Genomic DNA, 56,457 nt, shown 5'->3' with positions numbered 1-56,457 from the left:
ATTGCCCTTCTTCACCGCCGGCGCGATGGGGTCTTCCGAGCCCAGCTTCTCGGGCAGAACCCGATAGCCCGGGTTCTCCTTGGCCCAGCTGAAGAGCACCAGGTTGTCCTGGGCATAGGCGTCGCCACGGCCCTGGGCCAGCGCCTGCAGGGATTCGGTGTTCTTCTCGAACTTGAGCACCTTCCACTCCGGGTGGTTGCGGGTGAGCCAGATGTCGGCCGTGGTGCCGGTGGTGACGATCAGGGTCTTGTCCGCGAGATCGTCCAGCCCCTTGGCGGCGCTCTTCTCCGGTACCAGCACCTGCACCGCGACCTTGAGGTTCGGGTTGGTGAAGTCCACCACCTGCCGCCGCTCCGGGGTGACCGTCATGTTGGCGAGGATGAGATCCACCTTGTCGCTCTGCAGGAAGGGGATGCGGCTGGCGGGCTCCACCGCGACGAACTCGACCTTGTTCTCGTCTCCCAGCAGATCCTTGGCGAAACGGCGGCCGAGGTCGGTGTCAAAGCCGACGTAGTTGCCCTTCTCGTCCACGTAGCCAAACGGGGGCTTGTCGGTGAAGACGCCGACGATGAGTTTGTCACGGGCCTTGATCTTGGCGAGGGAACCGTCCGCCGCATGGGCGACGCCGCTGGCGAGACCCAGTCCCAACAAGGCACTGAACAGAACCGAGGTGATTTTTTTCATGCTGACTCCTTTCGTTTGATGACAGTTGTATAAGAAAACTTGGCGAGGAACTGGCGGGCACGCTGGCTGCGCGGGTGCTCGAAAAATTGATGGGGGGCGGCCTGCTCCAGGATGTGGCCGCCGTCCATGAAGACGATGCGATCCGCCACCGCCTGGGCGAACGCCAGCTCGTGGGTGACGATGAGCAGGGTCATGCCGCTACCGGCGAGATCGCGGATCACCTCCAGCACCTCCTGCACCATCTCGGGATCCAGCGCAGCGGTCACCTCGTCAAACAGCATCACCTGCGGGTTCATGCAGAGCGCCCTTACGATGGCGATGCGCTGCTGCTGGCCGCCGGAGAGCTGGCGCGGATAGTCATGGCGCCGCTCCCACAGACCGATGCGGGTCAGCAGTTGTTCCGCCTGCAGCAGTGCCTCGGCCCGCTCTCGTTTTTGCACCTGCAGAGGGCCGAGAAGCACGTTCTCCAGTACCGTCAGGTTGGGGAAGAGGTGATAGCTCTGGAACACCATGCCGATGCGCTGGCGCAGCCGCTGCCAGTCGGTGTTGACATCCAGCCGCTCTCCATCGAAGCGAATGTCGCCCCCCTGAATGGGTTCGAGCCCGTTGAGGGTGCGCAGCAAGGTGCTCTTGCCGCAGCCGCTCGGCCCCAGGATGACGATCACTTCCCCGGCGTGCACCGTGAGGCTGACCTCATCCAGTACCCGGTGTTGGCCGAATTGTTTGATGACAGCATTGAGCTCAAGCAGAGGTGTCATACCGCATTACCCCATTGTTGCTCCAGCCGGCGCGAGGCAAGCGAGAGCGGATAGCAGACCAGAAAAAAGAACAGGAACAGCAGACCGTAGATAAGCAGCGAGCCATAGGTGCGCTCGATGATCTGCTGGCCCACCTTGATCACCTCCACCACCCCGATCAGCACCGCCAGCGAGCTGGTCTTGATGATGCGGGTGTAGATGTTGATGGTCGGCGGCGTCAGCCGTTGCAGCGCCTGAGGCAGCAGCACGTGGCGATAGAGCTGCCAGCGGGAGAGCCCGAGCGCCAGGCCGGCCTCCTGCTGGCCGCGGGCGAGGGACTTGAGACCACCGCGCACCACCTCCCCCACCTCGCTGGCGCCCCACAGGGCCAGCACCAGCACGGCGCACCAGAAGGCCGGGATATCCAGGCCAAAGAAGATCGGCAGCCCGAAGAAGAAGAGGTAGAGCCAGACCAGCACGGGTACCACCCGAAACAGCTCCAGATAGACCCGCAGTGCTCCCCGGGTCAGCCTTCCCCCCTGCTGGGCCAGCACGCCGTAACCGACCCCGCCCAGGGTGGCGAACAGGATGGCGAGCAGCGAGATGGCGAGGGTCTGGCCCGCGCCCACCGCCAGCAGCGGCAGCGCCTGCGTCAGCTGCTCAGTGACCGGACTGGCCATAGTGATCCCTCCTTTCCTGCGCCTTGGTGACGAGTGATAGCGGTAGCAGGACGATCGATGCCTGCATCAGCGATTCAATGACCGAACTGACCATGTTGCAGCCTCCTTTCAACGACGCGCAGGGCGAGCGACAGCGGCAGAAAGATCAGCACGCACATCAAGGTCAGCACCGCCAGCATCTCGTAGGTCTTGTAGTAGAGGGCGATGTAGTTCTTGGTGGTGTAGAGCAGCTCCGGCACCGCCACCGCCGAGGCCACCGTGGTCTCTTTGAGCAGGAAGATGAAGTTGGCAAACAGCGCCGGCAGGCTGGCGAGCCAGGCCTGGGGCAGTTGCACGTGGCGCAGCAGCTGCCAGCGGGAGAGGCCGATGGCTCGCCCGGCCTCCAGCTGGCTGGGGGGGACAGCCTGCACCCCTGCCCGCAGCGCCTCGGTCAGGTAGCCACCGCCGAGGAAGGTCATGGCGATCACCGCCGTGGCAAAGCCCGACAGCGACAGGCCGAGCGCCGGCAGCCCGAAGTAGAGAAAGAACAGCTGGATCAAGAGCGGCGTATTGCGGGCCAGCTCCACATAGGCGCGGATCACCCCGTTCAGCCAGGGTTTGTGCAGGCTTTGCAGCGTCACATTGAGCAGCGCCACGGCGAGCGAGGTGAGGATCACGATAGCGCCGAGCTGCAGGGTGACCCAGACCGATTGGCCGAACGCCGGCAGGGTGCTGAGAACAAAAGACCAGTCGAAGCTCATGCCGGGATCCTCCCGTCGCGGCGCAGCCGCTGGGGCACGACTGTGATGGCGTCCGGGTACTTGATGCCGGCGCCGGTGTTGAGTACCACCACCCGCTCGCCCCCCTGGATCCAGCCCGCTTCCCGCAGCTGGCGGGCGGCGGCGAAGGCGGCCGCCCCTTCCGGGCAGACGAAGCAGCCCTCCTGGGAGGCGAGCTGACGCAGCTCGCGCTGGATGGCGCCATCTTCCACCGCGACGGCGCAGCCCTCGGTGCGATAGAGGGCGTCCAGCACCAGAAAATCCCCCAGCGCCTTGGGTACGTTGATGCCGAACGCCAGGGTCTGGGAGTCGGGCCAGAAGCGCGATTCGCGCTCCCCCTGCTGCCAGGCCTGGACGATGGGGGCGCAGCCGCTCGCCTGCACCGCCACCAGGCGCGGCAGCGGTCCCTGCACCCAGCCCAGCTCCTGCAACTCCCGCAGCGCCTTGTAGATGCCGATGAGGCCGACTCCGCCACCGGTGGGGTAGAGGATCACGTCCGGCAGGGTCCAGCCGAGCTGCTCGGCGATTTCAAACCCCATGGTCTTCTTGCCCTCGATGCGATAGGGCTCCTTGAGGGTGGAGGCATCAAGCAGCCCCTGCTCGGCCACCGCTTCGGCCACTTGGCGACCGGCGTCGCTGATGAGGCCGTCCACCAGATAGAGGCGGGCACCGGCCAGGGCGCTCTCCAGCCTTGTGATGGCGGGGGCCGCCTGCGGCTGGACTATGGTGCTGCGCAAGCCGGCGCGGGCGCCGTAGAGTGCCCAGGCCGCACCGGCGTTGCCGTTGGTGGGCATGGCGAAGTGGCTGACGCCGAGTTCGCGGGCGCGGGAGACGCCGACCGCGGCGCCGCGGGCCTTGAAGGAGCCGGAGGGGGTGAGGCTCTCATCCTTCATCCAGAGATCCGGAATGCCGACCTGCTTGCCGAGGCGCGGCAGCGGCAACAGCGGGGTGAAGCCTTCCCCCAGGGTGACCACCTTGGCGGGGTCGCGTACCGGCAGCAGCTCGTGGTAGCGCCACAGGCTGGCGGGGCGGCCCAGCAGGGCGGCCGGATGCCAGGCCTGCTTCAGGGCCTCGAGGTCGTAGCTGGCCAGCAAGGGGGCGCCGACCGGGCTCAGCTGCTGGGGCTGATCGGCATCCACAATCTCGCCGGTCTTGCTGCAACGCAGATGTGATAGGTAGCTGTACGGCATGCTTTATCCTGAATGAGTCGAGATGGTCAGTCGCTTATTCCATCCTGTGACCCAAGTGCCGGATAACAAACAAAATAAACTGGCAAACCTAAGCGAAAAAATTCATATGACTCCGATTGGTCGGGGTTGTGGCGGTTTCCCGTTCATGTCGCCTGCTCACCCGCTGGGGGGTTGGGCCGTCCGGCACTCTTTGCTAACCTGCCCGCTTCACCGAAATTGCAGGGAGCCGCATCGATGCGAGCGATTGTCAGCCTGCTGGCCCTGTCACTGCTCTGTGCATGCAGCGGCCAGCCAACCCAAGAGGATGCCATGTCAGGGAAAGCGCGCCTTCACTACCCCGTCACCCGCCAGGGTGAGCAGGTGGATCACTACTTCGGTCAGGCCGTGGCCGACCCCTATCGCTGGCTGGAGGATGACCGCAGCCCCGAGACCGAAGCCTGGGTCAAGGCCCAGAACGCCGTGACCCGGGACTACCTGGCACAGATCCCGTATCGCACCGCCATCAAGGAGAAGCTGGCCTCTTCCTGGAACTACGCCAAGGAGGGGGCGCCGTTTCGCGAGGGGCGCTACCACTACTTCTTCAAGAACGACGGCCTGCAGAACCAGAACGTGCTGTGGCGCCAGCAGGAGGGCAAGCCGGCCGAGGTGTTCCTCGATCCCAATACCCTCAGCCCCGACGGCACCACGGCGCTGGATCAGCTGAGCTTCTCCCGCGATGGCCGCATCCTGGCCTACTCCTTGTCGCTGGCGGGCAGCGACTGGCGCGAGATCCACCTGATGGACGTGGAGAGCAAGCAGCCGCTGGAGGCGCCCCTCAAGGACGTGAAGTTCAGCGGCATCAGCTGGCTCGGCAACGAGGGCTTCTTCTACTCGAGCTACGACAAGCCCGACGGCAGCGAGCTGTCGGCGAAGACCGATCAGCACAAGGTCTATTTCCACCGGCTCGGCACGGCGCAGGAGGATGACCGGCTGGTGTTCGGCGCCATCCCGGCTCAGCACCACCGCTACGTGGGGGCGACCGTCACTGAGGATGACCGCTTCCTGCTCATCTCGGCGGCGAACTCCACCTCCGGCAACCGCCTCTATGTGAAGGATCTGAGCCAGGAGAACGCGCCGCTGTTGACGGTGCAGGGGGATCTGGACGCGGATGTGAGCCTGGTGGACAACAAGGGCGGCACCCTTTACCTGCTGACCAACCGGGACGCCCCCAACCGTCGGCTGGTGACGGTGGATGCCGCCAACCCGGGGCCGGCCCACTGGCGCGACCTTATCCCCGAGCGTCAGCAGGTGCTGACGGTGCACAGCGGCAGCGGCTATCTGTTCGCCGAATACATGGTGGATGCCACCGCCCGGGTCGAGCAGTTCGACTACGAGGGCAAACGGGTGCGCGAGGTGGCGCTGCCCGGCCTTGGCAGCGTCAGCGGCTTCAACGGTAAGCACGATGATCCCGCCCTCTACTTCGGCTTCGAAAACTATTCCCTGCCGCCCACTCTCTATCGGTTCGAGCCAAAGAGCGGCGCCATCAGCCTCTATCGCGCCTCGGCGGCGCCGTTCAAGCCGGAGGATTACGTCTCCGAGCAGCGCTTCTACCAGAGCAAGGACGGCACCCGGGTGCCGCTCATCATCAGCTACCGCAAGGGGCTGAAATTCGATGGCAGCAACCCGACCATCCTTTACGGCTATGGCGGCTTCGACGTGAGCCTGACCCCGAGCTTCAGCGTGTCGGTGGCCAACTGGCTGGATCTGGGGGGCGTCTATGCGGTGGCCAACCTGCGTGGGGGCGGTGAGTACGGCCAGGCCTGGCACCTGGCGGGCACCCGGCAGAACAAGCAGAACGTGTTCGACGACTTCATCGCGGCGGCCGAGTACCTCAAGGCCGAGGGCTACACCCGCACCGATCGGCTGGCGATCCGCGGTGGCTCCAACGGCGGTCTGCTGGTGGGGGCGGTAATGACCCAGCGGCCGGATCTGATGCGGGTTGCCCTGCCGGCGGTGGGGGTGCTCGACATGCTGCGCTACCACACCTTCACCGCCGGGGCGGGCTGGGCCTATGACTACGGCACCAGTGCCGACAGCGAGGCGATGTTCGACTACCTGAAGGGCTACTCGCCGCTGCACAACGTCCGACCCGGGGTCAGCTACCCCTCGACCCTGGTGACCACGGCGGATCACGACGATCGGGTGGTGCCGGCCCACTCCTTCAAGTTTGCCGCCACCCTGCAGGCCGACAATGCCGGCCCCCATCCCCAGCTCATCCGCATCGAGACCAATGCCGGGCACGGGGCGGGTACGCCGGTGGCGAAACTGATCGAGCAGAGTGCGGACATCTATGCCTTCACCCTGTACGAGATGGGCTACCGGGAACTGCCGCGTCAACCTTGATCCGGGCGAGACGGGCGTCAGCCATCCACCATCCACTATCATCAGGGCCCTGCGGGGCCCTTTTCATTGCCGCGCGTTTGAACACCGACCTGCGACCATCCCTGTCTCGCCGCTGGCTTGTTTTGGCAGACGGGCCCCATCTGTTATCCCCCCGGTGGTATAGTCAGTCACAAGATCCGCATTCAAGGAGTCCATCGTGAAGAAGATCATCTACATCCTGCTGGGGTTGGCGCTGGCGGCCGTGGTGGCCATCACCGCCCTGGTGTCCCTCATCGACCCCAATCAGTTCAAGCCTCAGCTGGTGGATCAGGTGCGCAAGAGCACCGGCCGCGAGCTGGTGATGGAGGGGGCGATCGGCTGGCGCTTCTGGCCAAGCCTCGGCCTCTCTCTCGAGCAGGTGGCGCTGCGCAACCCCGCCGGTTTCGCCGAGCCCGACCTGGTGCGCTTCGAGCGCGGGGAGGCCTCGGTGGGCCTGCTGCCGCTGCTCTCCCACCGGCTTGAGATAGGCAAGGTAACCCTGAGTGGTGCCCACCTGTTTATCCAGACCAAGGCTGACGGCAGCTCCAACCTGAGCGATCTCATCAAGACGGCCAAACAGGGGGCGGATGCCTCGCCGACGGGCGAGAGTCAGCCGGCTGCCCCGGCCGCCAGTGACAAGCAGCCCTGGCAGATCAGCCTGCAAGGGGTGGAGCTGCAACAGGCCAGCGCCCTGCTGCAGGACGATCGCAACGGCACCGTCTCCCGCCTCGAACAGCTGGACCTGAACCTGGGTCAGCTGGTGGTGGATCAGTGGGTGCCGGTGACCCTGGTCGCCAAGGGGGCCCAGGGGGAGCTGGCATTTGATCTCAAGGGGCAGGCCCAGCTCAAGCTGGCCCAGGATGAGAGCCGCAGCGAGCTCAAGGATCTCAGCCTGGAGGGGAGCCTGAAGGATCCGGTGCAGCGGCTCGACGCCTTCTCCCTCAAGGCCGACCGGCTGGCGCTGGGGGAGTGGAGCAGCCTCACGCTCAACTTGCAGGGCGCCCAGGGAGCGGCGGACAAGCCGACCCTGGCCGGTACCCTGGAGGGGACTCTCAAGGCACGGCTCGATGAGCACCGGCAACTGCTGGAGGTGTCGGATGCCGTGCTGGCCGCCAAGCTCAGTGGTGACGCCCTGCCGCGCCCGCAGATGCAGGTGAAGCTCGCGGGCTTTGCCCGTGCCGAGCTGGGCAAACAGAGCGTGACCCTGACCAACCTGGTGATGGGGGTGGATGACGCCCTGCTGAGCGGCAACGGCAGCGTGCAGCTGGGCGCCGTGCCCAGGGTGGAATTCGACCTCAAGGGGGAGAAGCTCGACCTTGACGGCTGGCTCGGTCAGCCGGCCAAGGCCGCGCCCGCCGCGGCCAGTTCGGGCGCTGCAGCCCCGGCCGGGACGACGGCGCAGGCCGCCGCCCCCGCCGCCAAGGCGCTCTCCACGGCCGAACCGGACCTGACCGCCCTCAAGTCGGTGGATCTGGCCGGCCGGTTGCAGCTGGGCAGTGTGCGGTTGAAGGGACTGGATCTGAGCGCCGTCGACCTGCAACTGGCCCTGGCCGGTGGGCAGCTCACCCTCAAGCAGTTCAGCGCCGGCGTGGCCGGTGGCAAGGTGACCGCCAGCGGCGTGCTTGATGCGCGGCAAAAGCCGGCTCGCTATCAGGCCCACAAGCGGGTACAGGGGGTCGATGTGCGGCCGCTGCTGCAGACCCTGGCCCAGACCGATCTGCTGGAGGGCAAGGGGGATCTCGAGGTCGAGGTGCAGGGGGCCGGCCTCTCCGAACTGGCGCTGCGCAGCCGGATGCAGGGCAAGGTGAACCTCAAGTTGAGCGATGGCGCCCTGCACGGCATCAACCTGGCGGAGATGATCCGTGAGGCACGGGCCACCCTGACCGGCAAGGGGGCGGATCAGGTGAAGGAGGCGCGCAAGACCGACTTCAGCGCCCTCACCGCCAGCTTCCGGATTGCCGACGGGGTCGCCCAGAGCGACGACATCCAGCTGTTCGCCCCCGCCCTGCGGGTGAAGGGGCAGGGCCAGACCGCCCTGGTGCCGGAGACCCTCGACTTCCTGTTCCTCACCTCAGTGGTGGAGAGCAGCAAGGGACAGGGGGGCAAGGATGTGGACGAGCTCAAGGACATCACCATACCGGTGCGTATCGGTGGCCACTGGCAGGCGCCGAGCTACCGGCTCGATGTGAAGGCACTGCTCAGCAACAACAAGCTGCTGGAGGAGAAGGCCCGCAAGGAGGCAGAACGCGGTCTCAAGAAGCTGCTGGGTGACAAGGCCGACAACGAAGGGGTGAAGGGGGTGGCCGACCAGCTGCTCAAGGGCTTGTTCAAATAGCCTAGCCCTGTTGTTTTATCGCCATGCAGAGCCCGCCCCGTGCGGGCTCTGTGCGTTTTGGCCGGGAGGCGGGGACGCGCCGGTAGTGAAAGAGAGGGGTGTTTGGGCCGGACAAAGATGGTATCACTGTGGTTTTACCAAGGAGCAGATGAATGAGTCGAAGTGAAATCGCAAGAGAGATATCCCATCCGGACTGGCCACTGGTCTGGCAGATCTACGGCAGCAGCTTTCCCCGCTACGAACAGCGCCAGCCGCAGCATCAGCAACGCAAGATGGGAGACTCCCGCTTTCACTGTCAGCTCTTTTATCAGGGCGAGCAGCTGCTCGGTTTCATCTTCTGGTGGGACTGCGGTGAGCAGATCTACATCGAGCATCTGGCCATCAACCCGGCCCTGCGCGGCCAGAACCACGGCTCACGCCTGCTTGCCGCCTTCTGCGAGACGGCGGGGCGCCCCGTCATCCTGGAGATAGATCCGCCAGAGGACGAGATTTCCCTTCGCCGGCTGCGCTTCTATCAGTCGCTGGGTTTCTGCCTGAACGAGCATGACCATGTGCACCCGCCCTATCAGCCAGATTGCGAGGGACATGCGCTGCGGGTGCTGAGCTATCCGGCACCGCTCGACAAGGAGGATTATCTGCGTTTCAACAAGGTGCTGGTGGAGACAGTGATGGATCACGGCCCGGCCTGACACGGCTGCCATCCATCTCGCAGTGCCACCGTGCGCGACATGACCAGGAGGGGCCATGAACAAACGAGTGCTGATCACCGGCGGCGGCAGAGGCATTGGCGCCGCCACCGCCCGCCATCTGGCGGGGCAGGGTTATCACCTGTGCCTCAACTATCGTCATGACAAGGCCAGTGCCGAGGCGCTGGTGGCCGAGATCCTGGCCCACCATCCGGTCAGCTGCATCGCGGTGCAGGCGGATGTCGGGGTGGAGGCCGAGGTGGTGCGTCTGTTCGAGGAGATGGACGCGCGGCTTGGTCCCGTCACCCATCTGGTCAACAACGCCGGCAGGTTGCAGCCGCAGATGCGGGTGCTGGAGATGAGCGCCGAGCGCATCAATCAGACCCTGACCACCAATGTCACCAGCTGCTTTCTCTGCTGCCGCGAGGCGGTGCGCCGGATGACGGCGGGGGGCGCCATCGTCAATGTCTCCTCGGCCGCCGCCCGGCTGGGTTCGGCGGGGGAGTACGTGGACTATGCCGCCGCCAAGGGGGCCGTCGACGTGCTGACCAGGGGGCTGTCGCTGGAGGTGGCGGCCCAAGGGATCCGGGTCAACGGGGTGCGTCCTGGTTTCATCTACACCGAGATGCACGCCGACGGCGGCGAACCCGGTCGGGTCGACCGGGTGAAGGGGCAGATCCCGCTGCAACGGGGCGGTCAGCCAATCGAAGTGGCTGCCGCCATCGCCTGGCTGTTATCGGACGAAGCCTCCTACGTCACCGGCACCTTCATCGACGTGGCCGGCGGGCGTTGACCCTGACCCGAGAGTGAATACAACAAGGGGCGCCTCGGCGCCCCTTTTGTTTACTCCCCCAGCAGCTGTTGCCAGACCGCCAGCACATGGCCTCGTTCGGTCAGCAACTGGTCGTCCCCCACCTTGCGGGAGACTTCCGAGAGGTTGAGGCGATGGCCGAGGTTGCGGATCTCCAGATAGGCGTGCTTGAGCCCCTCCGCCTGCTCCAGGGTGAGCACCCCCGCCAGCACGCACTCGTCGAAGATGCGCACGTTATCGGACCAGCGGGTGAGCGCCTCTGGTTCACCGCAGGCATGGGCCAGCACCAGGTACTGGGCGATAAACTCGATGTCCACCATGCCGCCGGGGGACTGCTTGAGGTCGAACTCGCCGGCACCGGCCTTGAGCAGGTGATCCCGCATCTTGTGGCGCATCTCGCGCACCTCGCGGGCCAGGGTCGGCAGCTCCCGCTCCTTGGCCAGCACGGCGCGGCGAATGCGGGCAAACTCGGCGATCACCGCCTCATCGCCATAGATGGGACGGGCCCGCACCAGCGCCTGATGCTCCCAGGTCCAGGCCTCGTTTTGTTGATACAGCTCGTAGGCTGACAGCGACGAGACCAGCAGGCCGGAATCGCCGGAGGGGCGCAGCCGCATGTCGATCTCGTAGAGGATGCCGGACGGGGTGCGGGTGCTGAACAGGTGCAGGATCCGCTGGGCCAGACGCAGGTAGAACTGGCGGCTGTCGATGGGCTTGCGGCCGTCGGTGTAGCTGTTGGGGTCGCCGCCGTGCAGGAACACTAGGTCGAGATCCGAGCCGTAGCCCAGCTCGATGCCGCCCAGCTTGCCATAAGCCACCACCGCAAAGCCGCGCTGGCCGCTCACCGCCACCTCGGGCGGCACCCCGTAGCGCTCGCTCATCTGGGCCCAGGCCTGATTGACCACCTCCTCGATGATCGCCTCCGCCAGCCAGGTGAGGTGGTCGCTCACCTTCATCAGCGGCAGGGCGCCGGCGATGTCGGCTGCCACGATGCGCAGCAGCTGTACCTGCTTGAACTGGCGCAGCGCCTCCATCTGCTGCTCCACGTCCTCTTCGGGGATGCGCAGCAGGAACTGGCGCAGCTGGGGCTTGTACTGATCGAGCGGAGTGGGGTGATAGAGGTGCTGGGGATCGAGCAGCTCGTCCAGCAAAATCGGGTAGCGGGCCAGCTGCTCGCTCACCAGGTGGCTGGCGTCACACAGTCGCACCAGCTGGCGCAGGGCACCCGGGTTCTCCGCCAGCAGTTGCAGATAGGCGCTGCGGGTGAAGATGCGGGTCAGCAGTTCGCACACCCGCTCGAACAGGCGGGCGGGTTGCTCGCTGGCCACCACCAGCCGCAGCAGCTCCGGCATCAGCCAGTCCAGCGCGATGCGCCCCTGCGGGCCGACCTGCCGGCGCTTGTACTCCTCCTTGAAGCGCAGCAGCGCGGCGCAGAGCGGGGCGGGCTCGGCCCCCCCCTGCGCGGTCAGCAGTTGCTCCAGCTCGGCGGCGTCGAGCTCGGTGCGCCACAGATCGAGCCAGAGCTGCTCCAGATGGGCGGGTGCCTCTTTTTCTTCCCCCACCACGGCGGCGAACTCCTGATGGACGGCCGCCATCTCCTCATCCAGATGAGCCATGAAGGCAGCCCAGTCGGCAAAACCCAGAGCTGCGATCAGGCGCTGGCGATCCCGCTCCTCGGTGGGCAGGGTCTGGGTCTGCTGATCGCCGATCTCCTGCAAGATGTTCTCGACCCGGCGAAGGAAGCGATAGGCCGTCAGCAGGCGGTCGCAGTGGTCGGCTTCGAGGGCGCCGCACCGGGCGATGGCGGCCAGCGCCTCCGGCAGGTGACGTACCCGCAGGGCAGGTTCACGACCGCCACGAATAAGCTGCAGCGCCTGGGCGATGAACTCCACCTCGCGAATGCCGCCGGCCCCCAGCTTGATGTTGCCCTCCAGCCCCTTGCGGCGCACCTCGGCGGCGATCATCGCCTTCATCTGGCGCAGGCCGTCGATGACGCCGAAGTCGATATAGCGGCGAAACACGAAGGGGCGCAGCATCTCGGCCAACTCTACTGCGTGTTCGCTCTGGGGTCCCAGCACCCGCGCCTTGACCATGGCGTAGCGCTCCCAGTTGCGACCGTGGTGTTGGTAGTAATCCTCCATGGCGGCAAACGAGATGGCGAGCGGACCCGCGTCGCCAAAGGGGCGCAGCCGCATATCGACCCGGAACACCTGGCCGTCGACCGTGCTCTGGTGCAGGGCGTTGATGATGCGCTGGCCCAGCTTGATGAAGAATTGCTGGTTGGCGAGCTCGCGCCGCCCGCCCACCGTGTAGCCGTTTTCGGGGAAGGTGAAGATAAGGTCGATGTCCGAGGAGAAGTTGAGCTCGCCACCGCCGAGCTTGCCCATGCCGAGAATGAGCAGCGGCTGCGGGTTGCCGTTGCCGTCCATCGGGGTGCCCAACTCGTTGCACTGTTTGGCGTAGAGCCAGTCGCGGGCAGAGCAGATGAGGGCATCCGCCAGTTTGGTGAGGTGGATAAAGCTCTCTTCCACTTCGGCGTGACCCAGCAGTTCGCGCCAGGCGATCACCAGCATGCGGCTGCGGCGGAACTGGCGCAGGATGCGCTTGAGCGCCTCCTCGTCGTCCACCTCGGCCAGCAGAGCGGCCAGATCGCGTTGGTAGGCGGGCCAGCGCTCGGCCAGCTCCAGATCTCCGGAGGCCAGCAGCTCGGTCAGCAACTCCGGCTGTTTGAAGAGGGAGTCGGCGACAAAATCGGAGAGACCGAGCAGGGTCAGCAGGGTCTGGCGTACCGGCTCGGGCAGCGTGCCGTAGTCGGGGGCCAGTTCAGTCAGCCGTTGCCAGTGGCGCTGGGCCAGCTCCTGCAGCAGGGGGGAGAAGGCGGAGAAAGAGGGAGAGTGCTGGGCCACGGTTGCCGTCCTTGTGATTAACGAAACTGCCGGATAAAAAGCTGGCTGCCAATCTAGCACTGTCGGGCCCCCGCGTCACAGCGCAGGGGCGAGAAGCATGATCCGGCGGGAATTATCGGTAGCCGACCATTCAGGTGCGCTGGTAGATATCGGGGTGGTAGATCTCCATCAGGCTGCCGGGGCTGGCGGGCGGTGCGAAGCCGAAACCGGCGTAGAGGCTGTGGGCATCGGAGGTGGCGAGGGAGAGGCGACGCAATCCCTGCAGCTCGGGATGGTCGAGTATGGCTGCCACCAGTGCCTTGCTGTAGCCGCGGCCGCGATACTCGGGCTGCACGAACACGTCGGCCAGATAGCCGAAGGTGGCGCGGTCTGTGATGACCCGGGCGAAGGCGACCTGCTGGCCGCCGAGGTAGCCGCCAAAGCAGAGCGAATGGTTGATGGCCCGCTGCAGGGTGGCAAGGGGAATGCCGCGGCACCAGTAGGCCTCTTCAGACAAGAAGCGGTGGATCAGCGGCAGGTCGAGCCGCCCCTGGTCGGCGCTGATTTCAAGCGCAAGTTCTGTGGTCTGCATCCTGGCTCCTTGCCGCGATGAAAAAAGAAAGGCCCCTCGTGGGGGCCTTCCAGTCTAACCAGATTGTTGCGTGAAAGTCAGGCCAGTTTGAGGGGCTGGATAATGAGTGCTGTCCAGGGGCTGGCTGTGCTGAGCCATCCCTTCCTGTCTGTGCGATGACGCCCGTCAGGCCAGCTTGAAGGCCTGAATATGGGTATCCAGGGTCTGGCTGTGGCGCTCCACCAGTTCGGAGGCCTCCTGCAGCTCGCGTAGTACCACGACGGAGCCCTCCACCACCTGCTTGACCTGCTCCAGGTTGCCGCTCATCTCCTCGGCCACCGAGCTCTGCTGCTCGGAGGCGGCGGCGATCTGGCGGTTCATGTCGGCCACCCCCTGTACCCGCTGCACTATGGTGGCTAGCTGGTCGCCGGCCAGGGTCACCTGCTCCACCCCCTTGTCGGCCTGCTGCACGCTCTGGGCCATCAGCTCGGCCGCCTGGCGGGCGTTGCCCTGCAGCTGCTCGATCATCTTCTGGATCTCGACGGTGGCGGCCTGGGCCCGGTTGGCCAGCTCCCGTACCTCGGAGGCGACCACCGCGAAGCCACGGCCGGCCTCGCCGGCACGGGCGGCTTCGATGGCGGCGTTCAGCGCCAGCAGGTTGGTCTGCTCCGAGATGCCGCGAATGGTGTCGACCACTGAGCCTATCTGATCGACCCCCTGTTCCACCTGGTTGACCACGGTGGAGGAGCGTTGAATGTTGCCGGAGAGGGTGTCGATGGTGTTGACGGTGGCAGCCACGCAGCGGCTCCCCTCTTCCGCCAGCTGGCTGGTTTCGGCGGTGGCGTGGGAGGCCTGCTCTGCATGGGCGGCCACCTCGCGGATGGCACCCACCATCTGGCTCATGGCGCTGGCCAGCTGCTCAATCTGGGTGAACTCCTCGCTGATGGCCTCGTTGGCCTCCTCCATGCAGAGGGTCACCTGGGAGGCGATGTCGTTGAGCTCCTTGCAGGCGACGCGCTGGGTGCCGAACACCTCCTTGAGGTTCTCCTGGGAGTGGGCCACCGCCTTGGCGATGTCGCCGAATTCGTCACGGGACTTGAGCAGCACCCGGTGGCTCAGATCCTTGCGGGCAAAGCGTTCCAGCAGGCCCACCAGATAGTGCACCTGCTTGACCATCAGGCGCGAGCCGGTCAGCAGCAGTACCACGAAGACCAGCCCCATGATGGCGGTCTCCATCAGCCCGGTCCAGAGCAGGCTGTTGGCGATGGTGTCTGCCTTGTCGGGGGCGATCCCTTCGCTGAGCAGGGTGGTTTCCAGATTGCTGGCGTCGAACCAGAGCTTGATCAGCAGCAGCACAGTACTGAACACCATGAGCAGTACCACTTTGGGTACCAGCCGGATATTGCTCATTCGCTTCTCCAGCGGGTTTAACTGCATAATATTTCTCCTTTTAATGACCGGTTTTCCTTTGTCCTCAGGGCTATCGGCATTATCTTCCTTTTTATTAATTCGCACCGTGCCTAAAGTGGGAAAATGTATGCGCCATCACTTAACTCATCTACGCGCCATGGATCTGTTGATGGCGTTTCTGTCGGTGATCTCGGTTGTGCTGGTCACGGCCCGCTGGTGGGGTCATCAAACCCTGGCCCCCCAGACCCTGCAGCTCTTCTATGACGTCGACAGCCTGATCTGCTACTTCTTCCTCGGTCACTTCGCCTATGGCTGGGTCCGGGCCCCCGACCGGATGGCCTTCTTCAAGGCCAACTGGTTCTATCTGCCGGGCAGTCTGCCCATGGTGGAGCAGCTGCGCTGGGCCCGGCTCATCCAGTTGTGGCGGATCTACCAGCTGCTGCGGGATCAGCCGGATCTGCTGGCCATGTTTCGCCGCGAGCGCAACGAGACCACCCTCTCCGGCATCCTGTTCCTGTTCTTCCTGCTGCTGGGGGTGGGCTCAGGGGTGATGTACTGGGTCGAGTCGGGCCAGCCCGGCAGCCAGATCCAGACTCCCTACGATGCCTTCTGGTGGACGCTGGTGACCCTCTCCACCGTGGGGTATGGCGATCTGGTGCCCAAGACGGAGGAGGGACGCTTCGTCGCCAGCCTGCTGATCCTGTTCGGGGTCGGTCTGTTTGGTGCCATCAGCGGTTTCATGGCCAGCCTGTTCCTGCAGCCGGGACGGGGGGATGCGGAGCTGGAGAAGTGGCGCCATCACCAGAGCGCACAGCAGGATCTGCTGCTGCAGGAGCTGCGAGCCCTGCGGGCCGAAGTGAAGGCACTGAAACAGAAATAGGCAGCGGCGTCCGGAATGGTCGCGTCGTGATAGAGACAAGTTGCGAGCCACCTCTCAGCTCGGGGGGGAGCCCTTTTCTTTGCTTGTCCTTTGACCCGCCGGCGGCTTAACATTCGCCAGTCACCTAACCAAACGAAGAGAACCGATCGACCATGCGCGCCCTTCTCGGGATCCTGATCTGCTTGTGTGCCCAACAGGCACTGGCCGATACCCGCTATGTTTCAGACAACATCTTTACCTTTATTCACAATGGTCCGGGCACCCAGTACCGGATCCTTGGCAGCGTCAAGGCGGGTGAGCCGCTGGACGTCAAGGCAGTGAACAACGAGGCCGGTTTTACCCAGGTGGTGGACGGTCGCGGCCGTGAGGGCTGGATCAAGAGCAGCGAGTTGCAGGGCGAGATCAGCCTGCGCGAGCGGCTGCCCCAGGTACAGAAAGAGCTGGAAGAGGCCAAGGCCCGCCTGCTGAACCTCAACGGTGACAACGAGAAACGCTTCGCCGAGAAGGATGGCAAGATCGCCGAGCAGAGCAAGGAGATCGCCACCCTCAAGGCCCAGCTCGCCAGCCAGGGCGAGGAGATGGGCAACCTCAAGGAACAGAACGACGCCCTGACCCAGAGCTACGACAACCAGGAGCACGACATGCAGATGGACTGGTTCATCCGCGGTGGTGCCATGGTGGGTGGCGGCATCCTGCTCGGCATCCTGCTGCCCATGCTGCCCCGTCGCCGCAGCCGCGGTGATCGCTGGATGAACTGACAACCGCTGTCGGCAGCAGAGTGAAGGGTCGCCATGGCGACCCTTCTTTTTTGCCTGGCGAAAAATTGTATACAAAATAGGGCGATGAATTTTGCCTGGTAGGCATATGGCGCCGATATAGTGCGCCATATGAGCCAATCAGCGATCTTTGTTAATAACAGGCAACAATTTCATTTCATCTATGGGTTGATATTGTATACATTATCGGCGTTTCGGCGGCACGACCGCCTTCGTCGATATCAGCCCTAGGGCGTACAGGAAGACCCCATATGTTCAAAGCTACCCAAGTGCTTGCCGCTGACTACATTCCCTCCGATCTGGCCGCCCTGCGCGAAGCCATCACCCAGAACTACGTGGTGGATGAAAATGCCTATCTGGCCGAACTGTCGGCCATGCTGCCGGGGGATGGCGCCTCGCTGGAGCGGGTGACCCAGCGTGCCCGCACCCTGGTGACCAAGGTGCGCAAGGAGAGCGGCTCCGGCGACGGCATCGACGCCTTCCTGCAGGAGTACAGCCTGGATACTCAGGAGGGGATCATCCTGATGTGCCTGGCGGAGGCGCTGCTGCGCATTCCCGATGCCGAAACCGCCGATGCCCTGATCAAGGACAAGCTCTCCGGCGCCAACTGGTCGTCCCATTTTCGCAAGAGCGACTCCACCCTGGTGAACGCCTCCACCTGGGGGCTGATGCTGACCGGCAAGATCATCAAGCTGGACAAGAAGCTGGATGGCAACCCGGCCAACCTGCTGGGCCGCATGGTCAACAAGCTGGGGGAGCCCGTGGTGCGCTCCGCCATGTACGCCGCCATGAAGATCATGGGCAAGCAGTTCGTGCTGGGGCGCGACATGAAGGAAGCCCTCAAGGCGAGCCGCAAGTCCCGCGAGAAGGGCTACACCCACACCTATGACATGCTGGGGGAGTCCGCCCTGACCCTGGCCGATGCCGACAAGTATTTCGGTGACTACCAGCGCGCCATCGAGGCGGTGGGCGGCGAGCGCATCAGCGACGGCGGCCCGGCCCCCTCCATCTCCATCAAGCTGTCGGCGCTGCATCCGCGCTATGACGTGGCCAACCGCGAGCGGGTGCTCGGCGAGATGTGCGAGCGGCTGGTGGGGCTGGTGCGTCTGGCCCGTGACAAGGACGTGGCCATCAGCATCGATGCCGAAGAGATGGACCGCCTCGAGCTCTCCCTGGACTTGTTCGAGCAGCTCTATCGCTCCGACGCCAACCGCGGTTGGGGCAAGCTCGGCATGGTGGTGCAGGCCTATTCCAAGCGCGCCTTGCCGGTACTCTGCTGGCTCACCGCGCTGGCCCGCGAGCAGGGAGATATCATTCCGGTGCGGCTGGTGAAGGGTGCCTACTGGGACAGCGAGCTGAAATATGCCCAGCAGGCCGGTCTGCCAGGCTACCCGCTGTTTACCCGCAAGGCGGGCACCGACATCTCCTACCTCGCTTGCGCCCGCTATCTGCTGAGCGAGCCGACCCGCGGCTTCATCTCACCCCAGTTCGCCACCCACAACGCCAACACAGTGGTCAGCATTCTGGAGATGGCCGGTGATCGCCAGTTCGAATTCCAGCGCCTGCACGGCATGGGGGAGGAGCTGCACAACGCGGTGCTGAACGAGCTGCCCGGCCTGCACTGCCGCATCTATGCACCGGTGGGTGCCCACAAGGATCTGCTGCCCTATCTGGTGCGCCGCCTGCTGGAGAACGGGGCCAACACCTCCTTCGTCCACAAGCTGGTGGACCCCAACACCCCGGTCGACTCCCTGGCCGAGCACCCGCTGCGCACCCTCAAGCGCTACTCCAGCCTGGCCAACGACCGCATTCCGCAGCCGGTGAACCTGTTCAGCGACCGCAAGAACTCCAGCGGCGTCAACATGAACATCGTCTCCATCCAGCGTCCCTTCTTCGCCAAGCTGAAGGAGCTGGAGAACAAGCAGTGGCTGGCGGGCCCCATCGTCGATGGCGAGACCCTCAAGCGCAACGAAGCCCGCGTGGTGATGAGCCCGCAGGATGTGAGTCTGACCGTCGGCAAGATCCACTGGGCCGACGAGCAGGCGGTGGAGCAGGCACTGGCCTCGGCTCACGCCGCCTTCCCGCGCTGGCGCGAGACTCCGGTGAGCGAGCGTGCAGCCGCCCTTGAGAAACTGGCGGATCTGCTGGAAGCGAACCGCGAGCAGTTCATCTCCCTCTGTACCCGCGAGGCGGGCAAGCTGCTGCAGGATGGCATCGACGAGGTGCGCGAGGCGGTGGACTTCTGCCGCTACTACGCGGTGCAGGCCCGCAGCCTGATGGGGCAGGCCACCCTGCTGCCGGGTTACACCGGCGAGATGAACGAGCTGTTCCTGCAGGGCCGCGGCGTGTTCGTCTGCATCAGCCCGTGGAACTTCCCGCTGGCGATTTTCCTGGGCCAGGTCGCCGCGGCGCTGGCCACCGGCAATACCGTCATCGCCAAGCCTGCCGAACAGACCGGTCTCATTGCCCACCTGGCGGTGACCCTGGCCCATCAGGCCGGCATTCCGGGCGACGTGCTGCAACTGCTGCCGGGTGACGGCGCCACCGTGGGCGCCAAGTTGACGGCGGATGCCCGCATCGGTGGCGTCTGCTTCACCGGCTCCACCGAGACCGCCAAGCTCATCAACATGACCCTGGCCCAGCGCGATGGCGCCATCCTGCCGCTCATCGCCGAGACCGGCGGCCAGAACGCCATGATCGTCGACTCCACCGCCCTGCCGGAGCAGGTGGTGCGCGACGTGGTGAGCGCCGCCTTCCAGAGCGCCGGCCAGCGCTGCTCCGCCCTGCGGGTGCTCTACCTGCAAGAAGAGATCGCGCCGCGGGTGCTGGAGATCCTCACCGGTGCCCTGCAGGAGCTCAAAGTGGGCAACCCGGCCGAGCACAACACCGACGTCGGCCCGGTCATCGACGCCGAGGCCAAGGCGGGTCTGGATGCGCACCTGGTGCACATGATCCCGCGTGCCCGCCTGATCGCCCAGGCGCCGATGCCGGCCGTGACCCTGGGGGGTCACTTCGTGCAGCCGACCGCGCTGGAGATCGGCTCCATCCGCGAGCTGACTCGCGAGCAGTTCGGCCCCATCCTGCACGTGGTGCGCTACGCCGCGCGGGATCTGGACAAGGTGATCGCGGATATCAACGGTACCGGCTACGGCCTGACGCTTGGGATCCACAGCCGCAACGAATCCCATGCCGAGGAGCTGGCGAGCCGCATCAACGTGGGCAACGTCTACATCAACCGCAACCAGATCGGCGCCATGGTCGGGGTGCAGCCGTTCGGCGGGCAGGGCCTCTCCGGCACCGGCCCCAAGGCGGGCGGCCCCCATTACCTGAGCCGTTTCATTACCGAGAAGACCCGCACCATCAACACCACGGCGGTGGGCGGCAACGCCTCCCTGCTGGCGATGGGCGACGCCTGATCGACCGAGACCGATGTCAGGCCGCCTGCGGGCGGCCTTTTTCATGGGCGTTTTTCATGGGCATTCTCATGGGTATTGAAAAGCAGCCATCTTGGGGTCGCCACCCGACTTGCCGCGCCTTAATATGGTGGCCGGTTGTCGCTTTCATCCGTCACCGCCGCCCAGTCCCGGACGCGCATCCCGACCGACGTCACAACATAAAGAGTGCTGCATCTATGCCATTAACCGAACAGGCCCGCTGGTTCGTGCTGGGGGGCGATCACCTCGTCCTGCTGGATGACCAGGGGCGCATTCCACAAGGCCCCCGTGCCTGTCTGCCCAGCCACTTGCAGCATGCCGCCTTTGAGCGCTTTGACGAGTGGGACGGGCTGCCCTGCCTGCTGCTCGATCTGGGGGGGGCGGCTGACACCGAGGCCCTGACCCCACTGCGCCAGCTGATGGTGGCCGGGGATGAAACGGGCTTTCAGCTGGCTGGCCGCGCCTGGCAGCTCGCCACCTTTCGCCGGACCCACCGCTTCTGCGGCGAGTGCGGCGCCCCCATGAGCCCAAAGGCGGGGGAGTGGGCGCAAGGGTGCCGCCATGGCCACGTCGCCTATCCGCGTATCTCCCCCTGCATCATCGTGGCGGTGCGCAAGGGACCCGCCATCTTGCTGGCGGCCCACCGCCGTCACTATCAGGCCGAGGATCCCATGTATACCGTGCTGGCGGGTTTTGTGGAGGCGGGGGAAAACCTGGAGCAGTGCGTGGCGCGGGAGGTGTTCGAGGAGAGCGGCATCCGGGTGACCAACGTGCGTTACGTGGCGAGCCAGCCCTGGCCGTTTCCCCACAGCCTGATGATGGGCTTCACCGCCGATTATGAGAGCGGCGAGATCCGGGTGCAGGACGAGGAGCTGGTGGCGGCCGATTTCTTCGAGGCCGGTGCGCTGCCACGGCTGCCGCCCCACGGCACCATAGCGCGGCGGCTCATCGAGCTTTGCCTCGGCGAGCAGGCCTGAGGGATGCAATGAGGGATGCAAAGAGGGGCGCTTGTTTGCGCCCCTTCACATCTTTGCACTCCAACGGCAGTGGCTGGCGTTTGAGCCGCCCCCCGCCGCGCACAAAGTGGTATCATATCCGCCATTTTATGCTGGATATGAACTCAGGAACTGGGATGAAAGAGCTGAAGAACGATCGTTACCTGCGTGCCCTGCTGCGCCAGGAAGTGGACATGACTCCGGTATGGATGATGCGCCAGGCTGGCCGCTATCTGCCGGAATACAAGGCCACCCGCGCCCAGGCGGGGGATTTCATGTCCCTGTGCCGCAACGCCGAGCTGGCTTGTGAAGTCACCCTGCAGCCGCTGCGCCGCTATCCGCTCGATGCCGCCATCCTCTTCTCCGACATCCTCACCGTGCCCGATGCCATGGGGCTGGGTCTCTACTTCGAACAGGGCGAAGGCCCGCGCTTCGAGCGTCCGATCACCTCCATGGCCGACGTGCAGGCGCTGCCGGTGCCGGATCCGGAAGACGAGCTGGGCTACGTGATGAACGCGGTGCGTACCATCCGCCGTGAGCTCAAGGGCGAAGTGCCGCTCATCGGCTTCTCCGGCAGCCCCTGGACCCTGGCCACCTACATGGTGGAGGGGGGCAGCTCCAAGGCGTTCACCAAGATCAAGCAGATGATGTACGCAGAGCCGCAGACCCTGCACCTGCTGCTCGACAAGCTGGCCGACAGCGTCATTGCCTATCTCAATGCCCAGATCAAGGCCGGCGCCCAGGCGGTCATGGTGTTTGACACCTGGGGCGGCGTGCTCACCCCGCGCGATTACCGCGACTTCTCCCTGCAATACATGCACAAGATCGTCGACGGCCTCATTCGCGAGCACGACGGTCGCCGCGTGCCGGTCACCCTGTTCACCAAGAACGGTGGCCAGTGGCTGGAGCAGATCGCCGCCACTGGTTGCGATGCGCTGGGTCTGGACTGGACCACCGACATCGCCGACGCCAAACGTCGGGTCGGTGACAAGGTGGCGCTGCAGGGCAACATGGATCCCTCCATGCTCTACGCCAGCCCGGCCCGCATCCGTGAAGAGGTCGCCTCCATCCTGGCCGGTTTCGGTCACGGCAACGGCCACGTCTTCAACCTGGGTCACGGCATCCATCAGGATGTGAACCCGGAGCATGCCGGCGTGTTCGTCAACGCGGTACACGAGCTGTCCGCCCAGTACCACGGCCGCTGAGCGCCGCCGACAACACAATGAACAACGGGGCCTGCGGGCTCCGTTTTGCTGCCTGCGGCGGGGGCTGCATCCTGACCGCCGCTCGGGTTACACTGCAACCCGGTAGAGGGCGGTCGACTTCAGGCGGGCACGGCAGCGTGCACTCCGGAGCTGGCGCCCTGCGGTCATGGCTGGAGGCAGGATGAGCAACAGGTTGTTGGATTGGGGTATCGACCTTGGCGGTACCAAGTGCGAGTGCGTGGTACTGGACGGGGACGAGGTGTTGCTGCGCCATCGCATTCCCACCGAGCGTGCCGGCGGTTATGACCACATGATCGGCCAGATCGCCAAGCTGGTGGCAGAGTGCGCCGACAAGCTCGGCCAGCGGCCGGCCCTCATCGGCATGGGGACGCCAGGGGCGCGGGATCCGCAAACCGGCCTGATGAAAAACTGCAACACCACCGAGCTCAACGGCAGGCCGTTCAAGGAAGATCTGGAGCGCCGGCTCGGCGTGCCGGTGCTTATCGCCAACGATGCCAACTGCTTCGCGCTGGCGGAAACCCATCTTGGGGCGGTGCGTCAGTACCATCCCGACGCCAAGGTGGTATTCGGCATCATCATGGGCACCGGAGTGGGCTCCGGCATCGTCATCAACGGCCGCATCCTCAACGGTCATCACGGCATCGCCGGCGAGTGGGGCCACAACGTGCTCTCTCCCGACGGCCCCGAGTGCTACTGCGGCAAGCGCGGCTGCGTCGAGACCTTCATCAGCGGCCCGGCGCTGGAGGCCTGGTACGAGGCCAAGGCCAAGCGTCACCTCCCACTGGCCAAGATCGCGGCGGCGACGGCTCACGACCACGTGGCCAAGCTCACCATCGACCGGCTGCATCTGCTGTTTGGCCAGGCACTGGCCAACGTGGTCAACATCCTGGATCCGGACGTGATCGTCATCGGCGGCGGGGTGGGCAACGTGCAGAGCCTGTACAGCGTGGGACGGGAGACTATTTTGCCCTTCCTCTTTAATCCCCGCTTCGCCACCCCCATTATTGCTCCAGCCCTGGGGGACAGCGCCGGGGTATTCGGGGCGGCACTGCTGGCCCGCGGTGAATTTCAGGATGCCCTGCTGTCGTGAGTCAGTCATCCGCTTGTCCCTTTGTCCATGCTGAGGACCCGGAATTTTCATGATCAAGATTGCCATCAACGGGTACGGGCGGATCGGCCGCAACGTGCTGCGGGCCCTCTACGAGAGCGGCCGCGACAAGAACATCAAGATAGTGGCCATCAACGAGCTGGCCGCCCCCGAGGCCATGGTGCACCTGACCCGCTTCGACACCAGCCACGGTCGCTTCCACCATCCGGTACAGCTGGCCGGCAACAGCATGCTGGTGGGGGAGGATCTCATCTCCCTGTTTGCCGAGCGGGATCCGTCGCGCTTGCCGTGGCGGGCGCTGGGGGTGGACGTGGTGCTGGACTGTACCGGAGTGTTCGGCTCGCGGGCCGATGCCGAGCTGCATCTGGCGGCGGGGGCGGGCAAGGTGTTGTTCTCCCATCCGGCCGAGGCGGACGTGGACGCCACCATCGTCTACGGGGTCAACCATCAGGTGCTGACGGGGCGCGAGCGGATCGTCTCCAACGCCTCCTGCACCACCAACTGCGTAGTCCCCGTCATCGAAACATTGCATCGAGAATTCGAGATAAATTGTGGTACTATTACGACAATTCATTCGGCCATGCATGATCAGCAAGTCATCGATGCCTACCACAGCGACTTGCGCCGAACCCGCGCCGCCAGCCAGTCCATCATCCCGGTGGATACCAAGCTGGCCAAGGGGTTGGAGCGGATCCTCCCCCACTTCGCCGGCAAGTTCGAGGCGATCGCGGTACGGGTACCGACCATCAATGTAACGGCAATGGACCTCAGTATTACTGTTCGTAAAAAAGTGACGGTTACTGACGTAAATCAAGCCCTGCAACGGGCATCCAGAGGTACATTAAGCGGTATTCTGGATTACACGGAAGAGCCGCTGGTCTCCGTAGACTTTAATCATGATGCTCACTCCTGCATCATTGATGGTACCCAGACCCGGGTCAGCGATGCCAACCTCGTCAAGATGTTGATGTGGTGTGATAACGAATGGGGCTTCGCCAACCGCATGCTGGATACCACCCGGGCCATGATGGCCGCAGGCTGAGAGCCTGCACCGGGCGCAAGGTTACTGTTTTTAACATTACCTGAAAATATAGAGGACTGAATATGTCTGTTATCAAGATGACTGACCTGGATCTGGCGGGCAAACGCGTTCTGATCCGTGCTGACCTGAACGTGCCGGTAAAAGACGGCAAGGTCACCTCCGATGCACGTATCGTTGCGACTCTGCCGACCATCAAGCTGGCTCTGGAAAAGGGCGCCAAGCTGATGATCACCTCCCACCTGGGTCGTCCGACCGAGGGTGAATACAACGAAGAATTCTCCCTGGCTCCGGTTGTCAACTATCTGAAAGACGCACTGTCCTGCCCGGTTCGTCTGGCCAAAGACTACCTGGATGGCGTAGAAGTCGCCGCCGGTGAGCTGGTTGTGCTGGAAAACTGCCGCTTCAACAAAGGCGAGAAGAAGAACACCGAAGAGCTGGCCAAAAAATACGCCGCCCTGTGTGACGTCTTTGTAATGGATGCGTTCGGTACTGCTCACCGCGCCGAAGGCTCCACCTACGGTGTGGCCCAGTTCGCACCGGTCGCCTGTGCCGGCCCACTGCTGGCTGGTGAACTGGAAGCCCTGGGCAAAGCCATGCTGAAGCCCGAGCGCCCGATGGTTGCCATCGTTGGCGGCTCCAAGGTCTCCACCAAGCTGACCGTACTGGAATCCCTCTCCAAGATCGCTGACCAGCTGGTGGTCGGTGGTGGCATCGCCAACACCTTCATCGCTGCTGCCGGTCACAACGTCGGCAAGTCCCTGTGCGAGCACGACCTGATCGACACCGCCAAGAAGCTGGCTGCCGAAACCAACATCCCGGTGACCACCGACGTGGTTGTCGGTGCCGAGTTCTCCGAGTCCACCCCGGCCACCATCAAGTCCGTCGCTGACGTGACCGACGGCGACATGATCTTCGACATCGGCCCTGACTCTGCCAAGGCCCTGGCCGACATCATCATGAACGCCAAGACCATCCTGTGGAACGGCCCGGTCGGCGTGTTCGAGTTCGACCAGTTCGCCAAGGGTACCGAAGTGATCGCTCGCGCCATCGCTGAATCCCCGGCCTTCTCCATCGCGGGCGGTGGTGACACCCTGGCCGCCATCGACAAGTTCGGCATCGCCGACAAGGTCTCCTACATCTCCACCGGCGGCGGCGCCTTCCTGGAGTTCGTGGAAGGCAAGGTACTGCCGGCTGTTGCGATTCTGGAACAGCGCGCCAAAGCCTAATTGACCCGAGACGGGGGGCAAAAGCCTCCCGTTTCGTTTATCATGTGGCCGCTGTGCCGGTTCATGATGAACCCCCCATTTTTTATTAACGGCATACGAGACAGGACGATTAAACATGTCTAAGAAAATTTTCGACTTCGTAAAACCGGGCGTGATCACTGGTGATGACGTTCAGAAAGTGTTCGCCATCGCGAAAGAGAACGGCTTCGCTCTGCCGGCAGTCAACTGCGTCGGTACCGACTCCGTGAACGCCGTGCTGGAAGCTGCCGCCAAGGTGAAAGCGCCGGTTATCGTTCAGTTCTCCAACGGTGGTGCTGCATTCACCGCTGGTAAGGGTCTGAAGCTGGAAGGTCAGCAGGCTGCCATCATCGGTGCCATCTCCGGTGCCAAGCACGTGCACGCCGTTGCCGAAGCTTACGGTGTACCGGTCATCCTGCACACCGACCACGCTGCCAAGAAGCTGCTGCCGTGGATCGACGGTCTGCTGGAAGCGGGCGAGAAGCACTTCGCTGAAACCGGCAAGCCGCTGTTCTCCTCCCACATGCTGGATCTGTCCGAAGAGTCTCTGGAAGAGAACATCGACATCTGCTGCGAGTACCTGACCCGCATGGCCAAGATGAACATGACTCTGGAACTGGAACTGGGTTGCACCGGCGGCGAAGAAGACGGCGTCGACAACAGCCACATGGATCAGTCCGCTCTGTACACCCAGCCGGAAGACGTGGCCTACGCCTACGAGCGTCTGTCCAAGATCAGCCCGCGTTTCACCATCGCTGCCTCCTTCGGCAACGTACACGGTGTCTACAAGCCGGGTAACGTCAAGCTGACCCCGTCCATCCTGGACGCTTCCCAGAAGTACGTGTCCGAGAAGTTCGGCATCCCGGCCAAGTCTCTGGACTTCGTATTCCACGGTGGCTCAGGTTCCACTCTGGAAGAGATCCGCGAGTCCATCTCCTACGGCGTAGTGAAGATGAACATCGACACCGACACCCAGTGGGCGACCTGGGAAGGCATCCTGGACTTCTACAAGACCAACGAAGCCTACCTGCAAGGTCAGCTGGGCAACCCGGAAGGCGCCGACAAGCCGAACAAGAAGTTCTACGATCCGCGCGTATGGCTGCGTGCCGGTCAGACTTCCATGATCAAGCGTCTGGAACAGGCTTTCTCCGACCTGAACGCCATCAACGTACTGTAATTCGTTACAGCACCTTGATTGCATGAAAAGGCGCCCTGCGGGGCGCCTTTTGCATGAGCGCGGATCGCGATGGGCGGTCGGCTCGTGACAAGGCGTCCTTTAGGACGCCTTTTGCATTTCTGTGATCCCGGCGGGCTGGATTGGCGGCGGGGGCCTGCGTATTATCGATGACAGGCCGTTTATTTTAGTAAACGCAACGGGACCAGGGCAGGATGCTGAACATGCAGGGAAAGCACAACACACATCAGGAACACGTGGCCTCCTATTACGCGGCCACCCGCAATGACAATCAGCAGTGGCCAGAGCTCAGCGGGGAGTGCAATGCCGAGGTCTGCATCATAGGCGGCGGCTTCACCGGTCTCAACACCGCCATCAATCTGGCCGAGGCGGGCTACAAGGTGGTGCTGCTGGAAGCCAACCGTATCGGCTGGGGCGCCTCCGGGCGCAACGGCGGTCAGCTCATCCGCGGCATCGGCCACGACACCAGCCAGTTCGCCCGCTGGATTGGTGAAGAGGGTGTGCGCGAGCTCGACCTGATGGGGCTGGCGGCGGTCGAGCTGGTGCGCGAGCGAGTCGAGCGCTTCAATATCGACTGCGACCTGCGCTGGGGCTACTGCGATCTGGCCACCCGCCAGCGCCATCTGGCCGGCTTCGAAGACGAGCTCGCGCACCTGGCGAGCCTCGGCTACCGGCACGAGCTGAAACTGGTGGCACGCGAAGATATGCATACAGTGGTGGGGTCGGATCGCTACATCGGCGGCATGATCGACATGGGCTCCGGCCACCTGCACCCTCTCAATCTGGCGCTGGGTGAGGCACGAGCGGCGGCCAGCCTGGGAGTGGCGCTGTTTGAGCAATCCAGGGTGGTGCACATCGACTATGGCGAGCGGCTCCAGGTCACCACGGCCCATGGCCGGGTCAGCGCCGACTACCTGGTGATCGGCTGCAACGCCTATCTCAATGACCTCAACCCCGAGCTGGGGGGCAAGGTGCTGCCGGCGGGCTCCTACATCCTCGCCACCGAGGTGCTGGAGAAACGGCTGCGCCAGCGGTTGCTGCCGCAAAACATGGCGGTGTGCGATCAGAACGTGGCGCTCGACTACTACCGCCTCTCCGCCGACGGCCGCCTGCTGTTTGGCGGAGCCTGCAACTACTCGGGACGGGATCCTCGCGACATCAAGGCCTTCATGCTGCCCAAGCTGCTGCGGGTGTTTCCCGAGCTGGCGGAGACCGCCATCGAGTTCCAGTGGGGCGGCATGATAGGCATAGGGGCCAACCGGCTGCCCCAGATCGGCCGCCTGGCGGATCATCCCAACGTCTTCTATGCCCAGGCCTATTCCGGCCACGGTCTCAATGCTACCCATATGGCGGGCAAGCTGGTAGCGGAGGCGATCAGGGGGGAGAGCCGGGGGCTGGATCTGTTTGGCCGCGTGCCGCACATGACCTTCCCCGGCGGCCCGGCGCTGCGCTCGCCCTTGCTGGCGCTCGGCATGCTCTGGTACCGCTTCAAGGATCTGTTCTAAGCGAGTCAGGGCTTGCCACGGCTCGGCAAGCGGTTGCCGCCCCGTTTGCCGGCCAGCCGGATTTATCCTGCCGTTGCCTCGCTTTATAGCCGGAGTTGTCAAAAATCCATCATGCGCCAATTTCTTGTGCTGATCAGAGGAATACACCGGATTGGCGCGGGGTTTGCCATCTGTGAACGGGGTTCGAGCCGCTGAGGATCAGCGGCGGCCCCGCTCAGGAGATCAGGACAATGACAACAAACGTAACAGCCGCGGGAAGCGTCGGCTCGCTGGCGCAACTGCTGGCAACGCGCAGCGGCGAACGGCAGGAGAGACCAGAGATGCCGCCCCCGCCGCCCCCCGGTGCGAGCAACAAGATGGAGCAGGATCTCAAGTCGGTGCTGGCCGAGCTGGGCCTGTCGGGCAAGAGCGAGGAAGAGAGCGGTGAGAATACCGAGAGTACCGCCGCCAGCGGTGGTTCACTCGATTCCTTCATGGCGAGCCTGATGGATGCTCTGCACGCTCAGCAGGAGGGGAGCAAGGCCATCGCCACTGGCAGCAGTGACAATCCCATGAAGCTGGACCTGCAGAGCCTGCTGGGTCAGCTGGATGGGGAAGGGGAGCCTGGCAGCGAGGTGAGCGCCCTGCAGAGTCAATTCTCCAGCCTGCTGGAGAGCAGCGGCAACAGCGGTAGCGGGGTGACTCTGAAGGATCTGTTGTCGGCCTTTGCCAGCAAGATCCCGAGCGACGCGCCCGACCGGAAGGGCTATATGGTGGATACCCAGGCCTGAGTCGGCCCGGGTTGCCTGGCCGGGGCCGCGTCAGTGAGCGGGCTCGGCCAGACGCCAGCCCTGCTCGGTCTTCATCATCCACACCTCGGCCTGCTGCGGCAGCATCTGGCCCGCCTCGAACTCGCCGTATTTGCGCTCCAGCTCCATCAGCCCCATCTCCTGCTGGAAGGGGCCGACCCTGTCATAGACCAGATCCTCGTCCTGCAGTACCTGCAACTGCTCCAGTCCCCGCTTGAAGTGGAGCTGGTAGCTCACCTTGACCAGATAGACCCCCTCCATGCGCTCTTCCTTGTCCAGGATGGCGAAGTCGCTGATCTCGAACAGATTGGCGTCGGTGTCGGCCTGCAGTTTGGCGGTGACCTGGGTCCGGATTGCCTCTTCACCTGGACCTGCGTAACAGCCATAGAGCCAGAGGGCCAGCAGGGGGATGAACCACTTTTTCATCAAAACTCCGGACGAACGAGACGGGAAAGGGCAAATTTTGCCATGCTGCCGACCATATACAAGGGATTGCCAGAAAAATCAGTCAGTAAGGGGCGAGAGGGAGGGGGCGTGCCCGGAAGGGGCAGGGTCGATGGCACGCTCCAGCACGATAGCCTCGGCCCGGTAGCCGGCCAGCTCGCGGCGATAGCACTCGGTGAACCCTCGGCGCTGCCAGAAGGACAAGGCGACCTCATTGCTGGCAATGACCGACAGGCGCAGCCGGGTTGCGCCCCAAGCGCGAGCCAGCGTGCAGGCGTGCAGATAGAGCGCCTGACCGCGGCCGGCCCCCTGCCAGGGCTCACCCACCAGCAGCAGCCCCAGATAGGCGGTGGTGGGTTCGGGATAGCCGCGCAGCAGATCGAGCACGGCGGTAAGCTCCCCCGCCTCCCAGCGCCCGATCACCTGTTTGGCAGAGAAGGGCAGCGTCGGCGGACAGGCCGTGAGCGCCTCCTCTGCTGCCTGGGCGCAGAGCGGCGCGTGACTTATCGCTGCCTGATAGGCTGGAGCCAGTTCGAACAGCCGCTGCAGGGCGGGCGCATCGCTTGCCTGCAGCTGACGCAGTTCAGTTGGCATCGCCAATCCTGTCCAGCTGACCGAGGAACTCGGCGGGCCCCATAAAGCCGGTCACCCGCTGGCCGCTCACTTCATTGCCGGCGCGGTCGAAGAAGATCAGGGTCGGCAGGCCCAGCACGTTGAGACCGTTGAGCAGTTCCACATCGGCATCGTCGTTGGCGGTGACGTCCGCCTGCAGCAGTACCATCTGGCCGAAGCGCTCGCGCACGGCGGGGTCGCTGAAGGTCTTGTGTTCGAACTCCTTGCAGGCCACGCACCAGTCGGCATAGAGATCGAGCAGCACCGGCTTGCCGCGGGCGGCGGCCAGCTGGGTCTTGAGATCGTCCAAGGTCTTGATGCGGATGAAGGCCGGCGTCTCGGCCTGGGCGGCGACGCTGGCGCCCTGGGAGGGCAGCAGCAGATCCTTGCCCACCACCACGGCACTGATCATCGCCAGCAGCAGCACGAAACCGCGCAGGCTGCGCCCCACCGAATGTTGCTGGTGCTGGTTGTGATGGTAGAGGTAGCCGCACAGCAGCAGCCCCCAGCCGAGCCAGGCCAGGGTGGCGACCTGATCGCTCCACAGCCTGGAGAGCAGCAGGATGGGCACCGCCAGCAGCGCAAACCCGAACAGCTGCTTGATTACGTCCATCCAGGCGCCCGCCTTGGGCAGCAGCTTGCCGCCCGAGGTGCCGAGCAGTAGCAGCGGCAGCCCCATGCCGAGCGACAGGGCGTAGAGGGCCGCGCCGCCGAGCCAGAGATCGCCGCTCTGGGCCACGTAGATGAGGGCGCCGGAGAGGGGGGCCGTGGTGCAGGGGGAGCAGACCAGGCCGGAGATCATCCCCATGATGCCGACCCCGAGCACGGAGCCGCCCTGCTGGCGGTTGGAGAGACCGGAGAGGCGGGTTTGCAGGCTGCTCGGCAGCTGCAGGGTATAGAGCCCGAACATGGAGAGGGCCAGCAGCACGAACATCACCGAGAGCCCGATCAGCACATAGGGGTGCTGCAGCGCGGCCTGGAATTTCAAGCCTGCCGACGCCACCACCAGCCCGAGCAGGGTGTAGGTGACCGCCATCCCCTGCACGTAGACGAAGGAGAGCAGGAAGGCGCGGCGGGTGGAGAGGCGATGGCCGGCCCCGGCGATGATCCCGGTCAGGATGGGATACATGGGGAAGACGCAGGGGGTGAAGGCGAGGCCGAGCCCCAGTGCGAAGAAGGCGGCGACGCTGAGCCAGAAACCCTGGCTGCCGAGGGCGGCCGCCAGCTGATCCTGCTGACTGCTGGCCGGGGCCGGCGTGGGTACATCGACCTGATCATGCGGCGGCTCGGCGACGAGGGGGTCGACGGCGATCCGCTTGTCGGTCGGGGGATAGCAGAGGCCGTCGGTACAGCCCTGATAGCTGATCTTGAGGCTGGCCTGCTGGCCCGCCTCGGTCAGGGTGACGGGGATCTGCACCTCCCGGTAATAGACCTGGGTCTTGCCGAAGAAGTCGTCTTCATGATCGGTGCCGGCGGGCAGCACCGGCTCCTCGAAGGTGAGGTTCTCGCCCTGGAAGCTGAAGCGGTGGCGGTAGAGGTAGTAGTCGTCGGCGATGCGCAGGCGCAGCAGCAGCCGGTTGCCCTGCTGTTCGCTCTCGAGGACGAACGCCTCGTCCACTTTCAGAAATTTGGGTTGGGCGCTGGCCTCTATGCCGAGGGCGCTCAGCAGATCCGTGCTGCTGGCGCGGGCCGGCAGCGAACCGAGCCCGGCCAGCAGGGCGCAGAGCAACAGCAGGGGAGAGAGCAGGCGAAACGGCGTCATGAGGTTTCCTGTTTTATCCAGTCGAGATAGGGCTGGTGACCCTGATGGGTGGGGAGCGCCAGGATCTCCGGCACCTCATAGGGGTGATGAGCAAGGATGCACTGGCGCAGCGGCTCGAACAGGGCCGCTTGCGACTTGATGATGAGCTGGATCTCCGTGGCCCGCTCGATCTGGTTCTGCCAGCGATAGACGGAGGTGAGGCCGGGCAGCTGGTTGATGCAGGCCGCCAGCTGCCGGTCGAGCAGTTGTTCGCAGATGAGGTCGGCACTGGCCTCATCCGGGCAGGTGCAAAGCACCAGAATGGCGTCAGTCATGGTGAAATTTCTCGTCCGTACCGGGCGGCAAGGCGCCCGCAAACCAGTGGCTACTATACCTAGCGACGGGTCAAATAGCATCTGGCGCACTTTGCGGCTGCGACATGAAAATAAGTGGGGGGCATGAGATAGACGCTGTCAGAGCGACAAGGCAGAATGAGCGGGCTTGTTCCCATTCGACGTAAGGAAATGTATGACCCAACAGAATGAGCAGCAGAGAAACCGCATGTTGAGCCTGTTGCGCGAAGGTGAGCGCCGTATGTTGGTGCAACTGGCCGGTCTGCTGCGTACCAGTGCCGATGAAATCAATGCCGAGCTGGAAAAAGAGGAGTTGTTGGAGACCCTGGAGCAACCGGTCACGGTGGAGTATCTCAACGGCGTGGTGCAACACCATCTGTTCGAGCGCCTGCACAAGGGTGACATGGTGGCGGCCCAGCGTCTGCTGACCCAGTACCAGAGCGACCTTGAGGCCATGCTGACCCAGGAGGCCGAGGCAGAGGCCCAGACCGAAGAGCTGAAGGCACAAGCCTGAAGGCCGCGGCAGGCCCGCCGGGCTTGTCCTCCCCCAGCACCATCATGCCTCTTGCATGATGGTGCCTCGTTTTTCCCACCGTTTTTTGCCGTCGTTCAACCCAGTGCGTTCTGCTGCCACTGACCCGGGATCGGGTACACCTTGTCGTAACTCCAGTTGTAGACGAAGGCGTAGACCAGATAGAAGGTCACGAAGCCGATATTGAGCGCCAGTGCCGCCAGCAGGGCGAGATCCAGCCACCAGGCGATGACCGGCAGGGTGAGCGCCATGAAGCCCCCTTCAAAGCCGAACGCATGGACCACGCGCTGCCACAAGGTCTTGTGCGGGTGACCCTGGTACTTGAGCAGCAGCTTGTCGAAGCCGATGTTGTAGACATAGTTCCAGACGGTGGCCAGTACCGAGAACAGGACGGCCAGCGGCCCCATGTGGCTGAGCTCGATGCCTGTGATCCAGCTGGCCAGGGGGGCTGCGATGAGCAGACCTATCACTTCAAAGCCGATGGCGTGGCGGATACGGTCATTGCGGGTACGCATAAATTCCTCTCTTTAAACAGCTATGTTGACTGACTGGTTGGCAATCTATCCCTATTTATTGATAGTTTCACGTTGGTATCCATCGCTAAAATAGATGGATTACCGCATTTGCAGGAGCAGGACGATGAACCCATCGCTAGAACAACTCAGGGTATTGCTGGCCGCCGCGCAGGCAGGCTCCTTCTCGGCGGCCGCGCGCCAGCTGGGCAAGGCGCAGTCGGTAGTCAGCACCGCCATCGCCAATCTGGAGATAGATCTGGGGCTGGAGCTGTTCGATCGCAGCGGGCGCTATCCGGTGCTGACCGAGGCGGGCGTGCGCATCAGCCAGGAGGCAGGCATCTTGCTGGCCCAGAGCGCCCGCTTGCAGGCCATCGCCGGCGAGCTGGCCAGCGGCGTCGAGTCGCGCCTGACCCTGGCCATCGATGATGACTCCCACCTGCCCTGGCTCGGCGCCGTGCTGGAGGAGTTCGCCACCCACTACCCGACGGTTGAGCTGGAGCTGCTGTTTCCGCTGATGGAGGATCTCACCGAGATGCTGATCAGCGGCCGCGCCCAGCTTGGCATCAGTTATCAGAAGGAGCACCCGCAGCAGGAGATCGTGGCCCGCTCGCTGGGAGGCGTCGCCATGCCGCTGGTGGTCTCCCCCGAACATCCGCTGGCCCACAAGGCGCCGCTGCGGGAGAGCGATCTGCAGGGGGCTCGCCAGCTGCTGGTGACAGGGCGACGGGAGGGGACGGAGCGCCATCGCTTTCGCCTGTCGGCGCAGGTGTGGTGGGTGGAGGGGGATCTCGGGATCCTGGAGCTGGTGAAATTGGGACTGGGGTGGGCGGCAGTGCCCGATTTTCTGCTGCACCGGCCGCTGGCTCGGGGCGAGGTGGTGGTGCTCAAGCCGGACTTTATAACCCAGCCGGAGCTGGCGCTGGAGCTGCAGTGGCATCGCGCCCGCCCGCTCGGGCAGGCGGGGCGCTGGCTGAAGGAGGCTCTGCTGGCACGGGTGCGCTAGCAGGGCGCTTGGCTTCGCTTACTCGGTCAGCTGATAGGGGAGGGGCTGCAGGGTCAGGCTTGAACCTTCTTCCTGCTTGAGCCGGAAGCGGGCGTCGGCCTCGGTGTCCTTGGGCAGCACGGCGGTGAGCCACAGCTCGCCATCCTGTTGCCAGGCGTTGAGCACCATGCCGCTGCGGCGCCAGTTGTCACCGAGCTGGATCTCCAGGGTGTCGCCGCTGGTAACCGGGGTAGTGGCGGTGCCGCTCAGCACGAACAGGGCGCGGTTGTTGGCGCCGCGATACTTGGCGCGGGCCACCGTCTCCTGGCCCATGTAGCAGCCCTTGGTGAAGCTGATGCCGTCCAGCGCCTGCAGGTTGAGCATCTGGGGAATGTACTCACCCTGATGAACCGCCTCCAGATGGGGGATGCCGGCCTTGATCTCCAGTCCCCACCAGAGCGACTCGGGGCCGCTGGGCAGGGTCTGCGCCAGCGGCTGTTCGCTGACCAGCAGCCAGCGATCGGCTTCGATCCGCACCGCCATGCCACCCTCGATGAGGCCGCTCTCCTGCAGGTCGTATTGCCCCGCGATCCAGCCATCGGTCCCCTGACCGGCCACGCCGACCGCCTGGCCGTGATTTTCGCTGATCTCGACCTTGGCAAAGATCGCGAACTTCTTGAGCTCGGGCAGCTGGCGAGCCAGCACCGACGGCTTGGTCAGCATCAGCAGGCGATCGCTCAGGCAGAGCAGGCGAAAATCGCTCCACAGCTTGCCCTTGGGATCGCAGTGGCCGCCCAGGGTGTGCTGGCCCGGCTGCAGGGCGTTGACGTCACAGGTGACCTGACCCTGCAGGTATTTGGCGCGATCCGGGCCGCTCAGGCTGGTGATGGCCAGATCGGTCAGAGGGAACAGGGTTGGCTCGGCAGGAAGGATTGGCAGGCTCACGATGGCATTCCAGAGACAGAAAGTATGTGACCTGCATGGTAAAGACGTAAGGAATGTTTGTCAGCCGGAAAATCCAGCTGGTACCATCGCCGGGTCTTTGTAAGGAGAGTTCCATGTTGAGCCCAATTGAAAAATCCCGCCTGAAGTGGGCCTGCCGCCGTGGCATGCTCGAGCTGGATGTGATCTTTATGCCCTTCTTTGAGCACGAGTTCGATGGCTTGAGCGAGGCCGATCAGCAGACCTTCATCCGCCTGCTGGAGTGCGAGGATCCGGAGCTGTTCCGCTGGAGCATGGGCCACGGCGTGCCGGAAGACCCCGCCTTCGCCGCCATGATCCCGCTGATCCTGGAACGCAATCAGGCCCGTCACGATCGCCAGCGTTGATCCATCCGTACGGGTGTCGATGCCCATCACCGTCTCCAGGCAGCAGCGTCTGCTGCTGTTGTCGCTGTTTCTGCTGATCCTGTGGCCACTGGCCGCCCTGATCCACGGCTGGCAGTGGGCCCTGTTGCTGCCCTGCTGGGGTCTGGGGTTGTGGCGCGCCTGGCTCGACACGAGCCGGATGACCGGCGTGCTGGAGTGGGACGGTCAGTGGCTCAGCTGGCAGGGCAACCGTTATCAGCTGGGGGCGGGCAGCCGCATCTGGCCCGGCGTGCTCTGGTTGCAGCTGGTAGCGGTGGAGCGTCCCGCCAGCCGGCTCTGGCTGTTCAGCGATGCGTTGGCACCGGCCCACTACCGCACGCTGGCTCGTGCCATCCACTTCTCCCAGCCGACCCGCTAGCCGCTCTTCCCCATAAAACAGATGACCCCGCCGGAGCGAGGTCATCTTGGTGTTACTGCTTGTTGCTTGCGGCAGAGGTTAGTCCCGCTCCGGTGTCAGCACGGTCGGCTTGGAGTCAGGCTGCATGTCCGGGTAGTCCAGGTTGTAGTGCAGGCCGCGCGACTCCTTGCGCTGCAGGGCGCAGTTGACGATGAGCTCGGCCACCTGCAGCAGGTTGCGCAGCTCCAGCAGGTTGTTGGAGACCCGGAAGTTGGCGTAGTACTCCTGCACCTCCTGCTTGAGCAGGTCGATGCGGCGCTTGGCGCGGGCCAGACGTTTGTTGGTACGCACTATCCCCACGTAGTCCCACATCATCAGCCGCAGCTCGTGCCAGTTGTGCTGGATCACCACCAGCTCGTCCGAATCTTCCACCTTGCTCTCGTCCCACATCGGCAGACGGGGCGGCTCCACGCTCATCGGCAGCTTGGCCAAGATGTCGGCCCCCGCCTGATGGGCATAGACTACGCATTCGAGCAGGGAGTTGGAGGCCATCCGGTTGGCGCCGTGCAGCCCGGTGTAGGTCACCTCGCCGATGGCGTAGAGGCCGGGAATGTCGGTCTGGCCGTTGTTGTCGATCATCACGCCACCGCAGGTGTAGTGGGCGGCAGGGACGATGGGCATCGCCTCCTTGGTGATGTCGATGCCGACCGCGAGGCAGCGCTCATGGATGGTGGGAAAGTGCTTGATGATGAAATCGGCTGGCTTGTGGCTGATGTCCAGATACATGCAGTCGGCACCGAGCCGCTTCATCTCGTGGTCGATGGCGCGGGCGACTATGTCCCGCGGTGCCAGCTCGGCCCGCTCGTCGAAGTCGGGCATGAAGCGACTGCCGTCGGGGCGGCGCAGATAGGCACCCTCGCCGCGCAGGGCTTCGGTCAGCAGGAAGTTGGGGTCATCGGGGTGGAACAGGCTGGTGGGGTGGAACTGGTTGAACTCCAGGTTCGCCACCCGGCAGCCGGCGCGCCACGCCATGGCGATGCCGTCACCGGAGCTGACGTCCGGGTTGGAGGTGTACTGGTACACCTTGGAGGCACCACCGGTGGCCAGCGCCACGAAACGGGCGCGGATCACCTCGACCTGCTCGGCGTTGCGGTTCCAGACATAGGCGCCCAGTACCCGGTTGCCCGGCAGACCCAGCTTGCGGGTGGTGATGAGATCGACCGCGTTGAAGCGCTCCATCAGCTGGATGTTGGGGTGGGCGCGCACCTGGTCGATCAGGGTGAGCTGCACCGCCTTGCCGGTGGCATCCGCCGCGTGGAAGATGCGGCGATGGCTGTGGCCCCCTTCGCGGGTCAGGTGATAGTGGGACTCCCCTTCGGCGTCCTCCTCCTGATCGAAGGGGACCCCCTGCTGGATCAGCCACTGGATGGAGTCGCGGGCGTTGCGGGCGGTGAACTCCACCACGGCCGGGTCACACAACCCGGCTCCGGCGTTGAGCGTGTCGCTCACATGGGATTCGATGCTGTCGGTCTCGTCGAACACGGCAGCGATGCCTCCTTGCGCATAGAAAGTGGCCCCTTCACTGATGGGCCCCTTGCTCAGAACCAGGACTTTGGCCTGGTCTGCCAATCGCAACGCGAGAGACAAACCGGCGGCACCGCTGCCAATGATCAGTACGTCGCAAAGGTATTCAACACTTGCTTTCATAAGTATCATTGGCCTGGATTAAGAACTGGCACCATGGTAGCCCAAGCGAGGGTGGTGATGCAGCCTGCGTCACATTTTTTTCAATGCAAGCGAACTTTCCCTGATTCCTCCTGTCTGAACTTGTGCGCTTAGGAAGGGCCGGAAAAGAAAAACGATAACCTGATGGGGGTTTTACGGCTCTGATGAGCGACCAGAATCTACTGGACGAACAGCTGGTTGAGCGGGTCCAGCGTGGCGATAAAAATGCATTCAACCTGTTGGTAAAAAAATACCAGCATAAGGTGGTCAACCTGGTGGCTAGGTATGTCAACAATCCGGGCGATGTACCGGATGTGGCGCAAGAGGCCTTCATCAAGGCTTACCGTGCGCTGCCGACATTCCGTGGCGAGAGCGCCTTTTACACCTGGTTGTACCGGATTGCCGTGAACACGGCCAAAAATTATCTGACCTCTCAGGGGCGCAGGCCGCCCAGCAGTGATGTAGAGGCGGAAGAGGCAGAATACTATGGCGGTGGCGAAGCCTTGCAAGAGGTGGCCACCCCGGAAAACCTGACGCTGACCGATGAGATCAAGCGCACCGTGTTTTCTGCCATAGAAGCTTTGCCGGAAGACTTGAGGACAGCTATCACCCTTCGCGAACTGGAAGGGCTGAGCTACGAAGAGATTGCCGAAATCATGGATTGTCCGGTGGGTACGGTGAGATCCCGCATCTTCCGGGCGAGGGAAGCAATCGATAAAAAGCTGCAACCTCTGATCGAGAATTAACTGGGGAAAGACAGGTTAACTTATGGCAAATAAAGAGCAACTCTCGGCCCTGATGGACGGTGACTTGAGCGATGTTGAGGTTCTGAACGAGCTGGGAACGGATCCGGCTCTGCAAGAGACCTGGTCTCGTTACCACCTGATTGGTGATGCCATGCGGGGGGACCTGCCGGTCAATCTGCAACTGGATCTGAGCGACAGCATCATGGTTGCGCTGGAAGATGAGCCCACCATACTGGCGCCCAAGCCGGTGGAGAGCAAACCTGCCGCACCGCAGCCGGGTAGCGCCAAGACCGCCAGCATAGTGCCGTTCCTGCGCCGTGCCGGTCAGCAGGTAGGGCAATACGCCATCGCCGCCTCGGTCGCTGCCGCCGTCATCTTCGGGGTGCAGCAGTATCAGGGGCAGGACGGTGTGCCGACCAACCCGGTACTCAACACTATCCCCGTTGGTGGCAGTGCCTCGCCGGTAAGCGTGCACTATCCGCAGGACGGCAATCGTGCGACCCAGCGTCAGCAGGGGTTGAGCGAACAGCAGATGCAGGAGCAGCGCGAGCGCATCAACGCTTTCCTGCGCGACCACCAGTTGCAACAGCGTCTGCTGCAAGACAAGCAGATTCAGGAATAACGGATTAGGGATCAGAACGTGCGCCAGTCCAGCCGTATTTTGCTGGCCTCTCTCCTGTTGATCAGCGCCAAGGCCTCGGCCGACGACAAGTCGGCCGAGGCCTTGTTGCAGCAGATGCAGAGTGCCGTCTCGCAACAGAATTTCGAATTGTCCATGGTCAAGGCCCGGCAGGGGCGACTCGAGCCTATCCGCTTCAGCCACGGCGTGATCGATGGCAAGGAGGTGGCTCACCTCAGCTACCTCGATGGCAAGACCATCGAGTACCTGCAGCGCCAGGACGAGTACACCTTTTTTGAAAATACCCATGAACCCTACACCCTCAAGGGGGCGCGTTTCCCCGGGGTATGGGCCACCCTGGTGAGAATGCCGTTGCCGCGGGTGCTGGAGAGTTATGATCCTGTGCTGGCCGGCCGCAGCCGGGCTGCCGGGCTGGTGGCACAGGTGGTGCGGTTGGTGCCCAAAGAGGCCGACAAGTACGGTTTCGTGCTCTGGATTGATGAGCAGAGCAGCCTGTTGCTACGGGTGGACATGGTGGATCGGGAAGGCAACCTGGTCGAGCAGGTGTTGGGGGTGGATCTGGATCGTCTCCCCGCGCCGGCCCCCTGGCTGGTGAAGCTGGCCAGCAGCAAGCTGCCCCAGGCGCTGGCGCTGGAAGATGCCTATCCGGCGCCGCAGCAGCAGCTGAACTGGCACCTCACCTGGCTGCCTGAAGGCTTCAAGGTGCTTTCCCGGGATCGTCACCAGCTGGTGACTACCAGTCTGCCGGTGGATTATATGATGCTCTCCGACGGGCTGGTGGATCTCTCGGTCTACGTGGCCCGGGTCGATCCCAAGCAGGCGGTGCGCCAGCAGCTGATCCGCCAGGGCGCCACCTCGCTGGTGAGCTTCGTCAATGACGTAGGGGTCGAGATAACCGTGGTCGGGGAAGTGCCGGCCGACACCGCCAAGCGGATTGCCGAATCGGTGCAGCCGCTGGCCCGCAACGAGGCCGTACAGTAAGCCGTCAGACGCGGCTGCTTGCCCAAGGCCGACAGTCGTGTTCAGATTGGGTCAATCTATCTTTCGTTATTGTGGAACCGTCTTGTGAGTGGAATGAGCGAAGAGCTGGCGACCGTGGTGGCCATTGATGGAGAACATGCCTGGGTGGAGTGCGAACGGCGCTCCGCCTGCAGCGGTTGTCATCAACAGTCCAGCTGCGGCACCGGCACGGTGGCCAAGGCGTTTCCATTGAAAGCGCAGCGACTGCGAGTGGCGCTCACCGCCGAGGTGAGCGTCGGCCAGCAGGTGAGGCTCGGCATTCCCCAGGCGAGCATCCTGCAGGGGGCCGCGCTGGTCTATGTGCTGCCGCTGTTCTGCCTGCTGGCGGGGGCCCTGCTGGGGCAACTCTGGCTGGCACCTCTGCTCTCTGCGGGGGAGGGGGTCACCATCCTCTGCTGCCTGCTGGGGGGCCTCGTCGGTTTTTCACTGGTTCGTTACTTTTCCAACCGACTCGATCAGGGGGCCTATGGTCCCCGCATGCTGGGTGTGGTCCTGCCCACCCGCCATCTCTCCTGACCGTGCAGGCCGCTATTTCTGGTGCTTCGTCGACTAAAGATTGGCCGTCGACCGGGTTATCCAGTAAAATCCTGCCTCCATATCCGGCCCTAACCTAATTTTGAGTGATTCTTGCTCGATGAAACACATTCGTAACTTTTCGATTATTGCGCACATCGACCACGGTAAATCGACCCTGTCGGACCGTCTGATCCAGACTTGTGGCGGCCTGTCCGACCGCGAGATGCAGGCTCAGGTGCTTGACTCCATGGAACTGGAGCGCGAGCGCGGCATTACCATCAAAGCACAGAGTGTGACCCTGAACTACCAGGCACAAGACGGTAACACCTACCAGCTGAACTTTATCGACACCCCGGGCCACGTGGACTTCTCCTACGAGGTCTCCCGCTCGTTGGCGGCCTGTGAAGGGGCACTGCTGGTGGTGGATGCCGGCCAGGGGGTTGAGGCACAGACTCTGGCCAACTGCTACACCGCCATGGAAATGGACCTGGAAGTGGTGCCGGTGCTGAACAAGATCGACCTGCCGGCCGCCGAGCCAGAGCGGGTTGCCGAAGAGATCGAGGACATCGTCGGCATCGACGCGGTCGACGCGGTGCGCTGCTCCGCCAAGACCGGCCTCGGCGTCGATCTGGTGCTGGAAGAGATCGTGGCCAAGATCCCGTCTCCGGAAGGGGATCCGGATGCCCCGCTGCAGGCGCTGATCATCGACTCCTGGTTCGACTCCTATCTGGGCGTCGTCTCTCTGGTGCGGATCAAGAACGGTTCGCTCAAGAAGAATGACAAGATCAAGGTAATGAGCACCGGCCAGACCTGGGGTGTCGATCGTATCGGTATCTTCACACCCAAGCAGGTGGATACCGACGGTCTGGGCTGCGGCGAGGTAGGTTGGGTCGTCTGCGGCATCAAGGACATCCACGGCGCGCCGGTGGGCGATACCCTGACCCTGGCCAAACACGGTGCCGAGAAGGCGCTGGCCGGCTTCAAGAAGGTGAAGCCGCAGGTTTATGCCGGTCTGTTCCCCATCTCCAGCGATGACTACGAGTCCTTCCGCGATGCACTGGAGAAACTGTCGCTCAACGACGCCTCCCTGTTCTACGAGCCGGAGAGTTCCACCGCACTGGGCTTCGGTTTCCGTTGCGGCTTCCTCGGCATGCTGCACATGGAGATCATCCAGGAGCGGCTGGAGCGTGAGTACGATCTGGATCTGATCACCACGGCGCCGACCGTGGTCTACCAGATCGAGCAGACCGACGGCACCACCATCCACATTGACAGCCCGGCCCAGATGCCCGCCATCACCAGCATCAAGGAGATGCGTGAGCCGATCGCCGAGTGTCACATCCTGCTGCCGCAGGAGTACATGGGCAACGTGATCACCCTCTGTATCGAGAAGCGTGGCGTGCAGACCAACATGGTCTACCACGGCAAGCAGGTGGCACTGACCTACGAGATCCCGATGGCGGAAGTGGTGCTCGATTTCTTCGACCGCCTCAAGTCCACCAGCCGCGGTTATGCCTCGCTGGACTACGGCTTCAAGCGTTTCGAAACCTCCGACATGGTCCGCCTGGACATCATGATCAACGGCGAGCGGGTCGACGCCCTGGCCATCATCACCCACAAGGAGAACGCCCAGTATCGCGGTCGCCAGGTGGTGGAGAAGATGCGCGAGCTGATCCCGCGCCAGATGTTCGACATCGCCATCCAGGCTGCCATCGGCAACCAGATCATCGCTCGCAGCACCGTCAAGGCCCTGCGCAAGGACGTGACCGCCAAGTGTTACGGTGGTGACGTGAGTCGTAAGAAGAAGCTGCTGAACAAGCAGAAAGAAGGCAAGAAACGGATGAAGTCTTTGGGCCGTGTCGACGTGCCGCAGGAAGCCTTCCTCGCAATTCTCCACGTCGGAAAGGATTAATAGATGGCAAGCACGTTTTCCCTGATCCTGGTGGTGGTCTGCGCGATCACCGGTGTTATCTGGTGTCTGGACAAGATGATCTGGTCCAAGCAGCGGGCCGCCAAGATTGCCGTGGCCCGTGCCCACGGCGGCGCCCATCTGGACGAGAAAACCCTGGCCAAGGTGGCCCCCGTGCCGGTCTGGATCGAACAGACCGCCGGGGTCTTCCCGGTCATCACCCTCGTACTGATCCTGCGCTCCTTCATCTTCGAACCGTTCCAGATCCCGTCTGGTTCCATGATGCCCACCCTGCTGGTGGGCGATTTCATCCTGGTGGAGAAGTTTGCCTACGGCCTCAAGGATCCGGTGACCAACACCAAGTTCCTCGAGACCGGTGAACCCAAGCGCGGCGACGTGGTGGTGTTCAAGTATCCGCTGGATACCCGGGTGGACTACATCAAGCGGGTGGTCGGCATGCCGGGGGATCGGGTCATCTATCGCAACAAGGAGCTGATGATCCGGCCCAAGTGCGAGGAGCAGGAAGGGAAAACGTGCCCGGGCTTCCAGAAGCTCGACGTCAAGTTTGAACAAAGGGGTGAATTTACCCAGATGGGGATCCCGCTTGACCGCTATACCGAGCAGCTGGGCGAGGTGTCTCACGAGACTCTGCGCAACCCGCTGATGCCCGATATGGTCGGCCGTTACTACCGCCAGCCCGGCACCTACCCCGACGAGTGGGTCGTACCGGAAGGTCAGTACTTCGTCATGGGTGACAACCGTGACAACAGTACCGACAGCCGCTTCTGGGGCTTCGTGCCCGAGCAGAACCTGGTGGGCAAGGCGGTCGCTATCTGGATAAGTTTTGAATTCGAGCGCGAAGAAGGCTCCCTGCTGCCGAGCTGGGTACCGACAGGGGTGCGCTTCAACCGCATTGGCGGAATCAAGTAAATGAACATCAAGATGAACAGACTGCAGTCCCGTCTCGGGCATGTCTTTCAGGATCAAGAACTGCTGACCCGGGCGCTGACTCACCGCAGCGCCGGCTCCCGTCACAACGAGCGACTGGAATTTCTGGGTGACTCCATTTTGAGTCTGGTGATTGCCGACGATCTGTTCCACCGCTTCCCGCAGGCGGCGGAAGGGGATCTCAGCCGGATGCGCGCCACCCTGGTGCGCGAGAAGACCCTGGCCGAACTGGGCCGGGAGTTCGACCTCGGGGATCACCTGATCCTGGGGCCGGGCGAGCTGAAAAGCGGCGGTTTTCGCCGTGAATCCATTCTGGCCGACACGGTCGAGGCGGTGATCGGCGCCGTCTATCTGGATACCAATCTTGAGACGGTACGGACCCTGCTGCTGGGCTGGTACGCCAGCCGCCTGGACGAGATCAAGCCGGGCATAGAGCAGAAGGATCCCAAGACCCGTCTGCAAGAAATTCTGCAGGGAAGCCGCAAATCCCTGCCGACCTACACAGTGACCAATGTCAAGGGCGAAGCCCACAACCAGGAGTTCACCGTCCAGTGTGAGGTGGAAGGCCTGGATGGTCCGCTGGTCGGGGTCGGCACCAGCCGTCGCAAGGCCGAACAGGCCGCGGCGCAGCAAGCATTGGAAAAACTGTCATGACAGATAGCACTTATTGCGGCTTTGTCGCCATCGTGGGCCGCCCCAACGTGGGCAAGTCCACCCTGCTCAACAAGCTGCTTGGCCAGAAGGTCAGCATCACCTCGAAGAAGCCCCAGACCACCCGTCACCGGATCCTGGGGATCGACACCGAGGAGAACTATCAGACCATCTACGTGGATACCCCGGGTCTGCACATTGAAGAGAAACGGGCCATTAACCGCCTGATGAACCGCGCCGCCACCAGTTCGCTGGGGGACGTGGCCATGGTGGTGTTCGTGGTCGACGGTACCCACTGGACCAAGGACGACGAGATGGTGCTGGGCAAACTGCGCAACCTCAAGTGTCCCGTGGTGCTGGCGGTCAACAAGATCGACAACGTCAAAGAGAAAGAGGATTTGCTGCCCCACCTGGAGTGGCTGGGCCAGCAGATGAACTTCTCCCATATCCTGCCCATCAGTGCCGAGAAGGGCACCAACGTGGAGAAGATCCGCGAGTGGGCCAAGGATCTGCTGCCGGAAAACGTCCACTTCTTCCCGGAAGATTACGTGACCGACCGCTCCTCCCGCTTCATGGCCTCCGAAATCATCCGCGAGAAGCTGATGCGCTTCACCGGTGAGGAGCTGCCCTACTCGGTGACGGTGGAGATCGAGCGCTTCAAGGTGGAAGAGAACGGTCTCTACCACATCCACGGCCTGATCCTGGTGGAGCGCGAAGGCCAGAAGAAGATGGTCATCGGCAACAAGGGCGAGAAGATCAAGACCATCGGCACCGAGGCCCGCATCGACATGGAACGGCTGTTCCAAAACAAGGTGCACCTCGAGCTGTGGGTCAAGGTCAAGTCCGGCTGGGCCGACGACGAGCGCGCCCTGCGCAGTCTCGGCTATGGCGACGACTGATTGCTGACCCCGGCTTTCGTCATCCACAGTCGGCCCTATCGGGAGACCAGCCAGCTGGTCGAGGTTTTCACCCAGGATAGTGGCCGTTTTACCCTGGTGGCTCGCGGTTCTCGCGGGCCACGCTCGCCTCTGAAGGGGCTGTTGCAACCCTTTACCCTGCTCACCATCGCCTGGCGTGGCAAGGGGGATCTCAAGAATCTCACCCAGGTCGAGTGCCCGGATCACTCCCTGCGCCTCGGTGGCGATCGCCTCTTCTACGGCCTCTATCTCAACGAGCTGGTCTACTACCTGCTGGAGGCGCACACCCCCTTCCCCGAGGTGTTCGATGCCTATGCCCGCGCCATCATGGCGCTGGCCGACGGCGAGACGCCGGAGCTGCCGCTGCGCCGCTTCGAGTTCCTGCTGCTGCAGGCGCTGGGTTATGCGGTGGACTTCGAGTACACGGCGGATGACGAGTCGCCAATTGAGCCAACCCTGCTCTACGGCTTCGAGCGGGAGTTGGGCTTTGTCGCTTGCGAGCGGGCGCCGGATCCCCGTACCCTGTTTCTCGGCGCGCACCTGCTGGCCTTCGCCGAGGGGCGCTTCGATACTCCCCCCCTGTTGCAGGCGGCCAAGCGTTTCAGCCGGCTGGCGCTGCAACCCTATCTGGGACGGCGTCAGTTGAAGAGCCGGGAGCTGTTTTTAAAACGCCGTAATAGCTTGGGTTAACCGCCCTGCGGCGTTACCCAACACGGCAAGAATGTTACCTAGGTCCGATTACGCTGCGCTAATCGAACCTACGAGCTGCCACACACGTGACATACGGATATCGGCGCTGGCGCCTAGGCGCCAGCTGCACAGTTAACAGTGAAGAGCTTCAAGGAGTCGTCAATGAGCGAAATCTATCTGGGTGTGAACATCGATCATATCGCCACCCTGCGCAATGCCCGGGGCACCCAGTATCCGGATCCGGTACAGGCCGCCTTCGTGGCCGAGCAGGCCGGTGCCGATGGCATTACCGTGCACCTGCGGGAAGATCGCCGCCACATCACCGACCGTGACGTGGAGATCCTGCGCCAGACCATCCAGACCAGAATGAACCTGGAGATGGCAGTGACCGAGGAGATGATCGGCATCGCCTGCCGTATCAAGCCTCACTTCGTCTGCCTGGTGCCGGAGAAGCGCACCGAGGTGACTACAGAGGGGGGGCTGGACGTGGCCGGCCAGCTGGACAAGGTGACCGATGCGGTGACCCGTCTGGCCGCCGTCGGCGCCCAGGTGTCGCTCTTCATCGATGCCGACCCCATCCAGATCGATGCGGCCGCCGCGAGCGGTGCTCCCTTCATCGAGATCCACACCGGTCGCTACGCCGATGCCACCACGGATGCCGAGCGCAACGCCGAGTTCAAGCGCATCGCCGCCGGTGCCTCCTATGCCGCCGGCAAGGGCTTGAAGGTCAATGCTGGCCACGGCCTGCACTACCACAACGTCAAGGCCATCGCCGCCATCCCCGAGCTCTATGAGCTCAACATCGGTCACGCCATCATCGGCCGCGCCGCCTTCGACGGCCTGGCCAAGGCGGTCAGCGACATGCGTCTGCTGATGCAGGAAGCCCGTCAGGGGATCTGAGCTGTCGGCAGGGGCTGGGCCCCGCGGCACGAAGAGAAAAGGGACGCCACGGCGTCCCTTTTTGTTGCGGCATGATGGAAAGGTCGGTGGCGGTCAGACTTGCACTGCCTTCTGCGATGTTCAGAGCTTGCCGTCGCTCATGCACATGCGGATCTTGGCGGCGACCACCTCCTCCATGGCGGCCATAGCGGGCACCAGATACTGGCGCGGGTCGCTGGCATCGGGGTTGGAGGCCAGGAACGCCTTCATGGCGTCGGAGAAGGCGATCTTGAGCTCGGTTGCCACGTTGACCTTGCACACCCCGAGCTCGATGCAGCGGCGCACGTCCCGGTCGGGAATGCCGGAGGCACCGTGCAGCACCAACGGTACCGCTACTCTGGCCCGGATGGCGGCGAGGCGCTCGAAGTCCAGGCGCGGCTCCTCCTTGTAGAGGCCGTGGGCCGTGCCGATGGCGACGGCCAGGGAGTCGATGCCGGTGCGCGCCACGAACTCGGCCGCCTTGTCAGGGTCGGTCTGATGGGCGTTGGCGGCGTCCACGATGAGGTCATCCTCCTGGCCGCCGAGCTGGCCCAGTTCGGCCTCCACACTCGCCCCCATGCGGTGGCAGAAGGTGACGACTCGCTGCACCTTGGCGACGTTCTCCTCGAACGGCAGGTGGGAGGCATCGATCATGGCGGAGTGGATGCCGGCCTCGACCTTGTAGTGGATATCCTGCTCGTCCTCATGGTGGTCCAGATGCAGTACCAATGGGATGCGGTACTGGTGGGCAGCCGAGGCGCAGATGGAGACCAGGTACTCGACCCCGGCGTGGCGGTAGGTACCCGGCGTGGCGGCCAGGATCACCGGGGAGTTCAGCTTGGCGGCGGTGCGAGCCACCACCTCGACGGTCTCCAGGTTGTGGATGTTGAAGGCAGGCACCGCATAGCCGCGGCGCTGGGCATCTTTAAGCATTTCGTGGGACGAGATCAGATACATGAGGACTCCTTGGCACCCTGGCGGGCACCAGCTTCAGGGAAAGAGAGCGGGGCAGGGGCGGGGAGGATCTCTCGGCCCGCCACCCAGATATGTTGTTGATTGAGTTCCTCGGTCAGGGCGAGCAGGTTGGCCTGCTTGCCGACGGCCAGCGAGCCGAGGCGATGTTCCATTCCCAGCATCCGGGCCGGTGCCAGCGAAGCCATGGGGATGGCCTCCTCCAGCGGCACGCCGGCCAGCTGCACCATGTTGCGCACGGCGCCGAGCAGGGTGAGGGTGCTGCCCGCCAGGCCGCCGGTGTCGGTGCGCACCACCCCATCCTTCATCTCCACCCGGTAGTCGCCGAGCAGGTAGTGACCGTCCGGCATGCTGGCGGCGCGCATGGCATCCGTGATGAGCAGCAGGCGATCCCTGGCGCAGCAGTGACAGAGTCTGAGCACGCTCGGATGGACGTGGTGGCCGTCAGCGATGAGCTCCAGCCAAGCATCGGGATGCACCAGCCCTGCACCGACCATGCCGGGTTCTCTGTGGTGCAGGCCGCGCATGCCGTTGAAGCAGTGCACCAGACCGGAGGCCCCCGCCGCCAGCGCCGCCATGGTGGTGTCGTGGTCGGCGGCGGAGTGACCCAGCATCACCCGGATGCCGGCCTGCTTGAGATGACGGATCGCGGCCAGCGCCTCGGCCTTCTCGGGGGCGAGGGCGACCACCTTCAGGGTACCTCGCGCCACCTGTTGCAGCCGGTCGAGCTCCGCCAGATCCAGCTCCCGGAACAGGGCCGGATCATGGGCGCCCTTGTTGTCCGGGGTGAAGTAGGGCCCCTCCAGATAGCTGCCGAGCAGTTGCGCGCCCGGCAGGGGGCTCGCCATGGCATCGGCGATGCGACAGAGGGTGCTGAGGATGGCGGGCAGCGGGGCGGTAACCGTGGTGGCGAGGAAGGCGCCCACCCCTTCTGCCGCCTTGGCAAGGGAGAGGCGGGCCAGGGCGTCGGCCGCCTCGTCCATCACGTCGACGCCGGCCCCGCCGTGGACATGGCCATCGATGAGGGCGGGCACCAGCAGCTCGACCTCCCGTACCGGGTCGTCGGCCGGGATGGGGTAGATGGCGGTGATGACGCCTCCTTCATGAGTCAGTACCTGGTGTGTCAGCCAGCCCTGCTCGGTCAGCAGGCGGCGGGCGCGGATCTGCTCTGCCATCTAGATCCCCTCCTCGGCCAGCGTCTCGGCCCGCTCGCGCGCCAGCTCGTCCACTAGGCTGGTGAGGCCGCGATGACCACAGCACAGCGCCTGTTCACGAAACTGGGACGGGGTCAGCTCGCCGCGCTCCATCACCATCTCCAGCAGCAGCTGCAGATTGGTGCCGGTGACCACCTCTCGTCCGGGCTGGCGCAGCGCCAGGGTGGAGGCGACCCGAAACGGGGTTCCCCCCAGCAGATCGGTCAGAAAGACCACGCCATTCCCTCGTTCCACCTGGGTCAGGGCGGTTTCGCATTGATCCTGCAGCAGGGCCGTGGTGGAGGACTCGGGGAAGTCGATGGCGACCACCGCCTCCTGCTCGCCGAGGATCTGCAACATGGCCTGTTCCATGCCGCTGGCGAAGCCTCCGTGTCCGCAAATGATGATGCCCAACATAATCTGTTCCTTTACAGCAAAGGGCCGGCCTTGTGCCGGCACCGGATTAGAGGAAGCCTGCAAACTTGCCGACGATGCCGAGCACGACCGTGATGACGATGAGGCACAGCGGACTCCAGCCGCGGCGGATCAGCCCATACATGGCCAGGGTGTAGAGCAGTGGCAGGAAGGCGGGCATCAGCTTGTCGAGCACGTCCGCCTGCAGCTTCACCACCGCATCGCCGGCGGTGATCTCCAGGGTTGTGCCGAGCCGCACATAGGTGGCGACCAGGGCGCCGATCACCGTCATGCCGACGATGGAGGCGGCATGGCCCACCTTGCGGGTGTTGGCCTTGATGAGCGGAATGGCGGCCACCCCCATGCGATAGGCGTAGTGCGCCAGCCCGAAGCGCAGACCGAAGTGCACCAGGTTGAACAGCAGAAAGAAGACCACAGCCCCCATGATGGAACCCTGCAGGGCCAGGTCGGCGCCGATGCCGCCGCAGATGGGCAGCAGGGTGAGCCAGAACATGGCATCACCGATCCCGCCGAGCGGTGCGCCAACCGCGATCTTGGTGCTCTGGATGCTGTTGACGTTCTGCTTGGAGCGCTCCATCGCCAGCACTATCCCCATCACAAAGGTGACCAGGAAGGGGTGGGTGTTGAAGAAGCCCATGTGCCCCTTCATCGCCCGGGAGAGATCCCGCGGGTTGGTGTGGATCTTCTGCAGTGCCGGCAGCAGGCCGTAGAGCCAGCCGGAGGCCTGCATCCGCTCGTAGTTGAAGGAGGCCTGCAGCAGCAGGGAGCGCCAGGCGAAGCAGTTGATGTCCTGGCGGGTCAGCTCGGCACCCAGTTGCTGATCTTCGTAGACGTCGTCGGAGACGGTGCGGGTCGGTTGCGGCTCGGCCGCCTGGGCCAGCCGGGTGGCGGTGTTGTTAGATGCCATCTTCAGTTTCCTCCTGGGTGGGGCGGGCTTGTGGTGCCGGGTCCTTGCGCATGAAATCGATCAGAGCCATGGCCAGGGCGGCCGCGGCGATGGCCAGCACCGGCAGCTTGAGCCAAGCGGCGGCAACGAAACCGAGGATGAAGTAGGGGATGTAGACGTTCTTCATCATGATCTTGAGCAGCACGGCGAAGCCGATGGCGGGCATGATGCCGCCGGCGACGCCGAGGCCATCGATGAGACGGGCGGGCAGCACGTCGATGGCGGTCTTGGCGTGTTCGGCCCCGAAGTAGGTGGGCAGGAAGGCGCACAGGAAGTAGAAGGATCCCAGTGCCAGCAGCGCCAGGTAGTTGACCCGCTCGATGCCGCGCACATCCCCCTGTTCCGCCATCCGGTCACAGCGGGACATGACCCCCGACATCACCGAGAAGAGGAAGGTGATCCCCATCTGGACCGCCACCGCGAACGGCACCGCGACCCCGACCGCCACATCCGGCTTGACCCCGGTGGTGATGGCGAAGGTGGCGCCGACTATGGTGCCGATGATGACGTTGGGCGGTTGCGCCCCCGCCAGCGGGGCCAGCCCCATCCAGACCAGCTCCAGGGTGCCGCCCACCAGAATGCCGGTGGGCAGGTCGCCGAGGATCAGGCCCACCAGCGGGCCCAGTACCACGGGCCGGTGGAAGTGGGTCAGGCCGTTGAACAGGTCAAGCCCGGCGAAGAACGCCAGCATGCCCAACAAAAGCCCTTGCAACAAACTGATTTCCATCACAATTGTCCTTAATCAGATGAGGTTGAAAATGTCCTGTGCCGGTTCGGTCGGCACCCCCTGGACAAAGCAGGCGACGTGGGCGTCCTGCAGGGCGCGAAACGCCGCTATGTCCGACTCGTCCACCGATACCGTCTTGTGGATCTGACGCTTGCCGTCGGCGTAGTGCATGTTGCCGACGTTGATGCGGGGGATGGGCACCCCGCCCTCCACCAGGGTGCGAAAGTCCGCTGGACTCTTGCATACCAACAGGATCTTCTGGCGATCGGCGGCCTTGCCGATGTTGTCGATCACCTTCTGCAGCGGCCAGAAGCGCACTGCGATGCCTTCTGCCAGCACCATCTCCATCAGGTTCTGCTGGATGGGGTCCTCTGCGACTTCGTCATTGGCGACCAGCACCAGATTGGCGCCGGCGAAGCCGACCCATTGCACGCCGACCTGACCGTGGATCAGGCGCTCGTCGATACGGCTCAGCACTATGTTCGGCATCAGGCGCCTCCTTGCTGGTTGAACGGATAGATGTTGACCCCCTGCACGACCCGGTTGACCCGCCCGCTCGGGCAGGGATTGTCCGGGGTGATGCCCAGCACCAGCGCGGTGTGGAAGGCGTAATACTGGGCGTAGAGCAGGTAGCAGAGCGCCAGCTCGGCGTCGTCACCGTTGAGGGGGGTGGGCAGATAGATGTGTTCGCCAGCGCTGATGAGCGGATCCGGCCGATCGGCCAGGGCGACCACCCGGGCGGCATGGCCGTCCTGGCGCAGCTCGCCGAGCAGGTCCAGGTCGTACTGGCGGGTATAGGGATCGTTGGACACCATCAGCACGATCAGGGTCTGCCGATTGATGGCCGACTTGGGCCCGTGGCGAAAGCCGGTGGGGGAGTCGTGCATGGCCATCACCTGGCCGGCTGTGAGCTCCAGCAGCTTGAGGGCCGCCTCCTGGGCCACCCCTTGCAGGCTGCCGCTGCCAAGGTAGATGACCCGCTCCGGCAGCGGCCGATCCCACTCGGGCACCTTCAGCTCGGCCTGGGGCAGGATGGCGTCCCCCAGCGCGATGAGCGGCTGGCTGGCGATCGGGTTGAACTGGCGCGGCAGGAATACCGCCAGACAGCTCAGCATCATGCTGGTGAGGCTGCTGGTCATGGCAAAGCTGCGGTCGTGGGTCTGGGGCGGCATCAGCAGCGCCAGGGAGCGAGCATCCTTCTGGCAGCGGCGATAGAGCTCCCCCTCACCGTTGCAGGTCAGCACCAGGTGGTGGCACTCGCTCAGCAGCTGGCTGGCCAGCTCCACCGCCGCCACGCTCTCCGGGCTGTTGCCGGAGCGGGCGAAGGAGATGAGCAGGGTCGGGCAGTCCTGTGCCAGGTATTCGCCCGGATCGGTGACGATGTCGGTGGTGGCGATCGCCTCGAAACGGCCGTTGAGGCGGGCACTGAGATAGGGGGCGAGGGCGCGTCCGGCAAAGGCGGAGGTGCCGGCCCCGGTCAGGATCACCCGCAGGTTGCCCCGCGACAGCAGGGGCAGCAGGAAGCGCTCTATGGTGGCGCGGCACTCCTCTACCATGGTGAGGGTCTCCCGCCAGGTGGCGGGTTGCTGGCGAATTTCACGGGCGGTGGCTAGGCCGTTGGCCGACCGCAGCGTCTCTTCTGGATAACCAAGGATCATCTCTACAACTCCTTATACAACCGGGGTCAGCCGGGAGTGGCTGGCGGGAACGGCGCTGCAGGCCGCCGCGTACTGGCGCAGCACCTCCTGCACCTGATCGAGAATGAGGTCGTGAACCCGGGGCGACAGCGTGCCCTGGCGCACCTTGCGGTATTGCAGCGGCAGGTGCTGGCTGAGCAGCGGCAGGGGAATGGGTTCGGCGGCCAGGTTGGCCAGCAGCCGGGCGTAACAGTCATCGACCCGGCTGTCGGGCCAGTAGTAGCGAATGCGATCGGAGTAGCTGTAGCCGCGGGCCAGCCGGCACTCGTTGGGGCTGCCCTGATAGTGGCTGCGCCAGAAGTCGGGGCGATCCAGCATGGTCTCTTCCAGCACCTGGCGCAGGCCCGAGCAGGCCTTGGCCACCACCAGCTCCTCCTCGATGGCGGCGAGGGCAAACAGCGCCTCGCGCAGGGCGAAGGTGAGGGCGGGGCCGACCTTGAGGATGGCGAAGTGATCGCGCACCAGCTGGTGGTAGGCATCCGGGGTCTGGTAATCGGTGGAGTGGGCCTCGAACACCAGATGGGGATAGGCCTCGATCATCCGGCTCAAGGGGGCGGCCCGCTCGGGGCGGTAGTCGATGACGTGGGTGTGGTCGAACTCCACGCCGGGTTGTACCACCAGACCGATCACCCGCGGCCAGAGCTGGGCCAGCCCGGCCTGCTCGAAGGCCTGCTGGTGGGCGGCCAGGGTGTGGCGCGCCGCCTCAGGCGTGGTGACCGCCAGCTCGGCCAGCTCTTCGTGGGCACCGCCCGGTACCGGCACTTCGGTGCCAATCACATAGACCAGGTCGCTGTGGCCAAACTGCCGGATGGCGGTCTGCTCGGCCACGTTTGCCAGTCGGGCGGCGCGCGCCGCCACCAGCTCGTCGGTCAGCGGCACCGGATCCCCCTGGCAGGACATGCTGCAGTCGAGGTGGATCTTCTTGAAGCCGGCCGCGACATAGCTGGCGACGAGATCCTCGGCGTGGGCCATGGCCTGTTCGGCGGGTTCGCTCTGCCAGCGGTTGGGGCCGAGGTGATCCCCACCCAGTACCAGCCGCTGCACGGGAAAGCGGCACTCGGCGGCGAGCCGGTGCAGCAGGTCGCGAAAATCGGCCGGTGTCATGCCGGTGTAGCCGCCAAATTGATCCACCTGATTGGAGGTGGCCTCGACCAGCAGCAGCTGGTCTCCTTGCGCCGCCAGTCGCAGGGCCGCCTCCAGTACCAGCGGATGGGCGGAGCAGACGGCGTAGATCCCGACCTGCTCCCCCTGCTTGTGTTGTGCGACCAGATCCAGCATTGATTTCATTTCCCTCTTCCTCTTGGCCTGAACAGGATGCGTTGCTTTCGATTTCTTTCTTTACCCTAGGCGTACGGCGTTCGAAACGAAATAAAAGCGTGTTCACATCTTGAGCAAGATCACAAAAAGAAATGAATCGAAAGTTTTTTCGCTGCTTAAGGGAGTCTGACGGCACTTTTCAATTCAATGAAAGCTTGATTTGCCATCGAGGCTGAGTGTTAATAGGGAAACGTAACGAAGTGAAAGCTCTACTTTCACCACAGGACTCCGGCAGAGAGACTATGCAAATCACCGAAAAGAGCGTGCTCGGCACCAGCGAGCGACGGGAGCGCATCATTCAACAGCTGCGCAGCAATGGCAGCGTTCAGGTCAACGAGCTGGCTGGCCACTATCAGGTATCCACCGTCACCATCCGCAACGATCTGGCATTTCTGGAGAAACAGGGGGTGGCGGTGCGCGCCTACGGCGGTGCCCTGTTGTGTGAATCCGGCCAGCCGGTGGCCGAGCGCACCATCGCCGACAAGAGCGTGCTCAACACCCCGGTCAAACAGCGCATCGGCGCCATGGCGGCGAGCCTGGTGCAGCCGGGTTGTCGCCTCATTCTGGACTCGGGCACCACTACCCTGGAGGTGGCGCGCCACCTGCGCGATCACCAGGAGATAGTGGTGATGACCAACGGCATGAACGTGGCGAACGCCCTGCTGGAGGCGGAAGGGGTGGAACTGCTGATGACGGGGGGCCATTTGCGCCGCAAGTCGCTCTCCTTTTACGGCGCCCAGGCGGATCTCTCCCTGCAGAACTATCACTTCGATCTGCTGTTTCTCGGGGTGGATGGCATCGATCTGGAGCGCGGCGTCAGCACCCATCACGAAGACGAGGCCAGGCTCAACCGCTGCATGTGCCACGTGGCCGAGCGGATCATCGTCGTGACCGACTCCAGCAAGTTTGGTCGGCTGAGCCTGCACAAGATCGTCGATACCCGGCGCATCCACACCCTGATCACCGATGACGCCATTGCGGCGGAGACCCTGGCCGGTCTGCGTCAGGCCGGGATAGAGGTGCTGCTGGTGGAGGCCTGAGCCTGCAATCGACTGAGAATGCGAAAGAGGGACGCCGTGGCGTCCCTCTTTCGTGGTCTGGGGCGAAGCTCAGCGTTGCTCGGGGAAATAGCGCTCGAGCAGGAGAGGGAGGATGGCCTGACGTTCGGCGTTCTTCTGCTTTGGGCAGAATGGTGTGATACCGGTAGGGATGAGGGTCAGTCTGGCTCGGGAAAGTAACGCTCGAGCAGGGCTGTCAGGATGGCCTGGCTCTCGGCATCCGGTTCACCGCTGACCAGGGCGGGCCGAAAGTGGAGCTGAAAGGCGCGCAGGGCGGCGCGGCTCTGCTCGTCCCAGTTGCCGCTCGGGGTTACGCCATAGCCGTAGCTGGCCAGCCGTTGCTGCCAGCCGAGGGCATCCCAGGCCGGCGCCGGCTGCTGGCGCAGCTCGGCCAGCCGGGTCTCATCGGGCCAGGCGCCCACCCCGTAGTGCAGGGCCAGCTCGCGCCAGGGGAAGTGGGGACCGGGATCCTGCTTGCGCTCGGGGGCGACGTCGCTGTGGGCCAGCACCTGGGTGGGGGGGATCTGGTAGCGCTCGACCAGCTCGCGGGTGAGGGCGCCGAGGGCGGCTATCTGTGCCCGGGTGTAGGGTTGCCAGCGCCGCTGGTGGGCGGGCAGCAGCTCGTCTTGTGGCGGGTAGCCGAGGTTGACGATCTCGATGCCAAGGGAGCTGGCATTGAGCCCCGTATACTGGTGCCAGCGGCTGCGGCCGGCATGCCAGGCGCGCCGGCTGTCGGGCACCAGCTGATAGACCGGCAGCGGCCGCTCATGGGTATCGCGCGGGATCAGGTAGTGGGCGCTCACCTGATGGGACGGCTCGGTCAGCAGGCGCAGGGAACGCTCATCGTCTTCATCCGTGTAGTGCAGGATCAGAAAGGCGATGCGCTCGTTCTGGCTGGCGCTCTGATGGTCGTTGTTGAGCCGATAGGGGGCGGGCTGACAGGCGCTCAGCAGCAGGGTGAGGCAGAGGGCATACCAGTGCCGGCAGTTGCCCCATGGCCGACGGCGCCCACCCACCGCCAGCAGGCGGGATAATGGTGAGCGCAGACGCCGGCCCATGGTTCAGCCGCGATACTTGGCGGTGAGGCCGATGAGGAAGTTGCGCAGGATCTGATCCCCGCAATCTTGATAGTGCTTGTGGTCCCGTGAGCGGAACAGGGCGCTCAGCTCGGACTTGGAGAGGTTGAAGTTAGCCAGCTTGAGGGTGGCG

General features: G+C 63.9%; 55 protein-coding genes (2 of these 55 cut by a window edge). 30 read left to right on the top strand and 25 right to left on the bottom strand.

The window, feature by feature from the left end; genetic code table 11:
- From G5134_RS16805 to G5134_RS16785, 5 genes are all read right to left on the bottom strand, one after another.
- On the bottom strand, positions 1-684 hold the 5' portion of the coding sequence (locus G5134_RS16805; RefSeq protein WP_065017294.1) for a transporter substrate-binding domain-containing protein. It extends 153 nt beyond the left edge of the window; only the first 684 of its 837 coding nucleotides appear in the window; its start codon is at positions 682-684; the stop codon falls past the left edge of the window.
- On the bottom strand, positions 681-1,442 hold the full coding sequence (locus G5134_RS16800) for an amino acid ABC transporter ATP-binding protein (RefSeq protein WP_065017295.1): 762 nt from the start codon (positions 1,440-1,442) through the stop codon (positions 681-683). Before G5134_RS16800 ends, G5134_RS16805 begins: the two co-directional genes overlap by 4 nt.
- Complete coding sequence (locus tag G5134_RS16795; RefSeq protein WP_065017296.1) at positions 1,439-2,101, bottom strand: amino acid ABC transporter permease; 663 nt, start codon at positions 2,099-2,101, stop codon at positions 1,439-1,441. Before G5134_RS16795 ends, G5134_RS16800 begins: the two co-directional genes overlap by 4 nt.
- A 74-nt stretch (positions 2,102-2,175) precedes the next feature.
- Entirely contained in the window at positions 2,176-2,841 is a 666-nt protein-coding gene (locus tag G5134_RS16790; protein WP_065017297.1) for an amino acid ABC transporter permease, read from the bottom strand.
- Positions 2,838-4,049: a threonine synthase gene (locus tag G5134_RS16785; protein ID WP_065017298.1), complete on the bottom strand. Its 1,212-nt coding sequence runs from the start codon at positions 4,047-4,049 to the stop codon at positions 2,838-2,840. Before G5134_RS16785 ends, G5134_RS16790 begins: the two co-directional genes overlap by 4 nt.
- A 234-nt stretch (positions 4,050-4,283) precedes the next feature.
- On the opposite strand from G5134_RS16785, the gene G5134_RS16780 reads away from it, so the two are divergent.
- The 4 genes from G5134_RS16780 (at position 4,284) to G5134_RS16765 (ending at position 10,263) form a co-directional block, all read left to right on the top strand.
- Positions 4,284-6,431, top strand: coding sequence for a prolyl oligopeptidase family serine peptidase (locus G5134_RS16780; protein ID WP_065017299.1), 2,148 nt, complete (start codon positions 4,284-4,286; stop codon positions 6,429-6,431).
- 196 nt (positions 6,432-6,627) lie between these two features.
- Positions 6,628-8,784 (top strand): AsmA family protein, encoded by a 2,157-nt coding sequence (locus G5134_RS16775; protein ID WP_065017300.1) that lies wholly within the window; start codon positions 6,628-6,630, stop codon positions 8,782-8,784.
- A gap of 152 nt (positions 8,785-8,936) precedes the next feature.
- Positions 8,937-9,473 carry a GNAT family N-acetyltransferase gene (locus tag G5134_RS16770; protein WP_065017301.1) on the top strand — a complete coding sequence of 179 codons (537 nt, stop codon included), beginning with the start codon at positions 8,937-8,939 and terminating at the stop codon, positions 9,471-9,473.
- A gap of 55 nt (positions 9,474-9,528) precedes the next feature.
- Entirely contained in the window at positions 9,529-10,263 is a 735-nt protein-coding gene (locus G5134_RS16765) for an SDR family oxidoreductase (protein ID WP_065017302.1), read from the top strand.
- Positions 10,264-10,313: 50 nt separating this feature from the next.
- Here G5134_RS16765 and glnE read toward each other — a convergent pair whose 3' ends face one another.
- From glnE to G5134_RS16750, 3 genes are all read right to left on the bottom strand, one after another.
- On the bottom strand, positions 10,314-13,187 hold the full coding sequence (gene glnE, locus G5134_RS16760) for a bifunctional [glutamate--ammonia ligase]-adenylyl-L-tyrosine phosphorylase/[glutamate--ammonia-ligase] adenylyltransferase (protein ID WP_065017303.1): 2,874 nt from the start codon (positions 13,185-13,187) through the stop codon (positions 10,314-10,316).
- 130 nt (positions 13,188-13,317) lie between these two features.
- Entirely contained in the window at positions 13,318-13,758 is a 441-nt protein-coding gene (locus G5134_RS16755; RefSeq protein ID WP_065017304.1) for a GNAT family N-acetyltransferase, read from the bottom strand.
- Between the two features lie 165 nt (positions 13,759-13,923).
- Positions 13,924-15,174, bottom strand: a complete 1,251-nt coding sequence (locus tag G5134_RS16750) for a methyl-accepting chemotaxis protein (RefSeq protein WP_065017305.1) — start codon at positions 15,172-15,174, stop codon at positions 13,924-13,926.
- Between the two features lie 31 nt (positions 15,175-15,205).
- Here G5134_RS16750 and G5134_RS16745 point away from each other — a divergent pair, with 31 nt between their 5' ends.
- The 11 genes from G5134_RS16745 to G5134_RS16695 all read left to right on the top strand — a co-directional run bounded on the left by G5134_RS16745 (position 15,206) and on the right by G5134_RS16695 (position 29,322).
- Positions 15,206-16,027 carry a potassium channel family protein gene (locus G5134_RS16745; RefSeq protein ID WP_017785648.1) on the top strand — a complete coding sequence of 274 codons (822 nt, stop codon included), beginning with the start codon at positions 15,206-15,208 and terminating at the stop codon, positions 16,025-16,027.
- A 152-nt stretch (positions 16,028-16,179) separates the two neighbouring features.
- Entirely contained in the window at positions 16,180-16,785 is a 606-nt protein-coding gene (locus tag G5134_RS16740) for a TIGR04211 family SH3 domain-containing protein (RefSeq protein WP_005309324.1), read from the top strand.
- Between the two features lie 269 nt (positions 16,786-17,054).
- Positions 17,055-20,219, top strand: coding sequence for a bifunctional proline dehydrogenase/L-glutamate gamma-semialdehyde dehydrogenase PutA (gene putA / locus G5134_RS16735; RefSeq protein WP_421232088.1), 3,165 nt, complete (start codon positions 17,055-17,057; stop codon positions 20,217-20,219).
- A gap of 215 nt (positions 20,220-20,434) precedes the next feature.
- Complete coding sequence (nudC, locus tag G5134_RS16730) at positions 20,435-21,214, top strand: NAD(+) diphosphatase (RefSeq protein ID WP_065017307.1); 780 nt, start codon at positions 20,435-20,437, stop codon at positions 21,212-21,214.
- A gap of 155 nt (positions 21,215-21,369) precedes the next feature.
- Positions 21,370-22,437, top strand: coding sequence for a uroporphyrinogen decarboxylase (hemE, locus tag G5134_RS16725; RefSeq protein ID WP_010635049.1), 1,068 nt, complete (start codon positions 21,370-21,372; stop codon positions 22,435-22,437).
- 181 nt (positions 22,438-22,618) lie between these two features.
- Positions 22,619-23,548, top strand: a complete 930-nt coding sequence (locus tag G5134_RS16720; protein WP_065017308.1) for an ROK family protein — start codon at positions 22,619-22,621, stop codon at positions 23,546-23,548.
- 49 nt (positions 23,549-23,597) lie between these two features.
- Positions 23,598-24,608, top strand: coding sequence for an erythrose-4-phosphate dehydrogenase (gene epd, locus G5134_RS16715; RefSeq protein ID WP_010635047.1), 1,011 nt, complete (start codon positions 23,598-23,600; stop codon positions 24,606-24,608).
- A 62-nt stretch (positions 24,609-24,670) separates the two neighbouring features.
- The gene (locus G5134_RS16710) at positions 24,671-25,834 is read left to right on the top strand and encodes a phosphoglycerate kinase (protein ID WP_005309339.1); all 1,164 of its coding nucleotides are present in this window, start codon (positions 24,671-24,673) and stop codon (positions 25,832-25,834) included.
- Positions 25,835-25,949: 115 nt separating this feature from the next.
- Positions 25,950-27,029 (top strand): class II fructose-bisphosphate aldolase, encoded by a 1,080-nt coding sequence (gene fbaA, locus G5134_RS16705; RefSeq protein ID WP_005309342.1) that lies wholly within the window; start codon positions 25,950-25,952, stop codon positions 27,027-27,029.
- A gap of 221 nt (positions 27,030-27,250) precedes the next feature.
- The gene (locus G5134_RS16700; protein WP_065017309.1) at positions 27,251-28,552 is read left to right on the top strand and encodes an NAD(P)/FAD-dependent oxidoreductase; all 1,302 of its coding nucleotides are present in this window, start codon (positions 27,251-27,253) and stop codon (positions 28,550-28,552) included.
- A gap of 230 nt (positions 28,553-28,782) precedes the next feature.
- Positions 28,783-29,322: a hypothetical protein gene (locus G5134_RS16695; RefSeq protein ID WP_226008988.1), complete on the top strand. Its 540-nt coding sequence runs from the start codon at positions 28,783-28,785 to the stop codon at positions 29,320-29,322.
- Between the two features lie 30 nt (positions 29,323-29,352).
- On the opposite strand, the gene G5134_RS16690 is transcribed toward G5134_RS16695, so the two are convergent.
- The 4 genes from G5134_RS16690 to cutA all read right to left on the bottom strand — a co-directional run bounded on the left by G5134_RS16690 (position 29,353) and on the right by cutA (position 32,472).
- Positions 29,353-29,766 (bottom strand): hypothetical protein, encoded by a 414-nt coding sequence (locus G5134_RS16690; protein WP_226008987.1) that lies wholly within the window; start codon positions 29,764-29,766, stop codon positions 29,353-29,355.
- Positions 29,767-29,844: 78 nt separating this feature from the next.
- Positions 29,845-30,378, bottom strand: a complete 534-nt coding sequence (locus tag G5134_RS16685) for a GNAT family N-acetyltransferase (RefSeq protein WP_123247177.1) — start codon at positions 30,376-30,378, stop codon at positions 29,845-29,847.
- Positions 30,368-32,158, bottom strand: coding sequence for a protein-disulfide reductase DsbD (locus G5134_RS16680; RefSeq protein WP_226008986.1), 1,791 nt, complete (start codon positions 32,156-32,158; stop codon positions 30,368-30,370). Before G5134_RS16680 ends, G5134_RS16685 begins: the two co-directional genes overlap by 11 nt.
- Positions 32,155-32,472, bottom strand: a complete 318-nt coding sequence (gene cutA, locus G5134_RS16675) for a divalent-cation tolerance protein CutA (protein WP_226008985.1) — start codon at positions 32,470-32,472, stop codon at positions 32,155-32,157. Before cutA ends, G5134_RS16680 begins: the two co-directional genes overlap by 4 nt.
- A 193-nt stretch (positions 32,473-32,665) precedes the next feature.
- On the opposite strand from cutA, the gene G5134_RS16670 reads away from it, so the two are divergent.
- Entirely contained in the window at positions 32,666-33,004 is a 339-nt protein-coding gene (locus G5134_RS16670) for a hypothetical protein (RefSeq protein WP_019839856.1), read from the top strand.
- A gap of 95 nt (positions 33,005-33,099) precedes the next feature.
- Here the strand turns inward: G5134_RS16670 and G5134_RS16665 are convergent, their stop codons facing one another.
- Positions 33,100-33,537, bottom strand: coding sequence for a PACE efflux transporter (locus G5134_RS16665; protein ID WP_005309357.1), 438 nt, complete (start codon positions 33,535-33,537; stop codon positions 33,100-33,102).
- Positions 33,538-33,661: 124 nt separating this feature from the next.
- Between G5134_RS16665 and G5134_RS16660 the strand changes: the two genes are divergently transcribed.
- Positions 33,662-34,540 (top strand): LysR family transcriptional regulator, encoded by an 879-nt coding sequence (locus tag G5134_RS16660; protein ID WP_010635038.1) that lies wholly within the window; start codon positions 33,662-33,664, stop codon positions 34,538-34,540.
- An 18-nt stretch (positions 34,541-34,558) separates the two neighbouring features.
- On the opposite strand, the gene ygfZ is transcribed toward G5134_RS16660, so the two are convergent.
- Complete coding sequence (gene ygfZ, locus G5134_RS16655) at positions 34,559-35,464, bottom strand: tRNA-modifying protein YgfZ (protein WP_065017313.1); 906 nt, start codon at positions 35,462-35,464, stop codon at positions 34,559-34,561.
- A 113-nt stretch (positions 35,465-35,577) separates the two neighbouring features.
- Here ygfZ and G5134_RS16650 point away from each other — a divergent pair, with 113 nt between their 5' ends.
- Positions 35,578-35,847, top strand: a complete 270-nt coding sequence (locus G5134_RS16650) for a succinate dehydrogenase assembly factor 2 (protein ID WP_005309363.1) — start codon at positions 35,578-35,580, stop codon at positions 35,845-35,847.
- 19 nt (positions 35,848-35,866) lie between these two features.
- Complete coding sequence (locus tag G5134_RS16645) at positions 35,867-36,244, top strand: protein YgfX (RefSeq protein ID WP_065017314.1); 378 nt, start codon at positions 35,867-35,869, stop codon at positions 36,242-36,244.
- Positions 36,245-36,322: 78 nt separating this feature from the next.
- On the opposite strand, the gene nadB is transcribed toward G5134_RS16645, so the two are convergent.
- Complete coding sequence (nadB, locus tag G5134_RS16640; RefSeq protein WP_065017315.1) at positions 36,323-37,930, bottom strand: L-aspartate oxidase; 1,608 nt, start codon at positions 37,928-37,930, stop codon at positions 36,323-36,325.
- A 182-nt stretch (positions 37,931-38,112) separates the two neighbouring features.
- On the opposite strand from nadB, the gene rpoE reads away from it, so the two are divergent.
- From rpoE to pdxJ, 10 genes are all read left to right on the top strand, one after another.
- The gene (gene rpoE, locus G5134_RS16635) at positions 38,113-38,694 is read left to right on the top strand and encodes an RNA polymerase sigma factor RpoE (RefSeq protein WP_005309371.1); all 582 of its coding nucleotides are present in this window, start codon (positions 38,113-38,115) and stop codon (positions 38,692-38,694) included.
- 22 nt (positions 38,695-38,716) lie between these two features.
- The gene (locus tag G5134_RS16630; protein ID WP_065017316.1) at positions 38,717-39,316 is read left to right on the top strand and encodes an RseA family anti-sigma factor; all 600 of its coding nucleotides are present in this window, start codon (positions 38,717-38,719) and stop codon (positions 39,314-39,316) included.
- 18 nt (positions 39,317-39,334) lie between these two features.
- Positions 39,335-40,315, top strand: a complete 981-nt coding sequence (locus G5134_RS16625; protein WP_010635033.1) for a MucB/RseB C-terminal domain-containing protein — start codon at positions 39,335-39,337, stop codon at positions 40,313-40,315.
- A 93-nt stretch (positions 40,316-40,408) separates the two neighbouring features.
- The gene (locus G5134_RS16620) at positions 40,409-40,870 is read left to right on the top strand and encodes a SoxR reducing system RseC family protein (RefSeq protein WP_010635032.1); all 462 of its coding nucleotides are present in this window, start codon (positions 40,409-40,411) and stop codon (positions 40,868-40,870) included.
- A gap of 118 nt (positions 40,871-40,988) precedes the next feature.
- Entirely contained in the window at positions 40,989-42,782 is a 1,794-nt protein-coding gene (gene lepA, locus G5134_RS16615) for a translation elongation factor 4 (RefSeq protein WP_005309379.1), read from the top strand.
- 3 nt (positions 42,783-42,785) lie between these two features.
- Positions 42,786-43,709 (top strand): signal peptidase I, encoded by a 924-nt coding sequence (gene lepB, locus G5134_RS16610; protein ID WP_005309381.1) that lies wholly within the window; start codon positions 42,786-42,788, stop codon positions 43,707-43,709.
- The gene (gene rnc, locus G5134_RS16605) at positions 43,710-44,381 is read left to right on the top strand and encodes a ribonuclease III (RefSeq protein WP_005309383.1); all 672 of its coding nucleotides are present in this window, start codon (positions 43,710-43,712) and stop codon (positions 44,379-44,381) included.
- Positions 44,378-45,277, top strand: coding sequence for a GTPase Era (era, locus tag G5134_RS16600; RefSeq protein ID WP_005309385.1), 900 nt, complete (start codon positions 44,378-44,380; stop codon positions 45,275-45,277). The genes rnc and era overlap by 4 nt, the downstream gene beginning before the upstream one ends.
- Positions 45,278-45,985, top strand: a complete 708-nt coding sequence (gene recO / locus G5134_RS16595; RefSeq protein WP_010635031.1) for a DNA repair protein RecO — start codon at positions 45,278-45,280, stop codon at positions 45,983-45,985.
- A gap of 162 nt (positions 45,986-46,147) precedes the next feature.
- Positions 46,148-46,885: a pyridoxine 5'-phosphate synthase gene (gene pdxJ, locus G5134_RS16590; RefSeq protein WP_017786468.1), complete on the top strand. Its 738-nt coding sequence runs from the start codon at positions 46,148-46,150 to the stop codon at positions 46,883-46,885.
- A 120-nt stretch (positions 46,886-47,005) separates the two neighbouring features.
- Here pdxJ and G5134_RS16585 read toward each other — a convergent pair whose 3' ends face one another.
- Genes G5134_RS16585 through kbaZ form a run of 8 tightly spaced genes read right to left on the bottom strand, consistent with a single transcriptional unit; the run spans position 47,006 to position 54,160 of the window.
- A complete protein-coding gene (locus G5134_RS16585; protein WP_065017317.1) occupies positions 47,006-47,860 on the bottom strand; it encodes a tagatose bisphosphate family class II aldolase in 855 nt (284 codons plus the stop codon).
- On the bottom strand, positions 47,851-49,050 hold the full coding sequence (nagA, locus tag G5134_RS16580; RefSeq protein ID WP_065017318.1) for an N-acetylglucosamine-6-phosphate deacetylase: 1,200 nt from the start codon (positions 49,048-49,050) through the stop codon (positions 47,851-47,853). Before nagA ends, G5134_RS16585 begins: the two co-directional genes overlap by 10 nt.
- A complete protein-coding gene (agaF, locus tag G5134_RS16575; RefSeq protein ID WP_065017319.1) occupies positions 49,051-49,485 on the bottom strand; it encodes a PTS galactosamine/N-acetylgalactosamine transporter subunit IIA in 435 nt (144 codons plus the stop codon). It abuts the gene before it with no gap.
- A 46-nt stretch (positions 49,486-49,531) separates the two neighbouring features.
- Positions 49,532-50,410 (bottom strand): PTS N-acetylgalactosamine transporter subunit IID, encoded by an 879-nt coding sequence (gene agaE / locus G5134_RS16570; RefSeq protein WP_065017320.1) that lies wholly within the window; start codon positions 50,408-50,410, stop codon positions 49,532-49,534.
- A complete protein-coding gene (gene agaW, locus G5134_RS16565) occupies positions 50,400-51,176 on the bottom strand; it encodes a PTS N-acetylgalactosamine transporter subunit IIC (protein WP_005309402.1) in 777 nt (258 codons plus the stop codon). Before agaW ends, agaE begins: the two co-directional genes overlap by 11 nt.
- Before the next feature lie 15 nt (positions 51,177-51,191).
- Positions 51,192-51,665 (bottom strand): PTS N-acetylgalactosamine transporter subunit IIB, encoded by a 474-nt coding sequence (gene agaV, locus G5134_RS16560; protein WP_005309404.1) that lies wholly within the window; start codon positions 51,663-51,665, stop codon positions 51,192-51,194.
- Positions 51,665-52,834 (bottom strand): SIS domain-containing protein, encoded by a 1,170-nt coding sequence (locus G5134_RS16555; RefSeq protein WP_065017321.1) that lies wholly within the window; start codon positions 52,832-52,834, stop codon positions 51,665-51,667. Before G5134_RS16555 ends, agaV begins: the two co-directional genes overlap by 1 nt.
- A gap of 12 nt (positions 52,835-52,846) precedes the next feature.
- Positions 52,847-54,160, bottom strand: coding sequence for a tagatose-bisphosphate aldolase subunit KbaZ (gene kbaZ, locus G5134_RS16550; RefSeq protein ID WP_026459032.1), 1,314 nt, complete (start codon positions 54,158-54,160; stop codon positions 52,847-52,849).
- Between the two features lie 272 nt (positions 54,161-54,432).
- Between kbaZ and G5134_RS16545 the strand changes: the two genes are divergently transcribed.
- Positions 54,433-55,230, top strand: a complete 798-nt coding sequence (locus tag G5134_RS16545; RefSeq protein WP_017764749.1) for a DeoR family transcriptional regulator — start codon at positions 54,433-54,435, stop codon at positions 55,228-55,230.
- Between the two features lie 176 nt (positions 55,231-55,406).
- On the opposite strand, the gene G5134_RS16540 is transcribed toward G5134_RS16545, so the two are convergent.
- Positions 55,407-56,306 carry an N-acetylmuramoyl-L-alanine amidase gene (locus G5134_RS16540; protein WP_065017322.1) on the bottom strand — a complete coding sequence of 300 codons (900 nt, stop codon included), beginning with the start codon at positions 56,304-56,306 and terminating at the stop codon, positions 55,407-55,409.
- Positions 56,307-56,309: 3 nt separating this feature from the next.
- Positions 56,310-56,457, bottom strand: partial view of a DUF1456 family protein gene (locus G5134_RS16535; RefSeq protein WP_005309414.1) — the 3' portion only. Its footprint extends 332 nt past the window's final position; 148 of the gene's 480 nt are visible here — the last part of the coding sequence; the start codon falls outside the window, past its right edge — the gene reads right to left on this strand; it ends in the stop codon at positions 56,310-56,312.

Source organism: Aeromonas sp. 600276 (assembly GCF_049175815.1).
GTDB lineage: Bacteria > Pseudomonadota > Gammaproteobacteria > Enterobacterales > Aeromonadaceae > Aeromonas > Aeromonas dhakensis.
The sequence above is the reverse complement of the archived record's forward strand: the minus strand, read 5'-3'. Positions and strand labels throughout refer to the sequence as shown.

Bases quoted from the DNA above. Each gene is read 5' to 3' on its own strand.
- G5134_RS16800 (WP_065017295.1), bottom strand. From the start codon at position 1,442: ATGACACCTCTGCTTGAGCTCAATGCTGTCATCAAACAATTCGGCCAA.
- G5134_RS16795 (WP_065017296.1), bottom strand. From the start codon at position 2,101: ATGGCCAGTCCGGTCACTGAGCAGCTGACGCAGGCGCTGCCGCTGCTG.
- G5134_RS16790 (WP_065017297.1), bottom strand. From the start codon at position 2,841: ATGAGCTTCGACTGGTCTTTTGTTCTCAGCACCCTGCCGGCGTTCGGC.
- G5134_RS16785 (WP_065017298.1), bottom strand. From the start codon at position 4,049: ATGCCGTACAGCTACCTATCACATCTGCGTTGCAGCAAGACCGGCGAG.
- G5134_RS16780 (WP_065017299.1), top strand. From the start codon at position 4,284: ATGCGAGCGATTGTCAGCCTGCTGGCCCTGTCACTGCTCTGTGCATGC.
- G5134_RS16770 (WP_065017301.1), top strand. From the start codon at position 8,937: ATGAGTCGAAGTGAAATCGCAAGAGAGATATCCCATCCGGACTGGCCA.
- G5134_RS16765 (WP_065017302.1), top strand. From the start codon at position 9,529: ATGAACAAACGAGTGCTGATCACCGGCGGCGGCAGAGGCATTGGCGCC.
- G5134_RS16755 (WP_065017304.1), bottom strand. From the start codon at position 13,758: ATGCAGACCACAGAACTTGCGCTTGAAATCAGCGCCGACCAGGGGCGG.
- G5134_RS16750 (WP_065017305.1), bottom strand. From the start codon at position 15,174: ATGCAGTTAAACCCGCTGGAGAAGCGAATGAGCAATATCCGGCTGGTA.
- G5134_RS16740 (WP_005309324.1), top strand. From the start codon at position 16,180: ATGCGCGCCCTTCTCGGGATCCTGATCTGCTTGTGTGCCCAACAGGCA.
- putA (WP_421232088.1), top strand. From the start codon at position 17,055: ATGTTCAAAGCTACCCAAGTGCTTGCCGCTGACTACATTCCCTCCGAT.
- nudC (WP_065017307.1), top strand. From the start codon at position 20,435: ATGCCATTAACCGAACAGGCCCGCTGGTTCGTGCTGGGGGGCGATCAC.
- hemE (WP_010635049.1), top strand. From the start codon at position 21,370: ATGAAAGAGCTGAAGAACGATCGTTACCTGCGTGCCCTGCTGCGCCAG.
- G5134_RS16720 (WP_065017308.1), top strand. From the start codon at position 22,619: ATGAGCAACAGGTTGTTGGATTGGGGTATCGACCTTGGCGGTACCAAG.
- epd (WP_010635047.1), top strand. From the start codon at position 23,598: ATGATCAAGATTGCCATCAACGGGTACGGGCGGATCGGCCGCAACGTG.
- G5134_RS16710 (WP_005309339.1), top strand. From the start codon at position 24,671: ATGTCTGTTATCAAGATGACTGACCTGGATCTGGCGGGCAAACGCGTT.
- fbaA (WP_005309342.1), top strand. From the start codon at position 25,950: ATGTCTAAGAAAATTTTCGACTTCGTAAAACCGGGCGTGATCACTGGT.
- G5134_RS16700 (WP_065017309.1), top strand. From the start codon at position 27,251: ATGCAGGGAAAGCACAACACACATCAGGAACACGTGGCCTCCTATTAC.
- G5134_RS16695 (WP_226008988.1), top strand. From the start codon at position 28,783: ATGACAACAAACGTAACAGCCGCGGGAAGCGTCGGCTCGCTGGCGCAA.
- G5134_RS16690 (WP_226008987.1), bottom strand. From the start codon at position 29,766: ATGAAAAAGTGGTTCATCCCCCTGCTGGCCCTCTGGCTCTATGGCTGT.
- G5134_RS16685 (WP_123247177.1), bottom strand. From the start codon at position 30,378: ATGCCAACTGAACTGCGTCAGCTGCAGGCAAGCGATGCGCCCGCCCTG.
- G5134_RS16680 (WP_226008986.1), bottom strand. From the start codon at position 32,158: ATGACGCCGTTTCGCCTGCTCTCTCCCCTGCTGTTGCTCTGCGCCCTG.
- cutA (WP_226008985.1), bottom strand. From the start codon at position 32,472: ATGACTGACGCCATTCTGGTGCTTTGCACCTGCCCGGATGAGGCCAGT.
- G5134_RS16670 (WP_019839856.1), top strand. From the start codon at position 32,666: ATGACCCAACAGAATGAGCAGCAGAGAAACCGCATGTTGAGCCTGTTG.
- G5134_RS16665 (WP_005309357.1), bottom strand. From the start codon at position 33,537: ATGCGTACCCGCAATGACCGTATCCGCCACGCCATCGGCTTTGAAGTG.
- G5134_RS16660 (WP_010635038.1), top strand. From the start codon at position 33,662: ATGAACCCATCGCTAGAACAACTCAGGGTATTGCTGGCCGCCGCGCAG.
- G5134_RS16650 (WP_005309363.1), top strand. From the start codon at position 35,578: ATGTTGAGCCCAATTGAAAAATCCCGCCTGAAGTGGGCCTGCCGCCGT.
- G5134_RS16645 (WP_065017314.1), top strand. From the start codon at position 35,867: ATGCCCATCACCGTCTCCAGGCAGCAGCGTCTGCTGCTGTTGTCGCTG.
- nadB (WP_065017315.1), bottom strand. From the start codon at position 37,930: ATGAAAGCAAGTGTTGAATACCTTTGCGACGTACTGATCATTGGCAGC.
- rpoE (WP_005309371.1), top strand. From the start codon at position 38,113: ATGAGCGACCAGAATCTACTGGACGAACAGCTGGTTGAGCGGGTCCAG.
- G5134_RS16630 (WP_065017316.1), top strand. From the start codon at position 38,717: ATGGCAAATAAAGAGCAACTCTCGGCCCTGATGGACGGTGACTTGAGC.
- G5134_RS16620 (WP_010635032.1), top strand. From the start codon at position 40,409: ATGAGCGAAGAGCTGGCGACCGTGGTGGCCATTGATGGAGAACATGCC.
- lepA (WP_005309379.1), top strand. From the start codon at position 40,989: ATGAAACACATTCGTAACTTTTCGATTATTGCGCACATCGACCACGGT.
- lepB (WP_005309381.1), top strand. From the start codon at position 42,786: ATGGCAAGCACGTTTTCCCTGATCCTGGTGGTGGTCTGCGCGATCACC.
- rnc (WP_005309383.1), top strand. From the start codon at position 43,710: ATGAACATCAAGATGAACAGACTGCAGTCCCGTCTCGGGCATGTCTTT.
- era (WP_005309385.1), top strand. From the start codon at position 44,378: ATGACAGATAGCACTTATTGCGGCTTTGTCGCCATCGTGGGCCGCCCC.
- pdxJ (WP_017786468.1), top strand. From the start codon at position 46,148: ATGAGCGAAATCTATCTGGGTGTGAACATCGATCATATCGCCACCCTG.
- G5134_RS16585 (WP_065017317.1), bottom strand. From the start codon at position 47,860: ATGTATCTGATCTCGTCCCACGAAATGCTTAAAGATGCCCAGCGCCGC.
- nagA (WP_065017318.1), bottom strand. From the start codon at position 49,050: ATGGCAGAGCAGATCCGCGCCCGCCGCCTGCTGACCGAGCAGGGCTGG.
- agaF (WP_065017319.1), bottom strand. From the start codon at position 49,485: ATGTTGGGCATCATCATTTGCGGACACGGAGGCTTCGCCAGCGGCATG.
- agaE (WP_065017320.1), bottom strand. From the start codon at position 50,410: ATGGCATCTAACAACACCGCCACCCGGCTGGCCCAGGCGGCCGAGCCG.
- agaW (WP_005309402.1), bottom strand. From the start codon at position 51,176: ATGGAAATCAGTTTGTTGCAAGGGCTTTTGTTGGGCATGCTGGCGTTC.
- agaV (WP_005309404.1), bottom strand. From the start codon at position 51,665: ATGCCGAACATAGTGCTGAGCCGTATCGACGAGCGCCTGATCCACGGT.
- G5134_RS16555 (WP_065017321.1), bottom strand. From the start codon at position 52,834: ATGATCCTTGGTTATCCAGAAGAGACGCTGCGGTCGGCCAACGGCCTA.
- kbaZ (WP_026459032.1), bottom strand. From the start codon at position 54,160: ATGAAATCAATGCTGGATCTGGTCGCACAACACAAGCAGGGGGAGCAG.
- G5134_RS16545 (WP_017764749.1), top strand. From the start codon at position 54,433: ATGCAAATCACCGAAAAGAGCGTGCTCGGCACCAGCGAGCGACGGGAG.
- G5134_RS16540 (WP_065017322.1), bottom strand. From the start codon at position 56,306: ATGGGCCGGCGTCTGCGCTCACCATTATCCCGCCTGCTGGCGGTGGGT.